Here is a 57671-nt window from a genome sequence, read left to right on the forward strand (position 1 = left end):
TTGATGTCGATTATACTTCAAACTCAAATCTCAATAACAATGAACCTTTATTGAGCCGAAAAGAAATGAGCCGACTTTTTCTTGTAAGCAGTAAAATTGAAGAGAAAATGTACCGTTATTGGCGAAAAAACCTATTCCATCCTGTAGATATAGAGTTTAAAATCGTTGGTGAAAATCGGGATTTATATATTAAACAGGTTCGGCCGTTTAATAATTAATAGAATACTAAAAGATCAATTTCATTGGTTACTGTATTGACCAAAACAATCTTGAAATCAAAATCCTGAATATTGATTTTTTCCTGAACTGCTTTACGGATATTTCCATTTTCTAAAGAAAAATCGTTTATCAAGGCAATTTTCACATCAACAGTATTTAGATATTTTGAAGCTTTTCTGTTTACGATAATAGAAGCTGCCACATAAAAACCAATGATTATGATTTGAAAAAATAAGAGTATTTCTATTTTTTCAAAAGGATACATAATATCTAAAATAGAAAGCGTAATCGTAGCAAAAAGAAAGATGATTGCGTTTACAGTAAACGATTGTGTCCTAAATCTTAGAATAGAAAAAATGGCAAACAAACCAAACCCAATTCCTACTCCAATTTCGATTTTGGTAAACAAATAACAAAGCGAAAAGGTACACAAACCAACAATAACCATCAACGGATTTATAGTTTCGTTATCTTTTCTGTTAGAGAAAAAGTACAAAACCAAAATTGAAAAAAACAATAAAAAAAATCTTCCTGCAAGTTCGTTTAAATCCATTGAATCAAAATATTAGCTCAATCAAATTTAAACAATTGAGCAAAAAATCAGTCACGAATTCACGAATTTATTTTGAGAAAAAAGGTTTGCCACGAATTACACGAATTTCCACGAATTTTTATTTAACTAAGAAAACAAAAAAATAATTCGTGGAAATTCGTGTAATTCGTGGCAAAAAAAAATACCCGCGCAAGCGTGCACTAATATTATTCGTTTTTAGGTTTTGAATCGGCCTTATAAGCACTTTTAGGATCGCTCATATTAACTTCTTTAGTCAATTTACCTCTTGTATAAAATTGCCAGATTCCAGCTTTTTTTCCTTTTACAAATTTTCCTTTAGAAGCTACAACTCCATCTGAATCATAAAAAACAGCATCGCCTTCATACTGATTATTTTTAAAAACAGACTGTTCCTGAATAGTTCCGTTTTGTCCTAGCTTTTTATAATTTCCTTCTTTTAAGCCGTTTACATAAGTCATTTCCTCAGCAACTTGGGAATTTGGATAATAAACTGTTCTTAAACCTTGTAATTTACCTTTTTTATAAGTTTCAGAAGTCATCAAAATTTTAGAAGCTTTGTGATAATATTTCCACTCGCCTTCTCTGTCCTTACCAATTTCTTTTCCTTCGCTTACTATATTTTTATTCTGATCATAAAAAATAGTATATGAGCTTCCATCATTAGCTGTAAAATCGCGTGTTGCAATTACGTCGCCTTTTTTTGTATCATCAAAAAATTTAAAGATCCCCGTTTCTTTTCCGTGGCTGAAAGTTCCTTCATATCGCGGACGTTTTGATTCATAAACACCTTTCCAAACACCGTCTTTCTTTCCGTTAGCATCTAATTTATTAAACTCAGTTTGGGCATTTACAAAGAAAACATTTAGCAATAGCAGCCTAATTATTATTTTTTTAGAAATCATCTTGTATTCAATTTTTAACTTAAACGAAAATTAGTTTCATAAAGTATGTTTTGTCATTCTCAAAGTTAAAATTTTCATTTGTTATTTGAAAAGGAAACACACTCATTAAAATAAAAAATCCCGATTAGATCGGGATTTTTAAAATTTATTTCTTTTTATTCTGAGTCTTTTTTGCTGCTTCTTGCTGTTCCATTACATCTTGAAGACGTTGTTGAAACTTGCTTGGCTTTTTAGGCTCTTTTAATTTATTTTCCTGAATTTGAGCGTGAATTTTCTCGCTGTCTACGATGTAATTTTTAATTACAAACATAATTCCGATAGTAATTAAGTTCGATATAAAGTTGTACAAACTTAAACCTGCACCATAACTATTGAAGAAAATTAACATCATTAATGGTGAAACATAAATCATTATTTTCATCATTTTTGCCATATCCGGCATACCTTCTTGCTGAGGCGCAGCCATTTGCTGATCTCCAGAAGTCATTTTCATGTAGAAGAAAATTGCGATTGCTGCCAAAATTGGGAACAAACTGATATGATCACCGTACAATGGAATATGGAAAGGTAATTTTACAACCGAGTCAAAAGATGATAAATCGTCTGCCCAAAGGAAACTTTTTTGTCTTAACTCAAAAGCTGACGGGAAAAACTGGAAAGATGCATACATAAACGGAAGCTGAATCAATGCCGGAATACATCCTGCCATTGGGTTTACTCCTGCTTTGTTGTACAGTTTCATTGTTTCCTGTTGTTTCTTCATTGGGTCTTTCTTGTATTTTTCTCCCAACTCAGTAATATCAGGTCTTAAAACTTTCATTTTAGCCTGAGACAAGAATGATTTATATGTAATTGGCGACATGGCCAATTTGATAAGAATAGTAAAGATGATAATTGCAATTCCGTAAGCAATATAAGAGCTTAAGAATCCAAATAACGGTACGAAAATCCATTTATTAATCCATCCAAAAATTCCCCATCCTAATGGAATAATTTTTTGGAATTCTTTATCATAAGATTTCAATATTTTATAATCAGCCGGACCAAAGTATAAGTTCATCTTATAATCAATTTCTCCGTTTGAGAAAGCCAATGGAACTGTTGCTTTAAACTGCTTTGTAAAAAGAGTATCCACTTTTTCGTCCTTAACTAAATTCTCAGAAACTAAATCAGCTTTTTCAAAAGCAGTATTCGTTTGAAGAATAGTAGCAAAAAAGTGCTGTTTGAATGCAATGTAATCTACTTTTTCAGGTGTTTCTTCTTTGTGATCTCCCTGACCTACATAACTTTCTTTACCATCTTCATAGTTATAATAAATTTCAGCATAACGATTCTCATAAGAAACACTTTTTTCGTTTCTGTATGTTTTTAAATCCCAAGCTAAATTTAATGGTTTAGAAGAATTTAAAACTCTGTTCAGTCCTTGAGAACGAACATCAAAACCAATTAAATAATCGTTTGGTTTTAATACATATTTATATTCTAAAAATTCATTTGCTCCAGCTTTTAAACGCATTGTTAAAATTTGGTCTGCACCATTTTTTGTCAGTGTTGGTTCAAAAAACAAATCTTTAGAGTTTAAAGTTCTGTTATCTGTAGTTTGTAATTGAATATTTAAATTCGAATTGTTATTCTTAATTAATTCAACTAATTGTCCTGAACCTTTTTTAAATTTTTCGAATTCTTTTAATGTAGCTTCAACTATATAACCACCTTTATTAGCGATTTTAAGTTTAATCTTCTCGTTTTCGATAGTTGTAAAAGAGTCTTTTGCAGAAGGAAGCGTAGCAGAATATGCAAATCCGCCTAAAGTTTTTTGCAATTGTGCCAACTGAACTGTATCACCTGGTGTAGCCGCAACAACTGGTGCCGCAATAGTTTTAGCTTTATCAGCTTTTGCCTGAGCTTCTTGTTTAGCTACTAATTCTTTCTTGGCTTTTTCAGCAGCAATTTCTTTATCAGAAGGCTGATTTTGGTACATAATCCAAATCAGGATTCCGAATATCAATACAAAACCAATGATTGAATTAAGGTCAAATTTTTTTTCTTCCATTATTTATTTAAAAAAGTTATCCGTCAGAAGTTATTAGTTATGATTATAGCTTAAAAGTTACAACCTCTTAGAATATTAATTATTATTTTTTATGCGCATTTACCGCAGCAGCTACAAAATTCACAAAAATTGGATGTGGATTTGCTACCGTACTTTTGTATTCAGGATGGTATTGTACACCAATGAAAAACGGGTGGTTTTCAAGTTCTACAATTTCTACTAATCCAGTATCAGGATTAACTCCAGAAGCTTTTAAACCAGCTTTTTGCAATTCATCTGCGTATTTATTATTGTACTCATAACGGTGGCGGTGACGCTCTGAAATGGTTTTTTCACCATAAATTCTGTGTGCCAGCGTATTTGGTTTAATATCACATTTCCAAGCTCCTAAACGCATTGTTCCGCCTTTATCTGTAACATTTTTTTGTTCTTCCATTAAACTCACAACCGGATGAGGCGTTTTATCGTTCATCTCAGTAGAATTGGCTTCAGCGTAACCTAAAATATTTCTTGAATATTCGATAACAGACATCTGCATTCCTAAACAAATTCCGAAGAACGGAATGTTGTTTTCACGTGCATAACGAACTGCTTCAATTTTTCCTTCAATACCTCTTTCTCCAAATCCAGGAGCAACTAAAACTCCGTCAAGAACACTTAATTTCTCCGCAACATTATCAATATTGATGTGTTCTGAGTGAATAGAAATTACATTTACTTTAGTTTCATTTGCAGCACCTGCATGAATAAATGCCTCTAAAATAGATTTGTAACAATCCTGCATTTCTACATATTTTCCAATCAAACCAATATTTACGGTTTGTTTTGGATTTTTTAATCTGCGTAAAAAAGTATTCCATGTTTTTAAATCCGGAGATGCTTTTTTAGGTAAATCTAATTTTTTCAAAGCAACAACATCTAATCCTTCTTCAAGCATTAAATTTGGAACTTCGTATATTGTTGAAGCATCAATTGACTGAATAACCGCTTCTTTTTTAACGTTACAAAACAAAGCCAGTTTTTGACGTAATTCCTGAGACAATTCATGCTCAGTTCTACAAACCAAAATATCTGCTTTAATTCCGCTTTCCATCAAAGTTTTCACAGAGTGCTGTGTTGGTTTCGTTTTCAACTCACCCGCAGCAGCCAAATAAGGAACTAATGTTAAATGAATAACAATTCCGTTATTTTCTCCTAATTCCCAAACTAACTGACGAACAGACTCAATATATGGTAATGATTCAATATCACCTACAGTTCCACCAATTTCAGTAATTACAATATCATAATCGCCAGATTTACCCAGCAATTGCATTCTGTCTTTAATTTCATTTGTAATATGAGGAACAACCTGAACTGTTTTTCCTAAAAATTCTCCTCTTCTTTCTTTTTCAATAACCGAAAGATAAACTCTTCCTGTTGTAACGTTATTTGCCTGAGAAGTAGGAACGTTTAGGAAACGCTCATAATGACCTAAATCTAAATCTGTTTCGGCACCATCATCTGTTACATAACATTCTCCGTGCTCATACGGGTTCAATGTTCCCGGATCCACATTAATATACGGATCAAATTTTTGAATAGTTGTACGGTATCCTCTTCCTTGTAACAATTTTGCTAAAGATGCTGCAATGATCCCTTTTCCTAATGAAGAAGTCACACCGCCTGTAACAAAAATATATTTTGTTTGATTCATTCTGTTGTTGTTTGTAAGTAGTTGTGTAAAAAACTTGGCAAAAGTACAAATTTAATTAGATAATTTATCAATTCCAGAATGAGATAATTTGCAAATTTTTAAACAGATTGATTACTTGGTTTTGTAATCGATAATTTTAAGCTTTTATTAGCAGTATTTTTAAGAAATATCTTTAAAATGGCTTTGATACTATTACTCAATAACATCAAAAATCAATTATTTTAAGTCTTTCACCTGAGTAGTATCCTTACTTATTTTCTCAGATTTGATTACTGAATCACGATGACGTTTTATATCTGCTCTAATAGCTTCTCTCCTACTTTCAGATGCCTTATTTTTTACATAATCTGTTTTTGCAGCAAAAAAAACAGAAAAATATAGTATTAAAGGAATAAAAATCAATCCAGTTCCTAATCCCAATCCTATTTTGGCAAGTCCAGTCGAAACGTTTGCTTTTTTTGCTTTTGATAAACCAATTGCTCCCAAAATTATTGCGAGAACAGCCAATACTATATAAGCTATTTTAAAAGCTAAATGTGGTACAAAAACAAAAATAAGTGCCAATACAGACAGTATTATCGCATATCTGCCGTGGCTTTCTCCCAGTTTTGATTGTTGGGAATTGTTTTCCATTATTAGGTCTTTAATATTTACTGTAAAAATATAAAAACACTAAAAAGAAGTTAATACACTGAAACAAAGTTACTAACAATTAAAACAACTTTTTTTTTAAATTACTGTCCTTTTGGATATTGTTTTTTGATGTTACGAATCAATTCTTCCAAACCATTTAATTTCAACTCATAAATAAGCTGTAATTGCTGTCCTAATTCTCCTTTCGGAAAACCTTTATTATGATACCAAACTACGTAATATTCAGGTAAATCGATTAAAAAACGACCTTCGTATTTCCCGAAAGGCATTTTGGTATGGGCTAATTTTATAAGAAGTTTTTTGTCTTGTTCCATTTTTTTAAAGAAAAAAGAAGCAAGAGAAAAGAAAATATAGACTCATTCTTTCTTCTTGCTTCTAATTGCTTACAAAGCTATTATTATTTTTATTCTTCTGCCACAGATTAAAAAGATTTAAATGATTTTTTTCTCGCCACGAATTACACGAATTTAATTTGTGGAATTCCTGATAAAAAACCTTAGAATCTTAGCATCTCAGAACCTTAGTATCTTAATAGTGCCATCTCACGAAAGCTTCCATTGCTGCATAAGTTGCTAAACCTAACTGCTGATACAAAGCTGCTGTTTCGCTGTTTCGGTCTTCGGCTCTCTGCCAAAATTCTCTGGCGTCACTTCCTTGGAAAACAACACCGTCTTTTTGAGATTGATGTTTGAAGATTCCGTGACGTTTTGCTAAAACCTGATCTGGGCTCATTGGTACTGCCATTTCAACTTCATCAATTCCCCATTCCTGCCATGCACCTCTGTATAACCATAACCAGCAGTCGTTCATGAATGGTTTTGGTTTTAAAGCTTTTACAGCCTCAAAAATCGCGTCCAGACAAACTTTATGCGTTCCGTGTGGATCTGCTAAATCTCCTGCAGCATAGATTTGATGCGGTTTGATCTTTTCAATTAAATCCATCGTCAATTGAATATCTTCCTGTCCGATTGGTTTTTTCTCGATTGTTCCGGTTTCATAAAACGGAAGTTCCATAAAATGAATCTGATCATCAGTCAAGCCTACAAAATGACTTGTCGCTCTCGCCTCTCCTTTTCTGATCAATCCTTTGATATATCTCACTTCCGGAATATCAATTTCACTGTTCTTTTTATTCTCTAAAAACGTTTGTGCTTTTTTGTAGATGTTGTCTGCTTCTTCGCTTTTAATGTTGAATTTTTCATTGTAATCAATCACGAATCTTGCGAAACGTAACGCTTCATCATCCGCAACAGCGATATTTCCTGAAGTTTGATAAGCAACATGAACTTCATGTCCCTGCTCCTGCAGACGCATAAAAGTTCCACCCATACTAATAATATCATCATCAGGATGCGGACTGAAAATCAAGACACGTTTTTTAGCAGGTTCTGCTCTTTCAGGTCGATTGGTGTCTTCCGCATTTGGTTTTCCTCCAGGCCAGCCCGTGATTGTGTTTTGAAGTTTATTGAATATTTTAATGTTGATGTCATAAGCCGGGCCAGAATCTGCCAGTAAATCGCTCATTCCGTTTTCGATATAATCAGCATCGGTAAGCATTAAAATTGGTTTTTTAAGGTCTAATGCTAATCCTAAAACTGCTTTTCTGGTTAATTTATCTGTCCAAACGATTTTTTCAACAAGCCACGGTTTATTGATTCTCGTTAGTTTTGAAGAAGCTTCTTTATCTAAAATAAAAACAGCATCATCATGTTCCTGTAAAAAAGAAGCCGGAACTCGGTTTGTAACTTCGTCTTCAACAGATCTTTTTACAATATTGGCTTTTCCTTCTCCCCAAGCCAGTAAAATAACTCTTTTGGCTTCCATGATTTTTTTTACTCCAAGTGTGATTGCTGTTCTTGGCGTATTATTTAATCCGAAGAAATCTTTACTTGCGGCAACTCTTGTAATATGATCCAATGCCACTAATCTCGTTTTTGAATTTTGAAGCGAACCGGATTCGTTAAAACCAATATGTCCGTTTCCTCCAATTCCCAGAATTTGAAGATCGATTCCGCCTAAAGCTTCGATTTTTGCTTCATATTCATGGCAGTAATCTGCGATTTGTTCTTTTGTTAAAAGTCCGTCTGGAACATGCGCGTTTTCAGGTAAAATATCAACGTGGTCAAACAAAAGTTCTTTCATAAAACGAACGTAACTGTTGATTGAATTAGGTTCCATCGGATAATATTCATCCAAATTAAAACTAATTACGTTTTTAAAACTCAAGCCTTCTTCTTTGTGAAGTCTTACCAGTTCTGCGTATAATCCTTTTGGAGAAGAACCTGTCGCTAAACCTAAAATACAAGGTTTGTTTTCTTTTTGTTTTGATTGGATTAAAGCTGCAATTTCCTGTGCAACGGCTTTTGAAGCTTCACCTGAATTTTCAAAAACAACGGTGTTGATGTTTTCGAAGCGCTTTTCAAAACCGGTTGCTTTGTCTATTTTACTTTTTAACATGATATAGTTTTTTTTTTATTCTTCGGATTATGTGTCGGCTTTAAGCCTGAAAATTTTATTTTTACATCGCAAAAACGCAAGTCAAAACATTGCTAAAACAATAGCAATCAATACCATATAAAGATAAAACCTTTATAAATGGAATACAACAAAATTTAAATTATTGATTTAGGGCAGAATTTGGAATATCATTTATATCTCACTTAGAGATTCCAAATAATATTGAAAAAGTGATTCTCGTTTTCATTTTTAATTTTGCATTATTTTTGCATAAATATGCGTATTTTTTGCAAGACAAAGATACTTCATATTATACTTAAGAACCAAAATTTGATATAAATATTTTGTTAATTTTTTTAATTATGAGAATTGCATAAAAAAAGCCGTCAATATTGACAGCTTTTAGAATATATCGTAAAAAAAATTATTTCCAATTAAAGGTTACATTTTTTTCAATTTCGGAACTTAGGCTTAAAAACACCGGACAAGTCATTGCAGCACGTTCTAAAATGATTTTGCTTTTTTCATCGGCATTGCTTTTTAGTTCAAAAACAACTTCAATTGCACCAATTCTTCTTGGTTCTGCATTCATAATTTTAGTTACTTCAGCAGTTGAACCAGCTAAATCTACGTTTAAATCACGGGCTTTAATTCCCATAATAGTAAACATACAGCTTGCTAAAGCATTGGCAACTGTATCTGTTGGAGAAAAAGCTTCGCCTTTTCCGTTATTATCCAGCGGTGCATCAGAAATGATTTCACTTCCAGATTGTATATGTATTGAACTTGTTCTTAAATCGCCTAAGTAGGTTACTTTTGATGTCATTAATTTGCTTCTTTTAAAGTTAAGTCTGAATCGTAATATAATATGTAGACACCTTTATTTGCGTGTCCGCCATCTTCTTTTTTATAAAATTGAAATTTATTATCCACTTGCTGTGTCGTCATTAAATCTGCCGTTTCCTGATACGTTTTTCCTTGAACCAAACGCATCATGGTATCAAAAGTTACATCAAAACCTCTGGTTGCATACGTATTAGGATAAACTTTATTTTTCAACTTATATTCTTTTTTAAAGATTGAAACCGATTGATCGTCACTGTCACGAGTCACAGACGGATACATTAATTTCAGTTTTACCAAATTATCAAAACTAATTTCGTCTGTATCAAGCGTGCTGTTTTGTTCTAAAATTACCAATTGAACCTGACATGTTTTTTGGGCATCGGTCAACGCTTTAATTACACTTTTGATCATTGCGGTATTCCCCGTTTCCATAACCACATAATTCATTCGGGTTGGCAGTAATAAACTTTTTAAATTAGCAACATCCAAGCCGCCAGTTTCTGTTAAAGCAGCAAAAACAACTCCTTTTTGATTTTGTTTGATATAACTGATAACCGATTCTTTTTTCTTGTCTACAACGGCTACAATGTTTCCGTTTTTAGCCCTCATATAATCGAAAATTGCATTTCGAACCATATCGTTTGAAGGGATTGTCTGGTACAAATTATCGATAGGATTTGCCACATCTTTTGATAATGGCGAAATAACAGGAACATTATATAAACGTAATGAATTTGCAGTAGATTCTGCATTGTTTTGGTAAAATGGACCCACAACTGCATCCGCTTCCTGTAATTTATTTTGTGCAATTAAACTCGAAATATTCGATGTTGTTTTTGTTTCCTGAGAATCATAAATAGCAACATCAATTGGCAGTTTCAATGTTCTGGCCGAATCTATCGCCATCATTGCTCCCGAATAGAAATCCAGCGTCATGTTTAAAAATTTATCTGTTTTTAAACGGGCAGCCGTTCCTGTTGTATCGCTTTGTAATTTAGCCAGGTTAAACGGAAGTAATAAAACTACTTTTTTACGTTCGTTTTGTCCTCTTTTTTTACTCAGTTCTACAATTTCCGGGTCTGCAGAAACGGTTTCGGATTTTACTTTATCTACAATTTTAATTCCGCCTCCGGTGCTTTCAACTGGTTTTTCGATCGCTTTTTCAACTGGTTTTTCTACAGAAGTTTGTACCGGTTTTTCAGCTGGCTGTGCTTGTGCAACAATTGGAGCCGGAGCCACATATCCAGTCGGAACTTTTAAAACCATTCCTTCTTTAACACCTTCTGAAAGTGAAGGATTTAAAGCAACTAATTCTTCTTGTGTTAAATGAAAAACTCTTCCTAAACTATAAAATGTTTCTTTTGGTTTTACCTGATATTCCATATAAGAAACTGCTTTTTTAGATTCAGCAGGTTTCTTCGTTTCTTCAGGTTTTGCAGCTGTAGAAACAGGCGCTGCAGTTTCCGTTTTTGGCGCAGTTCCTTTTATTGTCAATCGGTATCCAACAGGTAAACTTGTAACAATTTCAGGGTTTTTCTTTTCTAATTCTTCAATAGAAATTCCGTATTGTTTTGCAATTCCAAATTTAGTTTCTTTTGGCGCTACATCGTGATAAACATACTTTTCAGCCCCTTTTTGCTTTTTGTCCGAAGTTGCTGCAGCTTTTGGTGCAGAACCTTTTCCAGGAATTGTCAATGTCTGCCCAGGCTGTAAACCGTCAGTAACCAAAAAAGGATTTGCTGCTTTTAAAGCTTCATCACTAATACCATATTTTTTTTCAAGACCAAACAATGTTTCTTTCGGCTGTACTTCGTGCGTAGTCGCTTTTCCATTACTCGTAGATTTTACCGCAGCTGTTTCTTTTTTGTCAGTATTTTTATTTGATGCTGCCGGAATCAGCAAAACAGTATTTGGTTTCACGCCATTACGCGCATCCGGATTTAGTTCGTAAATATCAAAAGGTGTAACCTTAAATTTTTGAGCAATTTGGTTAACCGTTTCTCCACTTGAAACTGTATATTTCACCGCTTTTCCTTGCGAAAAGGCAGAACAGGTTACAAAAAAAACAAGTAAAAATAATGTTGAATAATATTTCATAATAAAGGCTAAAACAATTTAATTTTTAATTCAAAAACAAGATACTAATTTCTCTTGTACAAGATTCACGCCACTTGTGAATTCTTCCAAAAAATTATCGAAGATCGATTTCTAACTTAGCAATAATAACGTTCTTATATAACTCATTTTCCTCTTTTTTCTTGCATTGATACAAAAGTTCTTCCATATTTTGGAACTTATCTGAATAAACATAATAAGAAAGACTGTTTATATTAAAGAAAAAACTAGCGTTAAAATCGCCCGAATCAATAAGTTGCATAATTAGCTTATCTCGCTGCGGCGCGTCTGTAAATATACCCAAAACTAAGTAATAGCCGTTTGAAACTTCTTTAAGATTATCATAAACTTCAATCTTTATATTTTTTTCATTTTTAAACGGATTTTCTTTTAGTTCGCGTTTCATTTCTTCCAGCGAAACTGCTTTTGAAGTTTCTGCCGAACCTGATTTTTTAATTGCTTCATCCTGATATTTTTTCAGTTTAACCAAAGCCAGTTTATCATCAAATTTTCTGGCTTCCATACTATAATAAGAAGCTTTGCTGATGTGGCGTTTTACCTCGATTTGTTTTTGTGTATCCAGCGAGTCAATTTTAGAAATCAGCTGCTGGTTTTTAGCATCGCCCTGCTCCTGTTCGATTTTGTAGCGTTTGATTTCGTCTAAGGAAAGTCTTTGCTGAATCGAAGTAACATTTTTATTTTTTTCGCTTTCGCGGATTTTCTTCTTGTATTCCTGATTTTCTTCAACGGCGATTTTTTCTACTTTATTCATTAAACCGGCATACGCTTTTCGGTTTTCAGCGAGTTCTTTTTTTAACTGAGATGATAATTCGCTTGTTTTTCCAATGCTTTCGTATGATTGTTTTTCCAGACGTTTTGATTCGTCCACATTTAAAACGTCCATTCGTTTTAATTCGACCAAGTCATTATTCATTGTGTTTACTAACGAATCTAATTTTGCCATTAAAATATCCTGAACATTTTTATTGGCTTCTAAAACCAAACGCAATTTTTCAACCGAATTTTCCTTTGAACCGTTCATATTATTCAAATTAACTTTCAAATCGTTAATTTTTATAATCTTCTGATTCATTTCTTTTTGAATAACCAGTCTGTCTTTTAAATCATCAATTTCAACCGTTTTGGCTTTTGTTTTTTCAACCACAACTTGTTTTTCGGCAAGAGCCAGCATTAATTCCTCACTTTCATTTGCTGGTTTAATTTCCTTTGTATTGATAGCTAATTTATTGCCAACAATTAATCCGTTTATAATTTCGGGATTTTGAGATTCCAGCTGATCGATTGTAATTCCGTATTTTTTAGAAATCGAAAATTTAGTTTCTTTTGGTTCAACCACATGAAAAACAGTTTCCTGATTAATCACGCGAACTTTTCCGTCTAATGTTTTTCGTTTGTTTGGAATCGCAATGGTCTGTCCAATCTGCAATCCGTTTTGCAATAATTCTTTATTAAGATTTTCTAAATCCTGAACCGAAACATTATACTGTCTGGCAATGCTGAATAAAGATTCTTTTGCCACAACAAGATGTGTTGTTTTTGCAGCAGCTGTAATTTCTATTTTTGGAAGATTTGAAGCACTTTTCGGAATAATTAATTCCTGCCCAACCTGAAGTCCGCTTGCAAGAATTGGATTTGCATTTTGAATAGCTTCTACAGAAACATTGTATTTTTTAGATAAACCGTACAGTGTTTCTTTTTCGCCAACAACATGAGTAATTTGTTGCTCTTGATTTATTTTTTGTGGAGAATGAACCGGAATCTTAATAATTTGGTTGTCCTTGATTCCGTTTTGCGATTCGGGGTTGAGTTTATAAATCTCGTCTACAGAAACCTTATACTTTTGGGCAATGAAATAAGCAGTTTCCCCTTTTTGAATCTTGTGCTCAATAATTGAATCTTGCGCAGCTATTTTGTTAAAAGACAAAATAAACACAAGAGAAATCGTTAAAAGTTCTCTCATAAATAGTAGGTTATAAAAAATTAAGGCCTTACAAATGTAAGACCTTAATTTTAAAAACAATACTATTCCCACTCAATTGTTGCAGGTGGTTTTGAACTTATATCGTAAACTACACGATTCACGCCTTTTACCTTATTGATAATGTCGTTTGACACTTTCATCAAGAAATCATAAGGTAAATGAACCCAGTCAGCAGTCATACCGTCTGTTGATTCTACAGCTCTAAGCGCTACTACTTTTTCGTAAGTACGCTCATCGCCCATAACTCCAACACTGTTTACCGGAAGCAAAATTGCTCCAGCCTGCCAAACTTTGTCGTATAATCCCCAAGATTTTAATCCTTCAATAAAAACAGAATCAACGTCTTGTAAAATTTGTACTTTTTCTGGAGTAATATCTCCTAAAATTCTAATTGATAATCCTGGACCCGGGAAAGGGTGTCTTCCTAATAATTCAGGATCTATTCCTAAAGTAGCTCCAACTCGTCGCACTTCATCTTTAAAAAGCATTCTAAGCGGTTCTACAATTTTTAATTTCATATAATCCGGCAATCCACCAACGTTGTGGTGCGATTTAATTGTTGCAGATGGCCCTTTTACCGAAACAGATTCGATTACGTCTGGGTAAATTGTTCCTTGCGCCAACCATTTTACGTCTTCAATTAAATGTGATTCATCATCAAAAACTTCGATAAATACACGTCCAATAGTTTTACGTTTCGTTTCAGGATCACTGATTCCGGCAAGTTCAGAAAGAAAACGATCTCCGGCGTCAACACCTTTTACGTTTAATCCCATTCCTTTGTATTGATCTAATACATTTTGGAATTCATTTTTACGAAGTAATCCGTTGTTTACGAAAATACAGTAAAGGTTTTTACCAATTGCCTGGTTTAATAAAACCGCAGCTACAGTAGAATCTACTCCGCCTGATAATCCTAAAACAACTTTATCGTTTCCTAATTTCTCTTTTAATTCTCCCACCATTTCTTCTACGAAAGCGTTTGGTGTAAAGTTTTGAGGAACTTCGGCAATTTTAACTAAAAAGTTTTCCAGCATTTTTGATCCATCTGTAGAATGGAAAACTTCTGGATGATATTGAATTCCGTACGTTGTTTCGCCTTCAATTTTATAAGCGGCAAATTCTACGTCGTGTGTGCTTGCTAATTTTACAGCATTTATTGGAAGTGCCTTGATACTATCGCTATGGCTCATCCAAACCTGACTGTTTTCTGAAACTCCTTCGAAGAAAACTTCATTATCTTTTATATAAGATAAATTCGCTCTACCGTATTCTCTAGTATTAGAAGCTGCAACTTCACCTCCACTAAAATGAGCTAAATATTGCGCTCCGTAACAAACGGCAAGCATTGGAAGTTTACCTCTAATTTGAGATAAATCAGGATGCGGGGCATCTTCTGCGCGAACAGAAAATGGGCTTCCGCCTAAAATTACTGCTTTGTAAGCTGATAAATCACTAGGAAAGTGATTGTAAGGAAAAATTTCGCAGAATATATTTAATTCGCGAACTCTACGCGCAATAAGCTGTGTATATTGCGATCCGAAATCTAAAATAAGTACGTTGTGTTGCATGCGCAAAAATACTTTTTATATTCGAAATTGAAAAATTGATTTTTGATTTTTTTTCTTTTTAAGTTGCTAAGGTTCTAAGTCGCTAAGGTTCTAAGTTTTTTCTTAGAATATTAATTTAGTATTTAAAAGAATAAGGTTCTAAAATACCGAGAAAAACTTAGCATCTTAGAACCTCAGTATCTTAGTATCTAAAAAAAATCACTCTTTCGTAACAATAATCGTTGCCCTGAATCCTGCTGCAAGATTATTCCAATAATCATTTGTAACTAATTGGCCTTTGTCGTCGTAAACTCGGATTTCGGCTGTATTTCCACCCAAAGAACCTATGTTTAGGGCTTCAAAATCTAATTTATTAAAACCTTGGGTCAGGTTTATTTTCACATCTTTATAGCCAGAATCTAACAGAATTTGGTCTTTAATTACGATATCATTTGACGAAACTCTTACTAAATCGCCGTCGATTGCACCAAAATCACGGAATTTAATAATAAAATATTCTGATTTTGTTTTGAAATCTCCAAGGGAAATATTTTGCTTTACCAATGTACCGCGGCCTTCAAGTAATCCTGCATCTTTTAAAGCTTTATTTAAATCTTTTTCCATCTTTGCCACATATTGATCGCCTGGATTAGCAAAATCATTCTCTGTTGACATGGTAAATTTACTTTTCTCCACTCCAACTTGAAGCTGCGATTTTGGAGTTATACTCGTATTATCAAAAACATTTGGTGTTTTAATACTTGGTACATCTGTCGTTTCTGCTTGTGGATCTTTTACTTGCGGAATTGGTGTCTTTTTCTTTGCGCTAAACTTAGGTGCCGGAATTGGCTTGAATTTGGTTCCAAATTCAGTTTGTGCTGAAACAGTTACAGCAGTAAAAAACAGTATAAAAAATAAGATATGCTTCATTGAAAAGTGATTATCGAATTGGCTTTATATTTTTTTATTAGCACTCAAGTCTAGCATCGCAAAAATAGCATAAATAAGTTTGGTGCGACAACTTTAAGACTATTATAACAATATATTAGGCTAATTTTTGGAATCAAAAAACCTGCCAAAAATTCTCTTTTTTATCAAAATAAATTCCAAATTTTAAATTCCAAATTCCAAAAACATGCGTTAATTTTTTCTTTAAACCTACACATCACTTTGATAGTTAACAACTTATTCTTAACTTCAATATCTCAATTTATTTTATCTTAAAATTCAAAAAGATGGATTATATCGATTATTATAAAACCTTAGATGTTACAAAATCGGCAACTGAAGCCGAAATTAAAAAAGCATATCGAAAACTGGCCAGAAAATATCATCCAGATTTGAATCCGAATGATAAAGAAGCGGAGAAAAAATTCAAGGAAATCAACGAAGCAAACGAAGTTTTAAGCAATCCTGAAAATCGTAAAAAATACGATAAATATGGAAAAGACTGGAAACATGCCGACGAGTTTGAAAAAGCGGGTTACGATCCAAATCAACAGCAATATTCCAGACAACAACAGCAAGGCAATCAAGATTTTTCTGGTTTTGGCGGAGGTGATTTTTCGGGAAGTGATTTCTCAGATTTCTTTAATTCTATGTACGGTTCTGGACGAAGCAGTCGAAGTCAGTCTAAATATAGAGGACAGGATTTTAATGCTGAACTGCAATTAGATTTGGCTTCTGCTTACACCACACAAAAACAAAGTTTAACCGTAAATGGTAAAAATATCCGAATTACAATTCCGGCCGGAGTCGAAAATGGTCAGGTTATCAAAATTCCCGGACATGGCGGCGCGGGTGTAAATGGCGGACCAAACGGCGATTTGTATATTACTTTTATTATTGAAAACAATTCTGATTTTAAAAGAGAAGGAAACAATTTGTATTCAAATGTTGATCTGGATCTTTATACGGCAATTTTAGGCGGAGAAATTAATATCAAAACTTTTGACGGAAAGGTTAAAATTAAAGTTCCTGCCGAAACCCAAACCGGAACAAAGGTCAAATTAAAAGGAAAAGGTTTTCCTGTTTATAAAAAGGACAATCAATTTGGAGATTTATATGTGACATATAACTTAAAAGTTCCGACCCAATTATCTGAAAAAGAAAAAGAATTGTTTGCAGAATTATCTAAACTTAGAAATCATGAGTAAGAAGAACTTAATCCAAATAAAACAGTTTTGTATTTTTCACGAAATTGAAAATACTTTTATCACTGAACTTCATAATTATGGTTTAGTTGAAATTATTATAGAAGAAAATGACGAATATCTGCAGCCGGAACAACTGCCTTCTATAGAAAAAATGATTCGCATGCATTATGATTTGAATATTAATTTAGAAGGAATTGATGCCATTTATCATTTACTGAATAAAATTGAAACTCTACAGCAGCATTTGACAAACACGCAGAATAAACTCCGAATTTATGAAGAAAATCAAGCAGAATAAATCTTAAATCTCTCTTTTTAAATATCACAAAAAAGAATGATTTTCGCTGTGATTTCAACTCATAATAATTCTTTTTGACAAGCATATTTCCTAAATTGCAACGCATTAATTAACCTGAATTTGTTTTTAAAACGAAACAAAACAATTCAAAAAACCTCATAAAATGAAAAGAGAAAATATCTTAACAGGATCGCCGTGGGAAGACAAAATGGGATACTGCCGCGCTGTTAGAATTGGCAATATCGTTGAAGTTTCTGGAACTGTAGCAATTGTTGACGGCGACAAAGTAAAAGCCGACGATGCTTATGCGCAGACCTATAATATAATTGAACGTGTTGAAAAAGTTTTAGAAGATTTAAACGTTGGAATTAAAGACGTTATCAGAACTCGTATTTTCACTACTAATGTTGATACTTTTGAAGAAGTTGCCAGAGCGCATTCTGCTTTTTTTAAAGATGTAAAACCAACAACAGGTTTTTATGAAATCAGTAAATTAGTTGCTCCTGAATATTTAGTTGAAATTGAATTTACAGCTGTTGTACAGTAAATATTTTTTTTGCCACGAATTGCACGAATTTTCGCTAATTATTTTTTTGTTTTGCCACTCCCGATAGCTATCGGGATAAAGGATTTTAAAAGATTTCTTTTTAATTTTCTTCAATTAAAAACAGCATTAATTCGTAAAAATTCGTGAAATTCGTGGCAACAAAAACATCACAAAAATTAATGACTTCCCAACCTTCAAAACAAATCCTGCTTTCCATTCCTAAATGGATTATTATTTGTGCTTTAATTGGCATATTTTCAGGATCTGCATCTGTATTTTTTCTTGTTTCTTTAGAATGGGTTACACAATATAGAATTCAGCACGAGTGGATTATCTGGCTTTTACCTTTGGGCGGATTTTTAGTCGGTTCGAGTTATTATTACTGGGGAGAATCTGTAGTAAAAGGCAATAATTTATTGCTTGAAGAATATGAAAAACCTAAAAAAGTCATTCCGTTTAAAATGGCTCCTTTAGTTCTTTTAGGAACTTTATTGACCCATTTATTCGGAGGTTCTGCCGGACGCGAAGGCACTGCCGTACAAATGGGTGGCGCAATTGCGGATCAATTCACCAAAATTTTCAAATTAGATAATTCTGAGCGCAGAATTTTAATTATTCTGGGAATCAGTGCCGGTTTTGCTTCTGTTTTTGGAACTCCTTTGGCAGGTGCTATTTTTGCTTTGGAAGTTTTGTATTTCAGCAAAATCAATTTTAAAAGTATTGTACTTTCTTTTTTAGTCGCTTATGCCGCTTATTTTACAGTAGAATTTTGGGAAATAAAACATACACATTACAGCATTCCAATTGTTCCGGAACTTAGTTTTAGTACTATATTTTATACCATATTAGTGGGATTTCTTTGTGGTTTTGCTGCTTTACTATTTTCACGAAGCACCCATTTTTGGGGTTCTTTATTTTCAAAAAAAATTAAATATCCGCCGCTTCGTCCTGTTATTGGCGGAATAGTTTTAGCGATTGCCATTACAGGTTTAGGTTTTACGAAATTCTCCGGACTTGGAGTTCCCGTAATTGTCGATTCATTTTCAAACCAAAGTGAATGGTATGATTTCCTGCTTAAAATTTTATTTACAGGATTTACTTTAGGCGCAGGTTTTAAAGGTGGAGAAGTAACACCGTTATTCTTTGTTGGCGCCACATTAGGAAGTGCTTTATCCTTATTTATCCCAATGCCAATTGCACTCTTAGCCGGAATTGGTTTTGTTTCCGTTTTCTCCGGCGCAACCCACACCCCTATCGCCTGCACTATAATGGGACTGGAATTATTTGGCATCGAATCCGGAATTTTTATTGCTATAGGCTGTACAATTGCTTATTTTTCATCAGGTTCTGTAGGGATTTACAAATCACAAATTGTAAAAGGAGCGAAATTTAAATTGTACCAAAGGTTTAAGGGGAAAGAATTAGAACATTTGTAAAATAAATTTCAAATTACAAAATAAAAAATCCGTTTAAATCAGCGTTTTCGCGAAAGCGAATCAGTATCATCCGTGTGCCAATTTTACGCACGAAATTTAAATCCCAAAATATATAATCCGCAGCAAAAATATTTTCAGCATTACATTAAAAAAATGTAAATTCGCACACTATGAAAATACAAGATATTCAGGCAATTCAATTATTGCTTGCTGCTCCAAAGAAAATTGTAATAATTCCTCACAGAGGACCAGATGGCGACGCCATGGGTTCTACTCTAGCTTTATACCATTTTTTATTAAAAAACAATCACCAGCCAACCGTGATTGCACCAAACGATTTTCCTGATTTTTTGGCCTGGATTCCGGGTTCAGAAACGGTGAAAATCTTTGAAAAAGATACTGAAAACTGTACCAAAATATTAGAAGAAGCCGAGTTGATTTTTACACTTGACTTTAATGCTTTTCATCGCACAGGCGAAATGGAACATACTTTAGCAAAGCTTACTGCTCCGTTTATCATGATCGATCATCATGAAAAGCCGCACGATTATGCAGCTTATATGTATTCTGATACTTCATATGGATCGACTTGCGAAATGGTTTACAACTTCATTACCTTCTTAAATAAAAAAGAAGATATTGATAAAACCATTGCAACTTGTATCTACACAGGAATCCTGACAGATTCCGGTTCATTCCGTTTTCCGGGAACTACAGGAAACACACACCGAATTATTGCAGAATTAATCGATTTAGGAGTTGAAAACACTCAAATTCCGGTTTTACTATACGATAACAGTTCGTACAGCCGTTTGCAATTATTAGGACGTGCGCTACAAAACATGAAAGTTTTTGAAGAGCATAAAACTTCTTATACCACTCTTACTCAGGAAGAACTAGATTCTTTTCATTATGTAAAAGGCGATACAGAAGGAATTGTTAATTACGGATTAAGTATTAAAGGAATTGTTTTTACGGCTATCTTTATCGAAAATAGAGACGAAAAAATAATTAAAATTTCTTTCCGTTCGCAAGGAGGATTTGACGTAAACCAGTTTGCGCGTGACCACTTTAACGGCGGAGGCCACATAAACGCTGCCGGCGGAAGATCTGACGTTACAATGGAAGAAACCGTTAAAAAGTTTGAAGATTTAGTAACTAAACTAAAATTATAAACCAATATGAACTACTTAAAACTTAGCATTTACTCACTGCTTTTTGCAGTTTTATTGGTGAGCTGTAAACACCATGAAGAAGCACGAAGACCAATTTCGAGAGCTTCGGGTACTTTTATGAAAAAATCGGCTGACAGAAATAAAAAGTTAGTTGCAAGCGAAGAAGACGTTATCAAAAAAATCATCAAAAGCAATCCGAAAGTAAAATATTACGCTACTAAAAAAGGATATTGGTTTTCTTATGATGAAAAAACTGCTACCGAAACAGCAACTCCAAAAAAAGGAGATATTGCTTACTTCAATTTAGAAGTTAAAAACATCGACGGTACACTTATTTATTCAGAATCTGATCTTGGTCCGCAGACTTATTATGTAGACAAACAAGATATTATGATGGGATTACGCGACGGAATCAAATACATGAAAAAGAACGAAACAGTTACATTCCTTTTCCCGTCTCACATAGCATATGGATACCACGGAGACAACAAAAAAATTGGGCCTAATGAATCCTTAATTTGTACTGTTACGCTTCGTAATTTCGTTCCGGACCCGGCACAAACTACCGTTGCTCCTGCTACAGGTACGGGTACAACATCAGTAAAAACTCCAAAACCTGCAGCTGTAAAACCAGCCGCAACAACTAAAAAAGATACAATAAACCCATAAAAAACATTTTAAGAAATGAAAAAAAGTATTTTATTATTACTATTAGCCGTAAGCTCATTGTATTCATGCAAAGACGACCACAGTAATTTACCAGATGGTTTATATGCTGATATCGAAACTAATAAAGGACACATCATTGTTGAATTAGATTACAAAAAAGCGCCAATAACGGTTGCAAACTTTGTAACATTGGCAGAAGGTAAAAACGAATTTGTAACGGATGAAAAATTAAAAAAGAAACCTTTTTTTGATGGCTTAAAATTCCACAGAGTTATTGAAGATTTCATGATTCAGTCTGGAGATCCCTTAGGAACTGGTTCTGGAGATACCGGATATAAATTTAAAGATGAATTTTCAGATTTAAAATTCGACAAAGCCGGTGTTTTAGCAATGGCAAACAACGGACCTGGAACAAACAGCAGCCAATTTTTCATTACACATGTTGAAACTCCTTGGTTAGATAATAAACATACAATTTTTGGACACGTTGTTGAAAAAGGACAAGAAGTAGTAAACAAAGTAGTTCAGGGAGATAATATTGTTGCTGTAACTATTATCAGAAATGGTGAAGCAGCTAAGAAATTTGATGCTGTAAAAGTATTCCACGATTATTTTGCTAATATCGCTAAAGAACAAAGCAAATACGCTGGAGCTCAGAAAGAAAAAGTAGATTTTTATGCTTCTATAAGACCAAAAGCGACTAAAACTTCAACTGGTTTAGAATATGTAATTACTGAAAAAGGTTCAGGTAAAAAACCTGCAATTGGGACTCAGGTTTATATTCATTATGCTGGTTTCTTAGAAAACGGAACTTTATTCGATTCAAGTATTGAAGAAGTAAATAAAACTTTCGGAAAATTTGACGCAGCAAGAGCTGAGCAGCACGGATATCAGCCAATTCCTTTTCAAGCAGGAAAAAAAGACGGTTTAATTCCTGGGTTTATTGAAGGAATTGAAAAACTTTCTTTTGGAGATAAAGCAGTTCTTTTTATTCCATCTCATTTAGCTTATGGAGCAACTGGAGCTGGTGGAGTTATTCCGCCAAATGCAAATATTATTTTTGAAGTTCAATTATTAGAAAAACCGTAATTATTTTTATAATTAAATTCTTATAATTAGTTTTACAGACTTAAATTGAAAACCCAATGAAATTTAAATTTCTATTTTTATTCTGTCTGGCTGTATTAAACATTCAGGCGCAAGCAAAAAAAACTCCTACGAAAGCAAAACCAAAAACGGCTAAAACAGCTGTTGCGGCAAATCCAGCTGAAGGTATTTTTGCAACAATTTCAACAACAAAAGGAGATATAGTTCTTTCATTAGAATATGTAAAAGCTCCCGTTACGGTAGCTAACTTTATTTCTTTAGCAGAAGGAAAAAATCCTTTTGTAAAAGTAGAAAAACTTAAAGGAAAGCCATTTTATGATGGTTTAAAATTCCATAGAGTTATTGCCGATTTCATGATTCAGGGTGGAGATCCGGACGGAAATGGTTCTGGAGGTCCGGGATATTCTTTTAAAGATGAATTTGTCAGTGATTTAAAATTTGAAAAAGGCGGTGTTTTAGCAATGGCCAATTCAGGTCCTGCAACAAACGGAAGCCAGTTTTTTATCACACATAAAGATACACCTTGGTTAAACGGAAAACATACTATTTTTGGTCATGTAGTTTCTGGAATGGACGTTGTAAATAAAATTGCTCAGAATGATGTGATGACAAAAATTACAATTACCCGCAAAGGTGCTGCAGCTAAAAAATTTGATGCTGTAAAGGTTTTTAGCGATAATGAAAAAAACCAAGAAGCTAATAAAGCTGAAGAAGCTAAAAAATTAGAAATCTTAAAAGCACAATCTCAAAAAGTAGCAGCAGAAAAAGCAGCTTATTTTACAGCAACAAAAGCTAAAGCAACTACAACTGCATCTGGTTTAAAATATGTAGTTACTAAAAACGGAACAGGTGTAAAAGGTGCTGAAGGTTCTAATATCTTTTTTCATTATGCAGGATATTTTGAAGACGGAAATCTTTTTGACAGCAGTATAACTGATGTTGCAAAAGCATACGGAAAATATGATGCAAACAGAGACGCTCAAGGCGGATATAAAGCTTTTCCTTTTACTGTTGGTAAAAAAGATGGTATGATTCCTGGTTTCATCGAAGCGCTTGATTTGATGACAGATGGAGAAAAAGCAATTTTCTTCCTTCCTGCAAATTTAGCTTACGGGGCTCAAGGTGCCGGAGGAGTTATTCCACCAAATGCTACTTTGATCTTTGAAATTGAAACGTATCAAAATCAGCCTAAATAAGATTTTAAATTCTTTTTAAAATATAGTAAAGCCATCAAAATTTAGTTTTTGGTGGCTTTTTTCATTTTCTTAAATTCTGTCAAATGTTTAAAATTGAAGTCAATAACACATCCTCAATATACACATTGATAACGTTTGTATAGATTTTCTATTAATTCTTAAACAAAATAACTTACCTTTGCCGGCTTGAATTTTTTAAAATAAACAATCAAAATGTCACAAAATAACGTATTAAAAGGAGTGTTTTTAGTTGCTTTAGGAGCTACAACTTACGGAATGTTAGCCACTTTTGTAAAAATGGCTTATTCTGAAGGATATACAACTGCCGAAGTAACAACCTCTCAATTTGTACTTGGAATTATTGGTATTTTGATCATCAACGCTTTTCAAAAAGTAAAAAATAAAGAAAAAGTAGTAAAAGCTACTTCAAAGAATATATTTCATTTAATGCTTGCCGGAACTTCTTTAGGAATGACAAGTTTGTTCTATTATCTGGCTGTTAAATTCATTCCGGTTTCTATTGGAATCGTTTTATTAATGCAGACGGTTTGGATGGGCGTTTTACTTGAAATGATTTTAGAAAAAAAATTACCTTCAAAACAAAAAGTCTTTGCAGTTTTTATTGTTTTAATTGGTACTGTTTTAGCCACTAATATTATCAACAATGATATTGTACTTGACTGGCGTGGAATTGTTTGGGGAGTTTTGGCAGCAGCTTCCTTTACAACCACAATGTTTACGGCAAACCGTGTTGCAACAGGGATTTCTTCTGCTCAGCGTAGTTTATATATGCTTTTAGGCGGAGCTGTAATTGTATTTACTTTCGCATTTTTTACTCAGGTTACTCCTTTCAATCTGGCAATTTTCCTGAAATGGGGAATTGTTTTATCTTTATTCGGAACCATCATTCCGCCACTTTTAATGAACTTAGGTTTTCCATTAACCGGAATTGGTTTAGGAAGTATTGTTTCTGCATTAGAACTTCCTGTTTCAGTAATGATGGCTTATGTACTTTTGAATGAAAAAGTGATTCTTACACAATGGGTTGGAATTGTTCTTATCATTCTGGCAATCATCATTATGAATGTAAATTTCAAACGAAAAATTTAAGGTTTTTTTGCACGTTATTAAAAAAAGCTGTCTTGTAATGTAATAAGTGTTAATTTTTTTATAATTTAGTTGTAAATAATTAATTATCATGAATTTACCCTGGCATTTATATTTAATGGCGATACTTTATATTCTTGCCGGATTCAATCATTTTCGAAAACCCGGAATGTACATTAAAATCATTCCTCCATTTTTTAAAAACCCTAAAATAATCAACACATTAAGTGGGATCGCCGAAGTTGTATTGGGAATTTTGCTAATGTTTTCTCTTACAACACAATATGCCGCATGGGGAATTATTGCTTTATTAATCGCAATATTTCCTGCCAATTTATATATGTTTCAAAATAAAAAAGCGAGTTTTGGTTTACCAAAATGGATTTTATTTGTACGTTTGCCCTTACAAATCGTTTTGATAGTTTGGGCCTTTCAATATACCCTATAACAATCAAATCTATAAATCTAAAATTATTTTATTATGAAAAAATTGTTTGCAGAGTTCTTCGGAACTTATTGGCTGGTTTTTGGAGGTTGTGGAAGCGCCATTTTTGCTGCCGGTTATCCTGAATTAGGAATTGGTTTTGCAGGTGTTGCTTTAGCATTTGGTTTAACTGTTTTAACAATGGCATACGCTGTTGGGCATATCTCAGGCGGACATTTTAATCCCGCTGTTTCATTTGGTTTATGGGCTGGCGGAAGATTTCCTGCCAAAGATCTTATTCCTTACATTATTGCACAATGTATTGGTGCAATTGCTGCTGCGGGAACATTATATACAATAGCATCAGGAAAAGCAGGATTTATAATCGATAATACTAAAGCCGGAGCCTTTGCTTCTAATGGTTTTGGAGCATTTTCTCCAGATGGATATTCTTTACAAGCTGCTTTTATTGCTGAGTTTGTATTGACTTTATTTTTCTTATTGATAATTTTGGGAAGTACAGATAAATGTGCCAACACTAATTTCTGTGGAATTGCAATTGGTTTAGGATTAACTTTAATTCACTTAATAAGTATTCCTATTACAAATACTTCTGTAAATCCAGCAAGATCATTATCTCAGGCGATTTTTGCGGGAGGTGAACCGCTTTCGCAGGTTTGGCTGTTTTGGCTCGCGCCAATTTTAGGTGCTATTGCAGCAGGATTTATTTATAAGCTGCTTTTACAAAAAAACGAAGAAGATCATACTAACTAACAATCAATTTATCCAATTATGGGTTTTATATATTTTTTAATTATTGGTGCAATTTCGGGATGGCTTGCGGGTCAAATCTGGAAAGGTGCTGGTTTTGGTTTAATTGGTAATATCATTGTTGGAATCCTTGGCGGTATATTTGGAGGATGGCTTGCAGCTAAACTTGGTATTGGCGGCGGCGGGCTTCTTTGGCAGATTATAATTGCTGCAGGAGGTGCGTGGATCTTACTATTTATTATTAGTTTGATTAAAAAAGCATAAATTATTTAACCAATTATAAAATTTAAAGAGAAAATCAGATATATTTATATTTGGTTTTCTCTTTTTCTTTAGATAAAATCGAAAAAAGAAAGCTTCATTTCAACTCAAATCTAATTGGTTATGAACGAAATTATTTCTTATTTCAGCACTATTCCGTCCTCACACCGGAGTCTTATCTTAATTGGCGGGATTACACTTTTTTGGGTAATAGAAAATAATTTCCCACTGTTTCAAATGCAATATAGAAAATGGCATCATGCGGGAATCAACATCTTTTTTACCATCACCACTATTATTGTCAACTTTATTCTGGCTTTTATTTTAATAAAAACGGCCAGCTGGACAACTGAGCATAATTTCGGAATTTTACAATGGATTCCAGAAATCCCTATTTGGCTTTATACTATTATTGGTCTGCTTTTATTAGATTTAATTGGCGCTTATTTAGTTCATTTTGTAGAACATAAAATAAAGTTTTTATGGCGTTTTCATATCATTCATCATACTGATACCTGGATTGATACCACAACGGCAAACAGGCATCATCCGGGCGAGAGTGTTATTCGTTTTGTATTTACAACACTTGGTGTATTGATCGTAGGCAGCCCAATGTGGATGGTATTTTTATATCAGTCCTTATCTGTTATATTTTCGCAATTTAATCATGCTAATATTTCAATGCCAAATAAACTGGATCTTTTCCTGAGTTATTTTATAGTTTCTCCTAATATGCATAAAGTGCATCATCATTATATGCTGCCTTATACCGACAGCAATTATGGTAATATTTTTTCTGTTTGGGATAGGCTTTTTGGCACTTATACCTCTTTACCAAAAGATCAATTAATTTACGGAGTAGATACTCATATGCTTGCCGAAGAAAACAACCAATTGAAAAATTTATTGCAAATTCCGTTTCAAAAATCAAGATCAGCAAAAAACACTAAAAATCAATAAAAAAAAATATACTTGGGCGTACCAACTAATTATTTTTTTTATTAATATTGATATATAAAATGAAAATCAATCTATTAATCATTAACCCTCTATTTTGAATTAATTTTCACGAGATGAAAAAGAGTAACCGCAAAGAATTGAATTGGGAACAAACGGAAAGACTTGTTTCGTTAGCCTTAGAAGAAAGAAATCCATTTGAAATCATAAAAAAAGAGTTTGGATTGGAAGAAAAAGAAGTTCTTGAAATAATGAAGAAGAAAATGCCTCTTGAAAAATTTGAGATGTGGAAAAAGAAGGCTATAGCGAATAAACCTAAACCAAAGCCTATTAAAATTGATGATTTTGACGAAGACTTGGATGGTAAATATTATATTAAAAATAAATTTGACTAAGATTTAAAACTCCTGTTTTTACAGGAGTTTTTTTTTATTTATAACTTTTTACAATGATTTTGTAACTATTTTGTAATTTTCTAGTCTGATAGGTATAACTAAACATAAACAAATGAAAAAAATACTTTACACTTTAGCTCTTGCAGTGACGTTATGGAGCTGTAAAACAGGTAGTTCTTCAGTTTCTGAAAAAAATGTCGTAGACGTTAACATTAATCTTGTTGATGTAAAAGACGATAAAGTTTTGGTAACTGTAACGCCTCCGTCAATTAAAACTGATGAAATTATCTACAGTATTCCTAAAACAGTTCCCGGAACTTATTCTACTGATAACTACGGAAAATATTCAGAGGATTTTAAAGCTTATGATGCTAAAGGAAATGCGTTAACTGTAACCAGACTTGGCGATAATTCATGGTCGATTGCTAATGCTAAAACACTTAAAAAAATTACTTATTTAGTTAATGATACTTTTGACACTGAAAAAGGGACCGGATTTGGTAATGATGATGTTTTCTCACCTGCAGGAACAAACATCAAAGCCGGAGAAAATTTCTTAGTAAATACACATGGTTTTGTTGGGTATTTCAAAGACAAACTAGAAATTCCGTATAAAGTTACGATTACACATCCTGAAACACTTTGGGGAGCAACGTCTATGACAGATGAAGATGCAAGCAAAACAAGCGATGTTTTTACAACGACTCGTTATGCAGTTTTAGTTGAAAATCCAATTATGTATTCTAAACCAGATTACACTACTTTTAACGTTAACGGAATGGATATTTTAATTGCTGTTTATTCTCCAACAGGAAAATTTACTGCAGAAAGTATTACTCCTGAAATGAAAACAATGATGACGGCTCAGAAAAACTTTTTAGGCAAAGTAAATGCTAATAAAAAGTATACTGTATTATTGTACTTATCTAGCATGGCAAAAGACGATGCGCACGGATTTGGTGCTTTAGAACACCCAACTGCTACTACAGTTGTACTTCCTGAATCTATGCCAAAAGAAAGATTGGTAGAATCAATGAAAGATGTTGTTTCTCATGAGTTTTTCCACATTGTAACTCCATTGACTATTCACTCAAAAGAAATCCAGTATTTTGATTATAATGACCCAAAAATGTCTGAGCATTTATGGATGTACGAAGGTGTAACAGAATATTTTGCAAATCTTTTCCAAATCAACCAAGGTTTAATTGATGAGACAGAATTCTATACTCGTATTGCAGATAAAATTGAGCAGGCAAAAAAATTAGATGATACAATGTCATTTACAAAAATGAGTGCTAATGTTTTAGAACAACCATATAAAGATCAATACTTAAACGTGTACCAAAAAGGGGCGCTGATTGGAATGTGTATCGATATTATCATTAGAGAAAAAAGCAATGGTGAAAGAGGAATTCTTGATTTAATGCACAAATTATCAACTGAATATGGTGTTGAAAAACCATTTAACGATAATGAATTATTTGCTAAAATCACACAATTGACGTACCCTGAAGTTGGTGATTTCTTAAACAAATATGTAGCAGGAACAACTCCAATTCCTTACGATTTTTATTTAGCAAAAGTTGGTGTAACAAAAGCAACCGAGAAAAAAACCGGAGCTGTTTTCTTAAAAGGACAAACTCCTTATATCAAAATTGATAAGCAGACAAAAGAAATTGCAGTTCGCTCTGATGTTGAACCAAATGATTTCTTCAAGAACTTAAACTTAAAAGGCGGCGATATCATTTTAGCAGTAAACAACAAAGCATATTCTTTAGAAAACATTTACGAACTTATTGGTGTAAGTGAAAGCTGGAAAGAAAATGATCCAATTACTTTAAAAATAAAACGTGATGGTAAAGAAGAAACTATAAAAGGAACTGTAAAATTACCATTTGAAGAAACTGAAACTTTTAAAGCAACTGATGCTTCAAAAGAGAAACTTAAAAATGCATGGTTAAAAGGATAATTTCTTTTATACTTATAAAAAAAACCGACAAGTGATTGTCGGTTTTTTTTTGTCATTGCGAGGAACGAAGCAATATCATCTCGTATATCTATTCTGATTAAAACTTATTATAGTGCGGTTGCTTCGTTTCTCGCAATGACATTACTTTGTGTATAATCTTTATTTATTTCTTAACTGGAAACTTCCAGGCAAACTCATCTTTATCATTGATAATTGCACCAATCTCAAATTTTACAACCTCATCAAATTCAGTTTGAAGAATAAACCAATTGTCTTCGTTGAAGTAATTTTCGAAAGTATCAAAAGTTTCCTGAGTGTATTTTGTGATTCCTTTTGCGGCAAAATCTTTCTTTACATCAGCAATTTTTCTTCCGATTATTTTGAATCCGAAAACTTCCAAATCATTACTTGAAGCTACTAAATATCCTAATTTCAGTTCTTCTTCTTCATAAAATGTCAATCTGATTTTGTGTGCATTGTATACAAAAATCACATTATCATCTTCGTCTTTATAGTTTTTATCAGGTTTTCCTAAAGCAGCTGTAACATCATTCTGCTTCATTCCGAAAAGCAGTTTATCAATTCCTGATTTTAAATTTATTTTCATATTGATTGTCTTTATTTGAAGTGCAAATTTCGTGAAGTTTTTTGTTGTTCTGCCACGAATTGCACAAATTTTCTTGAATTTAATTTTGTTCTCTTGTCTGGCTGAACTATCCTTTCTGTCAGGCTGGGCGAAGTCGAAGCCCTTTTACGTTTATTTTTTTGCCACGAATTTCACGAATTTTCACGAATTAAATTTTATTCTCTAGTAAGTCTGAGTCCCCGTTTCTGTCAGGCTGAGCGAAGTCGAAGCCCTTTTTCGTCGTAAAAGCCCTTCGACTTCGCTCAGGGTGACATTGGTGATTACACAACACTACAATAAATAAACATCAGTGCAAACCCGTTTCATCCGCCAAATCCGTGGCCCATCTTAATTCTGATAATTCTTTTTATTAGGTTTTGCACTCATATAAAAAGTAATTTTCCCTCCATTAATAACATCTGCATGCTTCAGGAAAGGTCTCGAAATTTCTTTTCCATTCAACAAAACTTTACTCACGAATACATTTTTATCCGATTGATTTACGGTTTCAACTTCAAAGTTTTTTCCGTTTTCTAAATTAAAAATTGCTTTTTTAACCAGGGGACTTCCCAATGCATATTCATCAGAACCCGGCGCAACAGGGTAAAATCCTAAACTGCTGAAAATATACCAGGCGCTCATTTGTCCGAAATCATCATTTCCTCCTAAACCGTCTGCTCCATTTCGGTACATTTTTTTAAGAATCATTCTGATTTTATCTTGTGATTTCCAAGGCGAATCTGTCCAATTGTATAAATAAACTACGTGATGTGAAGGTTCATTTCCGTGAACATAATTTCCAATGATTCCATCTCTTGTAATATCTTCTGTATTTTCAAAATATTTGTCTGGCAAATGCATATTGAATAAAGAATCTAAACGAACTTTAAATTTTTCATTTCCTCCCATCATTTTAATCATGTCGGCAGGATCTTGCGGTACGTATAAACTATAATTCCATGAATTTCCTTCAATAAAACCTTGCCCGTGTGTATCAAGCGGATCAAATTCTTTTTTGAAAGTTCCGTCGTTTAATTTAGGACGCATGAAACCCGTTTTTTCGTCGTAAACGTTTTTATAATTCTTTGATCTTTCAATGAATTCATTATAGATATCCGTTTTTCCTAATTTCTTTGCAGCCTGTGCAATCGCCCAGTCATCATAAGCATATTCTAAAGTTTTAGAAACCGAAGCACCATTTTTATCTTCAGGAACATAACCTTTCTTCATATAAAATTCTAAGCCATCGTAGTAAGGAACTTTTGCAGTGTTAACACAAGCCTGAAGCGCTTTTTCTGCATCAAAACTAGTATTCCCTTTTACAATTGCATCTGCTACAACAGAAACTGAATGATATCCAATCATACACCAGTTTTCATTAGCATAATGCGACCATATTGGCAGCATTTTATGCACACTTTGGTCTGAATGCGCCAGCATTGAACTTACCATATCCGAGTTTCTTTTCGGCTGCACAATGTTGAATAACGGGTGCAAAGCTCTATAAGTATCCCAAAGTGAATAACTCGTATAATTTGTAAAGTTTTCGGCTCTATGAACATTCATATCAAGACCTTTGTAATTTCGATCTAAGTCCATATATTCTGTTGGCCCTAAAAAGGCGTGGTACATTGCGGTATAAAAATTCACTAAATCTTCTTTTTGAATGGTTTCAACCTGAATTTTATTCAGTTCTTTATTCCAAACTTCCTGACTTTGTTTTTTAACGCGTTCAAAATCCCAATCCGGAATTTCTTTTTTCATGTTTTCTAAAGCTCCAGCTGAACTTACCGGCGATAAAGCCATTTTTATTTTGATTTTTTCACCTTCGTTTGTATCAAAATCAAAGAACAATTTTAGGTTTTGTCCTGCCATTTCAGGGAAATTTTTCGTTTGGTCAAATCTTCCCCAAAAACCTCTGTAAACACTTTTTTCCTGTGCAGCCTGTCCGTAACTTTTGATTGGTTTACTAAAAGACATGGCAAAATAAACGGTTCTTGTTCTCGCCCAGCCATTTGTCTGACGATATCCTGTAATTAAAGTATCGTTTTCTACTCGTACAAAAGTCCAGACATTCTTTTTATCATAATTATAAATTCCTGAAGTCAAATCAAGAATAATATGCGCTTCATCTGATTTTGTAAATGTATATTGATGCATTCCAACTCTGGTTGTTGCAGTCAATTCGGCTTTAATATTGTGATCTTCCAGAAGAACACTGTAATACGCGGGTTCTGCTTTTTCAGTTGAATGTGAAAATGCAGATCTATAGCCTGATAAAGGTTTTGAAGCAACGCCTGGATTCAATTGCAATTTTCCGGTTGTGGGCATAATTAGAAAATCTCCTAAATCAGAATGACCTGTTCCGCTAAAATGGGTGTGGCTAAAACCTACAATTGTTTTGTCTTCATATTGATATCCTGCACAATATTTATAAACTTCACCATTGTATTTTCCGTTTAATCCGTAAGCGATTGTATCGGTTTCCGGGCTTAACTGTACGCTTCCAAAAGGCACTGTTGCTCCCGGATAGGTATGTCCCATTTTTGCTGTTCCAATCATTGGATCAACATATTGAATCAAATTTTTAAGGTTGTTTTCTTTTTTCTGAGCATTTGTATTTGCTGTAAAAGCAAACATTAAAGTTCCAAATGCAATAATAAAAGCAGGTTTTTGTAAAATATTCATTGGGTAATTTTCTGTAATTGTTTCGTTCAGAAAATTACGATAAAATATAGTTTTAAAAAATTTAAATTTTAAAAAAGACATGATTTTAAAACCGGATTAATCCCGAAGCCTCGGGACGGTTCTACAATATTTATTGAGCCTAACGGTTGTTTTTAAAGTTTACGTTTTAAATTTTCTTTTACCTCATCAAACCATTCGTTTTTTAAAATGCTTAAAACGATAGAATCACGACGAACATTTCCGTCTCGTGTTGGCATGTTGCTTCTTAAAACACCATCGACTTTGCAGCCAATACTTTTCATTGCCGCGATGCTGCGTTCGTTATTATTATCGGCACGAAATTCTACTCGTTCCATCCCAAGGGTTTCAAAAGCGAATTGAAGTAATAAAAATTTGCAGTGTTTGTTTAAACCAGTTCCTCTAAAAGCTGATCCATACCAAGTATAACCTAATTGTAAAGTTTTGAAATCAGGTTTGATATCATAAAAACGCGTTGAACCAGCGTATTTTTGAGATTTTTTATCGAAAACAATAAAGGGAAATTCTTTTTGGTCTTCTCTTTCTTTTATTGCCAATTGTATATAATTGATCAAATTGTCTTTTCCTTCTGCTCCAACTAAAGAATATTTCCAGGTTTCTGGTTCATTAATGGAAATTTCCAGTAAATTTTCTACGTCTGATTCCTGAATAGGACGTAGTAAAACGAAGTCGTCTTCTAAAATTATATTATCTGTGAAGCTGAAATTTGATTCGGAAACCATAATTATTTATTTTTTTGTGAATCTCTGCGAAATTTTTTGTGTGTCTTTGTGCAATCTTTATTCCACAGAGATACGCGGAGAATTCTCAAAGATTCACTAAGTATTTGATATAACTAAAATCTTATTCACTCATTTCATCATAACGCTCCGGAACCTGCGGATCGTAAAGTGGACATTTAAATTCTGCCATCAAATCTACTAATTGATTCATGGTTTTTCCTTCGGTTCCATAACAGTCAATTTTAATGCTTTGTGGAGTGGTAATAACCTGAAATGCTCCTTTTCCTGCATTATTTTTCCAACTGTTTTCATCGACTCTTTCCCATTTTGAAAAAACAGAATTAATACGATTAATAATTACCTCAACAGGAAGTTTCTCAAGGCCGTCAACTTCTTCTTTTTCAACAAGAGCTTCGTAAACCTCGTGGTGGTTCAGGTAAATTTCGTCTATATATCTCCAAAAAAGCAGTTCGTACATAATACTGGCGTTTTATAAATTGTAGAGACGCACAGCAGTGCGTCTTTCGTAATGTTAGACGCACTGCTGTGCGTCTCTACTAAAATTCAGATGCTAAAAAAAAACCTTAACAACTCAGAACCTTTGTAACTTTGTCACTCAAAAAAAATTAATATTCGAATGTTCCGTATTCGCTGGTAATCGTTAGTTTTTTAGCATCGGCTGCTTCTACTCTACCTACGATTTGGGCATCAACATTGAATGATTTTGAAATCTCGATAATATCCTGTGCAATGTTTTCTGGAACATAAATTTCCATACGGTGACCACAGTTGAAAACCTGATACATTTCTTTCCAGTCGGTTTTTGATTGTTCCTGAATTAACTTGAACAATGGCGGAACCGGAAATAAATTATCTTTTATAATGTGTAAATTTTGAACGAAATGTAAAATTTTAGTCTGTGCGCCTCCGCTGCAATGCACCATTCCGTGAATCTCGTTTGGAGTGTATTTATCTAAAATTTTCTTGATAATTGGTGCGTAAGTTCTTGTTGGAGAAAGTACCAATTGACCAGCATTTATTGGACTGTTTTCAACTTCATCAGTTAAATTAACCTGACCAGAATAAATTAATTCTTCGGGAACAGCAGCATCGTAACTTTCAGGATATTTTTTAGCCAGATATTTTCCGAAAACATCGTGACGGGCAGAAGTTAATCCATTACTACCCATTCCTCCGTTATATCCTTTTTCGTAAGTTGCCTGTCCAAAAGAAGCCAAACCAACAATTACGTCTCCGGCTTTAATATTAGCATTATCTACAACATCTGCACGTTTCATACGAGCCGTAACAGTTGAGTCAACAATGATTGTACGAACAACATCTCCAACATCGGCAGTTTCACCTCCAGTTGAATGAATCGTTACGCCAAAAGATTTTAGTTCGTTGATTAATTCTTCGGTTCCGTTGATAATTGCTGAAATAACATCAGCAGGAATTAAGTTTTTATTTCTTCCAATAGTAGAAGAAAGCAAAATATTATCGGTTGCGCCAACACATAATAAATCGTCAATATTCATGATTAAAGCATCCTGAGCGATTCCTTTCCAAACCGAAAGATCTCCGGTTTCTTTCCAGTACATATAGGCCAAAGATGATTTTGTACCCGCTCCGTCGGCATGCATGATTAAGCAGTAGTCGTTGTCCTGAGTTAAATAATCAGGGACAATTTTACAGAATGCCTGCGGAAATAAACCTTTGTCAATATTTTTTATAGCGTTATGTACGTCTTCTTTTGATGCCGAAACACCTCTTTGTGCATATCTTTTGCTAGAATCTGAACTCATGAAAATTAGTTTGTGTTGATGTGGTGCAAAGATAATCCCTTTTTTTAATTCTTTAGGTATTCGAGTATAGGATTCAAAAAAGTTTTGCCACGAATTACACGAATTTTCATGAATCTTTTTTTCTTAAAAAACAAAAATCATCCTTATAGGATGATTTTTGAAAAATATAATTCGTGAAAATTCGTGCAATTCGTGGCGAAAAAAAACTATTTCGTAAACAATAATTCTCTGTATTTTGTTAATGTCCAGCTTTCGTCATCCACTAATAATTCTAATTTATCACAGTGATTACGAATGTCTTCAAAATATGGTTTTACAGTATTGCAATACGCTTCGGCCATTTTTTGACCATCAGTTAACTGGTTTGCTTTTTTTCTTTCATTGGTCATAGCCAAAACTTTAGAATTGATTCCTTCAATATGACCAGAAATTTCTTTGATCAAAGTAATTTGCTCTTTTGCAATAGTTTCAAATTCTTTCCCAAAGATTTCTTTCAAACCTTTTACATTTTCAATTAATGTATTTTGGTAACGAATTGCAGTTGGAATTACGTGATTTCTCGCAATATCTCCTAAAACCCTTCCTTCGATCTGGATTTTCTTAGTATATTCTTCAAGTTCAATTTCGTAACGCGCTTCGGCTTCAACGTGATTAAAGATTCCCAATTCAGCAAATAAATCTAAAGCTTGTTTCGAAACTTTAGCTTTTATCGCTTCCGGAGTTGTTTTAAAGTTACTCAAACCTCTTTTTGCCGCTTCTTTTTCCCAAGCTTCGCTGTAACCGTCGCCTTCAAAAAGAATTTTTTTAGATTGTTTGATATATTCTCTTAAAACATTAAAAATAGCATCGTCCTTTTTCATGTCTTTTGACTCGATCAGGTTCTCTACTTCATTTTTAAAATCTATTAATTGTTTTGCTACAATAGCATTCAAAGTTGTCATTGCGTTAGAACAGTTTGAATTTGAACCTACGGCTCTAAACTCAAATTTATTTCCTGTAAAGGCAAAAGGCGAAGTTCTGTTTCGGTCTGTATTATCTAATAATACGTCTGGAATTTTACCAACAACGTTTAATTTTAAATCTGTTTTTTCTTCTGGAGATAATTTTCCGGTTGTTACACTTTCTAATTCAGATAAAACTTTTGTCAATTGTGCCCCGATAAAAACAGACATAATTGCCGGCGGCGCTTCGTTTGCACCTAATCTATGATCATTACTTGCTGTTGCAATAGAAGCTCTTAATAAAGTTTCATTATCGTTTACTGCTTTTATAGTATTGATAAAGAAAGTTAAAAACTGTAAATTACTCATTGGCGTTTTACTCGGACTTAATAAATTAACTCCGGTGTCTGTTGCCAATGACCAGTTATTATGTTTTCCTGAACCGTTTACTCCTTTAAATGGTTTTTCGTGAAATAACACTTTAAAATCATGACGTTCTGCTACTCTCTGCATTACATCCATTAATAAAGAGTTATGATCTACAGCAAGATTTGTTTCTTCAAAAATTGGTGCCAACTCAAACTGATTTGGCGCTACTTCGTTATGACGTGTTTTTACCGGAATTCCCAATAACATACATTCCTGCTCTAAATCTCTCATATAAGTAAGAGCGCGGGTTGGGATAGATCCGAAATAATGATCGTCTAACTGTTGTCCTTTTGCAGAAGTATGTCCTAATAAGGTTCTTCCAGTCATTACTAAATCTGGACGTGAATTTGCCAAAGCTTTATCGATTAGAAAATACTCCTGCTCCCATCCTAAAGTTGCCGTTACTTTTTTTACGTTTTTATCAAAGTATTTACAAACTTCTGTAGCCGCTTCGTCAATTGCAGAAAGTGCTCTTAATAAAGGAATTTTATTATCTAAAGCTTCACCTGTATACGCAATAAAAACGGTTGGGATACATAAAGTTGTTCCATATATAAAGGCTGGCGAAGTTGGGTCCCAGGCTGTATATCCTCTTGCTTCGAATGTATTTCTGATTCCGCCGTTAGGGAAACTTGATGCATCTGGTTCTTGCTGTACTAATTGCGCTCCGCCAAATTTCTCTACAGGGTCACTTCCATCATATGACGTTTCAAAAAAAGCATCATGTTTTTCTGCAGTAGTTCCTGTTAATGGCTGAAACCAGTGCGTATAATGTGTAACGCCTTTTGCCAATGCCCATTCTTTCATTCCCATGGCGATATAATCTGCCAGTTTACGTTCTATTTTCGTTCCGTGTTGAATGGCATCTCTTACTCCTTTTAAAGCATCTGAAGTTAAAAACTGCTTCATTGCTTTCTCATTAAACACATTTGATCCAAAAAGATTCGATTTCTTATCAATTTCTTCAAAGTGTACCGGCTTTCTTGTAGAAGCTTCTTGTAAAGCTTGGAAACGTAATGTTGACATGTATATAATTTTAAAAATTCGTAATAATTTTCACTAAAAAAAGAGCAACAAATATAAACAATAAAAGCCCCTTTTTTAAACTTATAATTGAGAATTTTATAAGCATAATTTTCAACGTATGAAGCCTTTTTTAAAGAATAGTGATTATGTTGTAAAGAAATATAACAAAAAAGCTCAGTATTATTCATTAAATAAACATTTTTTCATAATTCCTTAACCCTAAAATTCAAAAAGTTACCCTTATTTTTACGAATTTATTTTTTTTAAGTATTTAAAATTGCTTTTTTTAGAATATACCCCTATCAAAATTGCGCTTCTCAAAAAAATTATACTTCGCTCAACAAAATAGCCCCCTAATTTTTAGGACTAAAAAAATAAATCTATATTTGACCCAGCGAAAAAACAAAAAAAATAAATTTATATTATTATGGCTAAAATTAAGTTAGAGTACATTTGGTTAGATGGATACGAACCAACTCAAAATCTTAGAAGTAAAACTAAAGTTGAAGAACACGAAAATTTCAAAGGAACATTAGAAGAACTTGGAAATTGGTCATTTGATGGTTCGTCAACAAAACAAGCTGAAGGTGGTTCATCTGACTGTTTGTTAGTTCCTGTTGCAATTTATCCAGATCCAACTCGTATTAACGGATATTTAGTAATGTCTGAAGTTATGTACGCTGATGGAACTCCACACCCTTCTAACGGTAGAGCTACAATTGATGATGAAGATGATGATTTTTGGTTTGGTTTCGAACAAGAATATTTCATCATGGATACTAAAACTTTATTGCCATTAGGTTTCCCTGTTGGAGGTTATCCTGCTCCACAAGGTATGTACTACTGCTCTGTAGGTGGAAAAAACACTCACGGAAGAAAATTAGTAGAAGAACATGCTGATTTATGTATCGCTGCCGGAATTAACTTTGAAGGTATTAACCAAGAGGTTGCTTGCGGACAATGGGAATTCCAATTATTCGCTAAAGGTGCTAAAAAAGCCGGAGACGAAATTTGGGTTGCTCGTTACTTATTAGATCGTTTGACTGAGAAATATGGTTACTATATTGAATATCACCCAAAACCACTAGGAGATACTGACTGGAATGGTTCTGGAATGCATGCTAACTTCTCTAACGAGGTGTTAAGAACATGTGGAGACCAAGCTACTTACGAAAGAATTTGTGAAGCTTTCCGTCCTGTTACTGCTGAGCACATCGCGGTTTACGGAGCTTACAATGACCAACGTTTAACTGGTAAACACGAAACTGCTTCTATTCACGATTTCTCTTATGGAGTTTCAGACAGAGGATGTTCTATCAGAATTCCTTTAATGACTGTTCAAAAAGGATGGAAAGGTTGGTTAGAAGACAGAAGACCAGCTTCAAACGGAGATCCATACAAAATTGCTGCTAGAATTATCAAAACTGTTAAATCAGCGCTATAATTCAAAGCTTAGAATATATCCTAAAAGTGCCATCGTAATTGTTGGCACTTTTTTTTTGTCATTGCGAGGAACGAAGCAATCACACTAACAAAAAGCTACAAAGTTTGCATAACCTTGTGTAATGGCACGCAGATGACGCTGGTCTAAACAGATTTTTTTATCATTTCTAATAAACGCACAGTTTGTCATTGCGAGGAACGAAGCAACCGCACTAACAAAAGTTACAAAGAGAACCTTCTCACCTTTTACATCAAACATCTCACAAAATTGCTAAATTTTAAAAGTACCTTTCTTATAAATAATTTTTAATTTAAACTTCAAAACTTATCTTTGTAATTCATTTAAAAAAACCATCATGATAGTCTGGACTCTCTTTTTATTGGCCGTAGTTTTTATTCTTGCTTTAGATTTAGGTGTATTCAACAAAACACCACATATTATCAGCACCAAAGAAGCCAGTAAATGGACCTTGATTTGGGTTACTTTATCCTTTTTGTTTTCTGGCGTTATCTATTGGCTTTATACTACAGATTATATTGCAAATCCCGACGGTTTAAAGCCTGCAGTGGCTTCGATGAAGTTTATTACGGGTTATTTAATCGAATTATCTTTAAGTGTTGACAACATATTTGTAATTGCCATTATTTTTGCTTCTTTTAAAATTCCGCAAAAGTACCAGCACCGTGTTTTATTTTGGGGAATTTTAGGTGCGATTGTTTTTCGTGGTTTAATGATTTTCTTCGGCGTTATGCTGATTAATAAATTTACGTGGACAACATATGTTTTTGGAGCATTCTTAGTATTTACTGCTATAAAAATGTTGTTTTCAGGAGAAGATGAAGATTTCAATCCGAAAGATTCTTTTGTATACAAAACGTTAGGAAAAATTATTCCGATTACGTCTCACATGGAGCATGAGAAATTTTTCATTTTAACCGAAAAAGGAAAAAAAGCTGCTACTCCACTTTTCGTTGCTTTGATTGTAATTGAAGTTATGGACGTTTTATTTGCTGTTGACAGTGTTCCGGCAATTTTAGCCATTACTTCTGACCCGTTTTTAGTGTTTAGTTCTAATATTTTTGCCATTTTAGGTTTACGTTCTATGTATTTCTTCCTGGCAAATATGCTGGCAAAATTCAGTTTCTTAGAATATAGCTTAGTTGCTATTTTAGCATTTGTTGGTTTAAAAATGCTTTTGCACGAATGGATTCACGTTCCAGAATGGGCTTCGTTAGGATTTATTGCACTTTCACTTTTAGTTGGAATTTTGGTTTCGCTTAAATTCGGAAAAGAAAAAGAACTTACTGATTCTGATTTGTAATATCATTTCAAAACATATATTCATAAAAAAAGGAAATCTTTCGATTTCCTTTTTTTATTTTTTCAATTTGACCAAAAATTAAATCATAAGATAAATACTATATTTTAACTTTTAAAAATAAGATATTACATATTTTATAAATATATTTATATCATTATAAACCTTTAAATATTTTATCATGAGAAAATTTTATTATTATTTATTGTTCACTTTTATTATTACAGGATGTGATAATAAAGAAGAATTACCATCAAAAAGTCAATCAAGCAAAAAACCTACCCAAACTTATATCATCAATGGAGACATTGAATATATTTCTGAAATCACAGATGGCTCAAAACCAAAGAAACCAATTTTTATATATGATATACCAAATAATTTAAATAAAAATCAAACATTGAGAAATAAAACTGCTCAGAATCAAGAAAAAACTGTAATAACTTTTGATTACGGAATAGCTGGATCAACAAAAAGCGGATGTTTTATTAATAGATATAATAACGGGAATTCATATGATACCGATAATGGCGTATATGGATACAATCCTGCGCGACAAGAGAATGGATATTTAGTAAGAGGAGCAGGCCTACCACATCATAATACTTACTTACTATGGCTCACTTGTTCTTATGTGCGGTAATAGAGGCCAACAATACATTAGCAGGGGAGGACAAATTATTAACAATAATTTAAGCCGTGGATCAGCAATTTCAATTGAATACCCATTTAAAGCTAATACTACATATGAAATATCACTTCAGACTTACTTTAATGATAATATACTACTTGTCGACAAAGTAAATAGTAATGGCTTTCCGACTTTATATGCTCAATTGAAAGATTCTGGCTTAATTATAGATGGATCAGAAGCATGTGAAACTAATAATATCATTAGAATATTGGAAATGAATCCCAATAATTTAAAATCTTATACTCTTAATAATAGCATTAAAGAAGACAAAACAATTATTTTTAAATTTTCACTTACTGAAGAAAAAAAAGCTCTATTACTTGCATTAAATCCTAAAACTGGGGAAAATAATGGAGTAGGATCATCAATACCTACCAATTCTTACACTATGGTACTACCAATGATAACAATAACAGAGAAAGCTTTTGACCCATCTATTTTAGTGCCTATCCCCCCAGGTCGTCGTTAATATAAAAATTAAGAAAAAATGTTAAAACAATAAAAAAGGAAATCTTTCGATTTCCTTTTTTTTAATTAAAATTATAACTTAACTCGCTTGACACTACTATCATCAATATTATACTTTTTAATTACAGCATTATAATCTGAGTAATCTTTTTTATTAATTGATTTACTTGTTCCAATATTTTCACCAGGAACAATAACAATTCTAAAAACTTGATTTTGAGTCCAATCAGTTGACAGTGTGTTTAATGGAAAATCCGCTGCAAGCCAAATGCTCACATCATTTCTTGTAAAATCATAATTAAAATCTAATGCACCACCATCATTCATATAATATGTTTGAGGTATTAGTCTCCAAATTGAATTCCCATTATCAACGTCATATCTATGATAAACTAACACAACATCATATGGATAAATCTGTCCACCTGGGAAAGGAATCAATACAGAATATCCTGTAGGATTAAAATCTACTTCCCTCTCAAAAACTTGACCGATTAACCCATCATATCCATCCTGCCCCGGAGGCCCTTCTGGCCCTTCGCAACCCGTAAATGCAAATAACCCAACAACAGCGAATAACGTAAGTATCTTTTTCATAATATATATTTTTTTTAAGTTTATAAAAGCATTCCAAAAACCAAACCAAAAATTTTGTTAAATGGGTTTTGGAATGAAATTTTGCATTATTTTTTCGCAACAACCTGATTCTTAAACAAGATCTTGCTAAAAAATAATACATGGTAAGGTAGTGAATTTTCCCAATATTCCCAAGTATGTGCGCCCGGACGTTCGGTATAATCGTGCTCTACCTTATTATAAACTAATCGGCGGTGTAATTCTCTGTTGGGCTCAATCAGGAAATCATCTACTCCGCAGTCAATAACTAGAGGTAATTTGTTTGCTTTTATTTTATCCAGCATTCCCATAACGGCGTGCTGCGCATATAATTCAGAATTGTCACTTCTGTCTCCAAAAACAGGCTGCATTAATTTTATCACTTGCGCCGAAGATTCTCGGTTAAGCATTGTACTCATATCTACTGCCCCGCTCATACTTCCGGCAGCGCAGAATAAATCCGGGTGTCTGCCAGAAAGATATAAAGCGCCGTGTCCACCCATCGAAAGTCCCGTAATAACCCTTCCGCTTTTATTGCTGATTGTTCGGTATGTTTTGTCGACTTTTTGAATTACTTCCTGTGTAATAAAAGTTTCGAATTGGCTTCCTTTATTTACAGGACTGTCCAGATAAAAACTAAACGTTTCTCCTTCGGGCATTACAATGATTAAATTATATTGATCAGATAAACTCTGAACTAGTTTTTTATTTGGAGTATTTTTTAACCAGTCACCAAAATGTCCATACGCGCCGTGTAATAAATACATTACCGGAAACGTTGTTTTACTTTTTGCATACGAATTTGGTAAAACTACAGCCGCCTTGTAAGTCTTGTTCATGGCGATGCTTGCAATTTGTAAAGTATCTACTTTTGCTGCGTATGTCATTGACGAAACACACAGAAAAACAAAGAATACTAAAAATTTAAGGTTTTTCATTTTGATAGTTTTTTTTGATTAAAGGAGTGTAAATATACCTTTTTTCTGAACAAACTAAATGAAAAATCCGACCAGCTTTTACACTAATCGGATTATGGATTTGTTATTTTTTCTGCCACTCCCGATAGCTATCGGGATAAAAGGATTCTATGGATTATTTTCTTTGAAAAATTGGTTTGCCACGAATTGCACGAATTTTCACGAATTAAATTAATCTTATTTTTTTGTAATTCACGGCAACTAAAAAAATCATTTTAATCTGTGCAATCTGTGGCAAGAAACATATAAAGATTGGTTTGCCACGACTCGAGCGACAGCGAACAGGCGAAGCAATTACACAAATTTCCACGAATTTATTTTCAACTTGGCTTATAAACGGATTCTAAAATCTTTTTAATCCTTTTAATCGGTGGCAAAAAACATCAAACATTCTTCACAAACTAATTCGTGGAAATTTGTGTAATTCGTGGCAAAAAAATACTAACTAATAATAATCTTATGCTCGTGACGGTATTGCGATGCGCTTTTACCTGTGTATTGTTTAAATGATTTGCTAAAGTGGCTGAAATTATTAAAACCGCTTTCGTAACAAACCTCATTTATACTTATAGGTTTTTCGGCCAAAAGTTTTGAGGCGTGCACCAATCTGTATTCGTTTACAAACTCTGTAAAAGTTTTGTTGGAAATCTTTTTAAAATATCTACAGAAAGAAGGTGTTGTCATACTCACTAAATTCGAAACTTCGTCGATAGCGATAGACTGCTGAAAATTATCTTTAACAAAATTAAAAACCACATTCATACGATCGTTATCCTGAGTCTGCAGTTCCATTGCAAAACCATCTGCATTCAGCATTGTGTATTCTTCAGACGAATCTAATTCATCCAGAATACTTAAAAGCGAAAGCAGACGTTCAAACGGAAGCTGGTCTTCCATTGCTTCTATTTTTTTTCCAATATGTTTTTTAGTTTCTCCGCCAAAAGCAATTCCGCCTTTAGACTGACTTAAAACATTTTGAATCTTTCTCATTTCCGGTACTCCAAAAAAGCCATTCCCTAAAAACTCAGGTTTAATATGAATAACTGTTTCGTTTACGTTTCCCGTTTGTTCATTCGTAAAGCCGCAATGCGGCAAATTAGACCCTATCAAAATCAAACTACCATTTGTATAATAAGAAACATGGCTTCCTATTTGTCTTTTTCCTGCCCCGCCGTTAATATAAACCAACTCAATCTCTGGATGATAATGCCATAAATGAGCTTTGCTATTGGTCTTTTCGGCGTGTTTAGTGTAGGTAAAAGAACTTCCGTATGAGTTAGTTATCACTTCAAGAGCTGGGGCGATTGTCTTCATGATAATTTCTTTAAAAAATAATAGCAAATTTAACAAAAACACCTAAAATAATTTAAATTTTAACCTATAACGGTTTCGTAAATGAGGATTTTTCATTAAAATAACAAAAAGATAATCTAACAAATTATCACTAAAACGTCTTTTTTTAAACAACTCATATTTTTATTCCAGATTTTTTTAAGATATCGTATTTATTCGACCATTTTTATAGACATTCATTATTTCTGTAAGAATATTGGAAGTTTTTAAAAACGTTAACATTTAGAAAACATTGAAAAATAACAACGTAATTAACTAAAACACCTAAAATAATTCAAATTTTAACCTATAACGGTTTCGTAAATGAGAATATAGCACATAAATTGGAAAATAGAGTTGATATTATTTTCGCATAGCTGAAGTAATTTTACATCAGAGAATTAGAGATAATAATTTTAAAAAACAAATACTATGAATAAGATAAAATTAAGTTTAGTATGTGCAGTGCTTTTATCAGGAATCAGCACTTATGCGATTGATGGAAATGAGGACTTTAATCTTCATGTATTGAAAAACGGTAAAATGATCACTTTTGGTCTTAACCAAACTCAGAAAGCAAAATTAGCTATATACGATCAAGAAGGTACTTTATTCTATTCTGAAAATGCTTCTGGTAAAGACGGAATTTTAAGAACTTTCAGCTTACAAGATTTCCCTGACGGAGTTTACTTCCTGGAAGTTGAAGACAATGCAAAAAAAGTTAGATATGAAATTAATGTAAATAACGAAATCGCTACTTTATCTTCAAAAGCAATTTCATCTGTTTACAAAACAGTTTCAGACAAAAATACTAGCGTAGCAGTACGCTAAAAAACTTATACTTCTCATAAGTATAAACTAAGGTTAGATAGTTAGTAAAGTTAAAAACGTAAGTTTTAAAAACAGCTCTTTGTGGTTATTGGGCTGTTTTTTTTTGCCCTAAACTTTCGATATTAGATTTTAGATTGCAGATTTTAGAGTTTAGATTTTTTTGCACAAGTTTTGAAAAAAACTCAGAACCTTAGTATCTCAGAATCTCAGCATCTTTAAAAAAAACTTAGAAACTTAGCAACTTAGCAACTTTTTAAAAAACTTTGAAAAATAATAGCTGAATTAACTAAAACGATAAAAATAATTCAAATTTTAACCTATAACGGTTTCGTAAATGAGAATACAGCATCGAAATTGGAAAATAGAGTTGATATAAAACATATATATCTGAAGTAATTTTACATCAGAGAATTAGAGATAATAACATCAAAAAATAAATACCATGAAAAAGAATTTAAAATTGAGTTTAGTATGTGCTGTACTTTTATCAGGATTAAGTACTTATGCAATTGACGGAAACAATGCTTTTAATCTTCACGTATTAAGAGCTAACGGAAAACTAATCACTTTTGCTTTAAACCAAACTCAAAAAGCAAGTATTAGTATATATGACAAAAACAATAATTTAATTTATTCTGAAAACGCTTCTGGTAAAGACGGAATCTTAAGAACTTTTAGTTTAGAAGAATTTCCAACCGGAACTTACTTTTTAGAAATTGAAGACAACTTCAAAAAAGCAAGACACGAAATCACCGTTACAAGTGATACAACAGTTTTGTCTACAAAATCAGTTAATTAAGCAGATTTCTGCAAAAAGTATAGTGTGCCCCAAATACACTTAAAAATTTATACTCGCATACAGTATAAAAATGAGGTTAGATAGTTAGTAAAGTTAGAAAACGTAAGTTTTAGAAACAGCTCTTTGTGGTTATTGAGCTGTTTTTTTTGCTCTTTACTTTTTGATAAAACCTACTTTACAAATTCACTTCTTTAAGAGTTGGTTTATTACTAAAATGTAAGAAAAACGTAAAATCAAATATTTACAAAAACGTTGAAAAATAATAACCTAATTAACAAAAACGATATAAATAATTTAAATTTTAACCTATAACGGTTTCGTAAATGAGAATACAGCATCGAAATTGGAGAATAGAGTTGTTAAAAAAACTGGATTTCTGTAATACTTTTACATCAGAGAATTAAACTAATAATTTAAAACTAACAGTTATGAAAAAGATTTTAAAATTGAGTTTAGTATGTGCAGTACTTTTTACAGGAAGTACATATGCAATTGATGGAAATGAAGACTTTAATCTTCATGTAATAAAAGCTAACGGAAAGCTTATCACATTTGCGATCAACAAATTGCAAAAAGCTACCCTGGCAATTTATGACAAAGACGGAAATCTAATTTATTCTGAAACTGCTTCAGGTAAAGATGGAATATTAAGAACTTTTAGCTTAGAAGAGTTTCCAGAGGGAACTTACTTTTTAGAAGCTGAAGACAGTGTAAAAAAAGTGAGACACGAAATTACAATTACAGACGATACAACTGTATTATCTGCAAAAGCAGTTTCATCTGTTTATAAAACAGTTTCAGAAAAAAATACAAGCGTAGCAGTGCGCTAAAAAAGGTATACTTCTTGTGAGTATAAAAAATAAGGTTAGATAGTTAGTAAAGTTAAAAAACGCAAGTTTTAGAAACAGCTCTTTGTGGTTATTGAGCTGTTTTTTTATGTTAAATTTTTCGGTTTTTGAAAAAATTGAAAATTTTTGAAAAATTATTCTTAATAATTGTATGTGTCTGGTTTTTATAGCATTAAAAAATTTCATTTTTTTTGAAACCGCAAGCCCAGTATTTACGTACATAGCGTAGACAAAACACAGAAATAGTTTTAATTCAGCATTTTAAGTATCAAAAAATACGATTTTTTTGCGGAAAATTAAATTTGTATTTGTAGTTTTGGACGTTCCACATTTAGTAATAAAACTTTAAAAAAACATGACAAAATTTACCAAAACCGGTCTTGTTGCGGCCTTCTTTTTAGCAACACTATTTTCTTACGCCATTGATGGAAAAGGCGATTACATTTTAAACATTCAAACTGGAAACGGAAAAGTAGTTAGCTTTACTTTAGACACCTTTGAAAAATCATCTTTTTCTATCTATGACGAAAATCACAATTTACTTTATGCGGGAGATTCTGCAGCAAACAAATTAGAAGTTTCGAAAACAATAAGTTTAGAAGGTTTACCAGCCGGAACTTATGTGTTAGAAGTTAAAGCAAACGACAAAGTTGCTAAACACGAAATTAAAGTTGTTGCAAAAAAGGCAAAAACTGTTAAGTTAGACGAGTCAGTAAACGAAAGTCCTGGATTTCGTCGTTAAACCACTTTTTTTGCCCCACAAAAAAAATGAAAGCAGCTCTATAAGATGGAGCTGCTTTTTTTATGGATAATCTCTTGATCATTCAGAAGCACTTTCATTACAAACTCTTCTGTAATCGCGGGCTTTTATATTTAATTTGTTTCAGTGATAATTTTATATAATTCTTGACAATAAATAAACTTATCATTTTGCTGGTTTCTTTTATTTTCCTGCCCGGTTTCATAAACCGAAATCTGAAACCAATTTAATACCCTAATTGCCATATTCTGGGCGAAAGGATTTTTATTATCTAACTTCATAGCATTTAAATCTTGAATTTCGGATTTCCAAAACTTAAAATTAGAATTACTTTTAGCCGATTTTAATTCCTGATCAAAGCGAAACCAAAGTTTATCTAAAATTTTATTCTCTAAAACCTTCATATCCTCCATTTTTGTTATTTCATCTTTATACTCTCTAGATTTTTTGATTTCGGCAATTTTAGCTTTTAGAAAATTGTCTTCGTTTGTATTAAAAGTAGTAATTCCTTTTTCATAAGTATTTACCGAAAGAACCATTTCTTTATTCGCCTTTAAACTATCCCCTAAGCGCAAATTAGTATCATAAATTCTTTTAATAATGCTATCGTTTTTTGGTTTTATATTTTTTCTGTAGGCCTGAATTTCCAGCCAGTCAAATGCACGAACCATTTCAGATTGTTTAGGCCAAACGTGTTCTTCATGCGCAATAAAAAGTGTATTTACAATCTTTGCGTTATCCAGCCATACTTTATTTTCGATCATTTCCTGATAATTCATATCCCTGTCGCCAACCATACCCGCGTATGAGAAATTATTAGAAGGCGGTATAAACTTATCCATACCATTAAAAGAAGCGCCGCAAGCAATAACACCTTGAAAAGCACCTGTAGATATCCCAAAAAAACTAGCTAATCTTGCGCCACCCGAAAAACCTGCTATATAAAGTTGCGAAGTGTCAACAGCATAAGTTTGCAATACATGATCAAATAATCTATTGGCAATAGCGATATTGTCTTCAGTTGATCCATTTTTTAAAGTATTAGAACATACTAAAATATAATTATACGTTTCTGCAGCCAAAATAAATGGTTCAATTCCCTTTTTACCTCTTGCCGCTGGTTCAAAAATAAAAACTAATGCTAATGGAGTTTTAGCATCGTATTTTTTTGGGAAATATATTGCGTACGATTCCGTTGGAGCAGTTGCAATTTTCACCGAATCAATAATAATTCCCGTTTTTAATAATTGTTTATTTTGACTATATCCAAAAAACGTAACAAAAAGAAACAGAATATAATAGATAGCTTTTTTCATAACACTAAAATTAAAAAAACCTTTCATTTCTGAAAGGTTTCTCAATTAATATCTTTATTTCTGTTGTAGTAATTTCTCTAAATATTCAATTTTTTCTTTTTCTGACTGAAGCAAACGCTCGTAAAGCTTTTTATTTTCCTCAAAAGATTCTACTAATTTATCTAATGGATTGAAAGTGCAATGATTATTATTTCCAAAATGACTATTATGCACCGCTTCATTAAAACTATTAAAATAATTTATAGCAGCTTCGTCTGAAAAATTCTTAATTGCTTCAACTGTTACACCAAGAGCTTTTGCAACTTCGATAAGTTTATCTTCATCAATGGTTTCGCTGTTTTCTATAGCCGAAATCGCTTGTTGATTAGTTCCTAAAGCCTGCGCCAAAGCTTCCTGCTTCATATCACGAAGTTCACGAATACGGCTTATTTTTCGCCCTATATGATTTGGTTTTGTTAGTGTGCTCATAATTCAAAGATAATAATAAAGTGTCAAAATCGGTAAAATGTAAAAAACAGATTTTCTTCCGTACAATACGGCAAAAAATGATTTGCTACAGAACAATCAATTTCTTTCTTCGCCGAATCAAACAAAAGTACAATTTTTCTTATAATAATTTATAAAAGCCAAATTGTAAAGTAATTATCTAACACAAATAATATACACGCCTTATGGAAACAAATGAAATTGAAATTGTAAAAAACCTAAAAAGATTAACTGCCCTGCATTTCCGAACTCTAAAACCCGCCAATGACGAATCTAAAAACTATATCGCTCAAATTGAGGTTTTAAATTATCTTGAATTAGGCTGTGTTATTACCGATATGCTAAAATTATGCATTCTCGCACTCGATCACGATATGCATAATGTTGCAGAAAAGAAAAATCAATCTATAAATGTGAGTTTAGTTTTAGAAACTGTTTTGCAGATGTTTCCTTTGAGTGAAATGGAGTTTTTGAGTTGTATTGGGGAGGTTTGTTAGTGGAAATTTTAAACCGTGACAGAAAGTCACGGTTTAAAAATCTGCTAATATTTTCTTCTTATAGCTGACTATAAATATTTTTTTCTAAAAAAATTCTGCTGAGGAAATAGAAATTTATTCCAGTAATTTTAAATAACACTAAGAATAAAGTCAAAAATACTTTCGACCGTCAGTTCTCTTATAATATTTCTTTCTGTTTTTTCGACATTATTTTGTTTTGCAATATCGCCAACTCTTTTTATATCGTTTTGATCTATAATTTTACTAAGTATATTCATTTTGTTTTTATGATAAACAGCAATGTATATTTGACCAACTTCTTTATCTAGTTTATAACCATTCGTTGATTCAGAAGCAACACCAGTTACTGCAACAAAAATATCAGCGCTTGGGTAAATTTTTGTAAGCCCATAGGTCATTTCTATCGTTGTTTCAATTGACTCTGCTGTATTAAAATCTATTATTCTGGGATCAACATTTAAAATACTAGTTTTTAATTCACGACTGTAAGTAACAATACTTCCTTTTAAAATGTCTGAAGCTCCAGATATTGAAGCAATTGTACTTGCAAGTAAACCTGCTGTTATGCTCTCTGCGCAAACTATAGTAAGTCTTTTTTCTTTAAGCTTTTGACTAAAAATTTCAACTGTATTGGTTATCATTATTAATTATTTATATATTGGTAATTTCTTGTTTTTCAGTGTAAAATTTATGAATACATCCGAGTCCTTCTCGAACAATTATACAATCTGACTTATAATTATCTTTATTATAAGGACATTCATCAACTTTTATATGTGAAACAAAATGAAATTGAAGTCGATTTTCTAAATGATCATTTTCCTTATCAAAATTTTCATCTTTAAACCTTTTATTTAATAAATCAAAATGTTTTGTTTTATCTAAGGGTAGTTGACCAGTATAGAACAATGAAATAACAATTATTTTATCAACTTTAACAAAAAAATCTCGCGTTTTATCTCCATCTCTTTCTTTATGAATAAGTTTTCTAATCGTTCTGCCATCATGAACTACGTCAGTTATAATTAAAATCGTTTTGTATTCACCATCATTTTCAAAATTAAGTTGCTTTTCATATTCTGAATGATCATCATATCTATAAGAATAGGGTAAAAAAGTATAATCTTTATTTTTTATTACTGAAGCTCTTGTCGCTAACATATTGCCTTCTATTCCTAAACCAATAATAAAATCAAATTCTAATTTATTTTTATCAATAATATTTACTATAAATTTCTTAGCATTCAACAAGTCTTCCTTATGATTCAATAACTTAGAAATATCAATCCAATTATGAGCTCTTGATGTTTCACTCCAATGAAAATGTCCTGAATGAAACAAACTTTTGGTTTTAATTATATCCAATAGACTTCTATGATCCTGATCTTTTATATCAAAAGGAATATAACTTAAAGGAGTAGTTGTGAACTCTACTTCTTCTGGTTCTAGTTTACATTTTTCAACTAATGTTGGTACAAGATCTTCAAAATGTAATTCGCTTTGCTCGTATGGAGATTTTAATTTAATTGACTTTATTTGTCCTACTTTTTTACTAATATCCCAAATCCCAAAATCTGGTTCATCAACCGCATTAAATTTACTGACTGAAAAAAAATTATTTTCTATCTTTAATTCTCCTTTATCTTTATCACTAATAATTGTATGCAAATTAAAATTTGGTGCTGGAACTTTCATTCCAAATGAGCCTATACTTATATTAGGTATATCATATTCGTTTTTTGAAGTCGGAGTGTGTTCATTACCATATATGTAGCACTTTACATTATTTAATTCGAAAATTCTTTTTATATCAAAAAGATTATTTTTATCCCATTGTCCATGAGTTTCTTCTTTATAAAATGGTAAAAAATTATGATGAAATACAACTATTTTATTATGATCAATAAAGCTTTCTTCTAATAATTTAAGCTCTCCTTCCAATTTACTTTTTTCAATATATCCAAAATTACTTTTTGCACCAATATGAAAATTTGAATTCAAACCTATATATAAAATCTTTTCATCTTCAATAACTAATATATCTGTTATTGCCTTTTCTGCATTAAAAAATTTTGAGCCCTCAAAAAAAGAATCATAGAATTTTTGAAATTTTTGAAATTTTTGAATATTATAATCATAAACTTTTTTATCTCTTTCTTGCAACTTCCTAGCAGCTTCCTTAGCGTCATCTCTATTTACATCATGATCTCCTGGTATAATTAAAACGTTTTTCTTCTTAATCCCAAGTCGATTTAACATAAGATTCAAAATTCTTTCTAATTCAGTGAATTCATCATCTTGGGCACGATCTGTCAAATCTCCCGAAATTATTAAAAAAAAGTATGTTTCTTCGGGTATATTTTCTTCTAAGACAAAATCGCAAAATGAATTAATATACCGATCATTACTTTCCAGATTTTCTGTAACTAACCAAGAATTAAATTTACTTTGTCTAACTCCATCTTCGTCATAACAGCTCATGACATGCAAATCTGATATGTGTATAATCGCTTTTTTCATATGTTAGTTCAATAAAGTCTTAATTTCAAAATCAATTCCTTGATTATTTTCTTTTGTAATGCTAAAAACAGATATAGTCTTCACCTTCTTCTCTAGTTCTAATAGATGTTTGTCTTCTAATGTATTGATCCTAACAACTGAAACACTTCCATATACCTTTCCACCCAAAAAGGTAATTAAATTCTTTGCTATTTTAACTTCTGTACCCAAACAAACCACATCAGAAACAATTATATACTTTTTATTTTCTTCAATCTTACTATTTAAAGAACTGTACATCGTATTTACTGGTCCTAAATGATCTAAAATGATAACATCCAATTTTAAAAGGCTTGACAGTATTGATGAAATGAAAGAACTGTTTAAGTTCTGACAAATTAATATTGGTAATTCTTCATTATCAATACTAATATTATCAAGCCAAAGCTTCTTAATTTTTATTGACAATTGGTACAGGGAAAAAATAAAAAAATTCTTTCTTCTCGAAATCATCTTTTTTATGTTAATATACTTCGGGAGATAAACTGATGAAGATTGGTGAAATTCATTAATATTCTTTTCAGTGAATTCTTGAGTCAAATTCTTAAATTCTTCTTGAAATATCTCATCTTCAAAAATATACTCATATTGAATAGATTTTTTTTCAAAATAAAACATTTCATAACCTGAATTATCTGAATTTCTTTTATTAAATATATTACCAGAAATTAATTCAATTTGCAATTGATTATAAACAACATCCTTCAAATTTAAAAGTAAAATAATTTTACATTTTTTAGATAAACTCATTAGAATTGTGTCTAAATTTTTATAAGCATTATCAATTCTTATAAAATCTAAATAGACAGCTTTTTCGGAAATATCATTAATTAAGAGAATATCTTCATCGATCCTAGATAATGCACTGCCAAATATTTCAGATACCTCAATTCCAATATCTCCATCATAAAACGTTGAAGATATTGTTTGTTCTGCGTGGAGATTAAAATATACATAACCTTCTCTAACTATTCTTGAAATTATCATAACTATCTATGGTTAGGTATTTCTACTTCAATATGAACCCCTCTAAATCTAACTTCATAAAGACGAATTGATGAATATCTTACATCTTCTTGATGTTTATTTATAATTGACTTAGCCAGTTCAATAAACTTATTTTTAGCTTTTAATGATAATTGATTCAATAATTTCCGGAAAGTCGAATTATCAATCTGTTCAAATAAAAAACTTTTATGAACATTCATAATTTCAATTCTTAATAAATACAAATCATTTAGTTCTTCAAACATTCTGGCAGACACAATAATTTGAGCATTTTGATTATGAAGACGAAAATAACCATCGCAATTTAACACAACATTACACATTAAATCAAATAACCCTTTCCTATCCTTTAATAATGAATAAAACATAGTTTCAAAAATTGAGAATAAAGAATTTTGGATTTTATCAGAAATTTTTAGATCTATTTCATTTTGAAGTTTTTTAAACAAATCAAATTTTGAATAAAAAAAATTAATATCCTCAGTTTCTTTTATTAATAAAGAATCATATAAACCAATACCATTATCTGAAATTGAGAAACTAGTCTTTTCAATATTAGCAAACATCAAGGCATATGCATCTGAGCTAGAATGCAATACTCCATTAGTTATCAATTCAGCTAAAATTTCAATATACTCAAAAGTTAATTCTTTTGATTTTGAAGCGAGTTGAAGTAGTAATGCAAAATGTTCTTTAACTTTATATGTAAAATATTCTACTAAAAAATCTCTTTTTCTCTCTAATGGCAACTCGTTTATCTTTTGGTTTAAATTATCATCTAGTAATGAATAACATCTAATCTTATGTTCTGGTCTTTGAGTTTTGTTTATAAAGTCCCCCAAGTATCTTCTATCATAATTAAAAATATTTTTTCCTTTAGCATAAAGTGGATTAACATTATTACCAATAATATGGAAGAAATCTGCTTTATCTAAGAATGTTAAAACATTATTTGTAGACGAATTATTTGACAAAAGTAAGTTTAGAGGTTGCCCATGAAATTTTTTTAGCTGCTCTGCTAAACTTAAAAATAAAGGAATAGAAATGGGATCAATATAGTAGAACCCAAAAACTGCATCACTATCATTTTCTCCAATTAAACTAAACTGGATTATAGATTCTGAGTTTTTACCATATAATCTTGCAACTTTAGGTAAGAATTCTGTATAAAAATAAAAAGGGGTAAATGATTTTCCATTTTCTAAAATTGATATAATATTACTCATAATTTTTTCTTATTTCTCATTCATCTTATTTCTATAGTTATACAAATAAAATATAATATAATTACTTTAGAACTCAAACATACAATTAATATTAAAATACATCTGAGTTTTATATTGAAGTAATAATTTGATCTCAAATTAATGAAATATTTCAACTAATATTTTACGGTTTTCCACATTTACAATTAAAAATTAATAGTAAACAAAAAAACCTCCCAAAATCTGAGAGGTTCTTTCATATCATTAAAAATAAAAAATCTACATATTCCTTCTATACTGCCCGCCCACTTCAAACAACGCCGAAGTAATCTGACCCAAAGAACAAACCTTTGTAGCTTCCATTAAATGATCGAATAAATTTTCGTTTTTAATAGCCGCTTGCTGTAAATTATTTAAATGCTTATTAACTTTTGCTTCGTGAAATTGATGCAAGTTATCCAGCATCGTAATTTGATATTGTTTTTCTTCTTCTGTTGCACGAATAACTTCTGCCGGAATTACCGTTGGTGAACCTTTTGAACTCAGGAAAGTATTTACACCCACAATTGGGAAATCGCCATTGTGTTTTAAAGTTTCGTAATACAAACTTTCTTCCTGAATTTTAGATCTTTGGTACATTGTTTCCATTGCGCCAAGAACTCCGCCACGTTCTGTAATTCTGTCGAATTCTTGTAGAACCGCAGCTTCAACTAAATCAGTTAATTCTTCGATGATGAAGGAACCTTGAATTGGGTTTTCGTTTTTCGCTAAACCTAATTCTTTATTAATAATCAACTGAATTGCCATGGCACGACGTACAGATTCTTCTGTAGGCGTTGTAATCGCTTCGTCGTAAGCATTAGTGTGCAACGAATTACAGTTATCATAAATAGCATATAAAGCTTGTAAAGTCGTTCTAATATCATTAAAATCAATTTCCTGTGCGTGTAACGAACGTCCCGAAGTTTGAATATGATATTTCAACATTTGTGCTCTTTCGTTGGCTCCGTATTTGTTTTTCATGGCTTTTGCCCAAATTTTACGCGCCACACGACCAATAACCGAATATTCTGGATCAACTCCGTTTGAGAAGAAGAACGATAAATTTGGTCCAAAATCGTTGATGCTCATTCCGCGGCTCAAATAATATTCCACGTAAGTGAAACCATTTGAAAGCGTAAAGGCCAATTGCGTAATTGGGTTCGCTCCCGCTTCAGCAATATGATATCCTGAAATCGAAACCGAATAGAAATTACGAACGTTTTTAGTAATAAAATATTCTTGAACGTCGCCCATTAATCGCAAGGCAAATTCTGTTGAGAAAATACATGTATTCTGCGCCTGATCTTCTTTTAAAATATCGGCCTGAACCGTTCCACGAACTTGTGATAACGTTTTTACTTTTATTTCATTATAAACTTCCAAAGGCAAAACCTGATCTCCGGTAACGCCTAAAAGCATTAATCCTAAACCATTGTTTCCTTCTGGTAAATCGCCTTGATATTTTGGTCTTTCAATACCTTTTCCAGCATATATTTTGTTGATTTTTGCTTCAACTTCTTTTTCTAATTCATTGGCTTTAATGTACAATTCGCATTGCTGATCGATTGCCGCATTCATAAAAAAGCCTAAAAGCATTGGCGCAGGCCCATTTATAGTCATACTTACAGATGTTAAAGCATGAACCAAATCGAAACCTGAATAGAGTTTTTTTGCATCATCTAAACAGCAAATTGAAACTCCGGCATTTCCAATTTTCCCGTAAATATCCGGACGTAAATCTGGATCGTTTCCGTATAAAGTAACGCTGTCAAAAGCAGTCGAAAGTCGTTTTGCCGGCAATCCCGCACTTACATAATGAAAACGTTTATTGGTTCTTTCTGGTCCGCCCTCGCCCGCAAACATTCTCGACGGATCTTCGCCTTCACGTTTAAACGGATATAATCCCGAAGCAAAAGGAAATTCTCCAGGAACATTTTCCTGTAAATTCCAACGCAGGATATCGCCCCAGGCTTCATATTTAGGTAAAGCAATTTTCGGGATTTGTAAATGGGATAAACTTTCAGAATGCGTTGCAATCTTGATTTCTTTATCACGAACTTTAAATGAGTAAACTGGATTTTTATACTTCGCTACTTTTTCATCCCAATTCAGGATAATTTCCCAATTGTACGGATCTAAATCCATTTTTACTTTATCAAATTGATTCAGTAAAAGGTTTAAAAAGATTCTGTTTTCGTCGTGTGCTTGCGCTGCGCTTGGTAAAACAGTCGAATCATCGATTCCTGCTTTATTGATTTGCGGCACTTTTCCAGAAACCGATTCTATGGTTTTGAAAATTCCGTATAATTTCTGTGCCACTTTTTGCTGCGAAAGTGCGATTTCATCATAAGATCTGTTATTCTCTGCAATTTCAGATAAATAACGCGTTCTGTGTGGCGGAATCACAAAGATTTTCTCGCTCATTTCTTTAGTGATTTCAAAAGTCGATTTCAATTCAGAATTCGTTTTTTCGACCACTTTGTCCATAATCGCTTTGTAAAGCGTGTTCATTCCAGGATCGTTAAACTGCGAAGCAATTGTTCCGAAAACTGGCATTTCATCAGGATTTTTATCCCATAAATTATGGTTGCGCTGATATTGTTTTTTTACATCGCGCAAAGCGTCAAGCGCTCCCCTTTT

At 32.5% G+C, this 57671-nt stretch carries 53 protein-coding genes (2 of these 53 cut by a window edge); 25 read left to right on the top strand and 28 right to left on the bottom strand.

What is annotated here, in order from left to right; genetic code table 11:
- Nucleotides 1–218 carry the 3' end of a PEP/pyruvate-binding domain-containing protein gene (locus J2Y38_RS08810; protein ID WP_309841348.1) on the top strand. Its footprint begins 1660 nt before the window's first position, so 218 of the gene's 1878 nt are visible here — the last part of the coding sequence; the start codon falls outside the window, past its left edge; its stop codon occupies nucleotides 216–218.
- Here J2Y38_RS08810 and J2Y38_RS08815 read toward each other — a convergent pair.
- From J2Y38_RS08815 to J2Y38_RS08870, 12 genes are all read right to left on the bottom strand, one after another.
- Nucleotides 215–772, bottom strand: a complete 558-nt coding sequence (locus tag J2Y38_RS08815) for a DUF4956 domain-containing protein (RefSeq protein ID WP_309841351.1) — start codon at nucleotides 770–772, stop codon at nucleotides 215–217. The two genes, J2Y38_RS08810 and J2Y38_RS08815, sit on opposite strands and share 4 nt — an antisense overlap.
- 206 nt (nucleotides 773–978) lie before the next feature.
- Nucleotides 979–1695: a hypothetical protein gene (locus tag J2Y38_RS08820; protein WP_309841353.1), complete on the bottom strand. Its 717-nt coding sequence runs from the start codon at nucleotides 1693–1695 to the stop codon at nucleotides 979–981.
- 145 nt (nucleotides 1696–1840) lie between these two features.
- On the bottom strand, nucleotides 1841–3748 hold the full coding sequence (gene yidC, locus J2Y38_RS08825; RefSeq protein ID WP_309841354.1) for a membrane protein insertase YidC: 1908 nt from the start codon (nucleotides 3746–3748) through the stop codon (nucleotides 1841–1843).
- Between the two features lie 82 nt (nucleotides 3749–3830).
- Nucleotides 3831–5444: a CTP synthase gene (locus tag J2Y38_RS08830; RefSeq protein WP_309841356.1), complete on the bottom strand. Its 1614-nt coding sequence runs from the start codon at nucleotides 5442–5444 to the stop codon at nucleotides 3831–3833.
- A gap of 216 nt (nucleotides 5445–5660) precedes the next feature.
- Nucleotides 5661–6077 carry a hypothetical protein gene (locus J2Y38_RS08835; RefSeq protein WP_309841357.1) on the bottom strand — a complete coding sequence of 139 codons (417 nt, stop codon included), beginning with the start codon at nucleotides 6075–6077 and terminating at the stop codon, nucleotides 5661–5663.
- A gap of 101 nt (nucleotides 6078–6178) precedes the next feature.
- Entirely contained in the window at nucleotides 6179–6412 is a 234-nt protein-coding gene (locus J2Y38_RS08840) for a DUF3820 family protein (RefSeq protein ID WP_053473755.1), read from the bottom strand.
- A gap of 214 nt (nucleotides 6413–6626) precedes the next feature.
- On the bottom strand, nucleotides 6627–8555 hold the full coding sequence (gene nagB, locus J2Y38_RS08845) for a glucosamine-6-phosphate deaminase (protein WP_309841359.1): 1929 nt from the start codon (nucleotides 8553–8555) through the stop codon (nucleotides 6627–6629).
- A gap of 424 nt (nucleotides 8556–8979) precedes the next feature.
- A complete protein-coding gene (locus tag J2Y38_RS08850) occupies nucleotides 8980–9381 on the bottom strand; it encodes an OsmC family protein (RefSeq protein ID WP_053474079.1) in 402 nt (133 codons plus the stop codon).
- On the bottom strand, nucleotides 9381–11498 hold the full coding sequence (locus J2Y38_RS08855) for a LysM peptidoglycan-binding domain-containing protein (protein WP_309841361.1): 2118 nt from the start codon (nucleotides 11496–11498) through the stop codon (nucleotides 9381–9383). Before J2Y38_RS08855 ends, J2Y38_RS08850 begins: the two co-directional genes overlap by 1 nt.
- A 94-nt stretch (nucleotides 11499–11592) precedes the next feature.
- Entirely contained in the window at nucleotides 11593–13497 is a 1905-nt protein-coding gene (locus J2Y38_RS08860) for a LysM peptidoglycan-binding domain-containing protein (RefSeq protein ID WP_309841362.1), read from the bottom strand.
- A gap of 62 nt (nucleotides 13498–13559) precedes the next feature.
- Nucleotides 13560–15089 (bottom strand): glutamine-hydrolyzing GMP synthase, encoded by a 1530-nt coding sequence (gene guaA / locus J2Y38_RS08865; protein WP_309841363.1) that lies wholly within the window; start codon nucleotides 15087–15089, stop codon nucleotides 13560–13562.
- 198 nt (nucleotides 15090–15287) lie between these two features.
- On the bottom strand, nucleotides 15288–15998 hold the full coding sequence (locus tag J2Y38_RS08870) for a hypothetical protein (protein ID WP_309841364.1): 711 nt from the start codon (nucleotides 15996–15998) through the stop codon (nucleotides 15288–15290).
- Nucleotides 15999–16303: 305 nt separating this feature from the next.
- Between J2Y38_RS08870 and J2Y38_RS08875 the strand changes: the two genes are divergently transcribed.
- The 15 genes from J2Y38_RS08875 to J2Y38_RS08945 all read left to right on the top strand — a co-directional run bounded on the left by J2Y38_RS08875 (nucleotide 16304) and on the right by J2Y38_RS08945 (nucleotide 29536).
- A complete protein-coding gene (locus J2Y38_RS08875) occupies nucleotides 16304–17224 on the top strand; it encodes a J domain-containing protein (protein WP_309841365.1) in 921 nt (306 codons plus the stop codon).
- A complete protein-coding gene (locus J2Y38_RS08880) occupies nucleotides 17217–17522 on the top strand; it encodes a chaperone modulator CbpM (protein WP_309841368.1) in 306 nt (101 codons plus the stop codon). The genes J2Y38_RS08875 and J2Y38_RS08880 overlap by 8 nt, the downstream gene beginning before the upstream one ends.
- A gap of 163 nt (nucleotides 17523–17685) precedes the next feature.
- A complete protein-coding gene (locus J2Y38_RS08885; protein WP_053474087.1) occupies nucleotides 17686–18069 on the top strand; it encodes a RidA family protein in 384 nt (127 codons plus the stop codon).
- Nucleotides 18070–18248: 179 nt separating this feature from the next.
- Complete coding sequence (locus tag J2Y38_RS08890; RefSeq protein WP_309841370.1) at nucleotides 18249–19505, top strand: voltage-gated chloride channel family protein; 1257 nt, start codon at nucleotides 18249–18251, stop codon at nucleotides 19503–19505.
- A 170-nt stretch (nucleotides 19506–19675) separates the two neighbouring features.
- A complete protein-coding gene (locus tag J2Y38_RS08895; RefSeq protein ID WP_309841372.1) occupies nucleotides 19676–20680 on the top strand; it encodes a bifunctional oligoribonuclease/PAP phosphatase NrnA in 1005 nt (334 codons plus the stop codon).
- Between the two features lie 6 nt (nucleotides 20681–20686).
- Entirely contained in the window at nucleotides 20687–21349 is a 663-nt protein-coding gene (gene gldI / locus J2Y38_RS08900) for a gliding motility-associated peptidyl-prolyl isomerase GldI (RefSeq protein WP_309841373.1), read from the top strand.
- A 15-nt stretch (nucleotides 21350–21364) separates the two neighbouring features.
- Nucleotides 21365–22438: a peptidylprolyl isomerase gene (locus J2Y38_RS08905; RefSeq protein WP_309841374.1), complete on the top strand. Its 1074-nt coding sequence runs from the start codon at nucleotides 21365–21367 to the stop codon at nucleotides 22436–22438.
- 56 nt (nucleotides 22439–22494) lie between these two features.
- A complete protein-coding gene (locus tag J2Y38_RS08910) occupies nucleotides 22495–23652 on the top strand; it encodes a peptidylprolyl isomerase (RefSeq protein ID WP_309841375.1) in 1158 nt (385 codons plus the stop codon).
- A 213-nt stretch (nucleotides 23653–23865) separates the two neighbouring features.
- On the top strand, nucleotides 23866–24762 hold the full coding sequence (locus J2Y38_RS08915; RefSeq protein WP_291152686.1) for an EamA family transporter: 897 nt from the start codon (nucleotides 23866–23868) through the stop codon (nucleotides 24760–24762).
- An 88-nt stretch (nucleotides 24763–24850) separates the two neighbouring features.
- On the top strand, nucleotides 24851–25207 hold the full coding sequence (locus tag J2Y38_RS08920) for a DoxX family membrane protein (RefSeq protein WP_309841378.1): 357 nt from the start codon (nucleotides 24851–24853) through the stop codon (nucleotides 25205–25207).
- Nucleotides 25208–25240: 33 nt separating this feature from the next.
- The gene (gene aqpZ, locus J2Y38_RS08925; RefSeq protein ID WP_309841381.1) at nucleotides 25241–25957 is read left to right on the top strand and encodes an aquaporin Z; all 717 of its coding nucleotides are present in this window, start codon (nucleotides 25241–25243) and stop codon (nucleotides 25955–25957) included.
- Nucleotides 25958–25975: 18 nt separating this feature from the next.
- Nucleotides 25976–26218 carry a GlsB/YeaQ/YmgE family stress response membrane protein gene (locus J2Y38_RS08930; protein ID WP_309841384.1) on the top strand — a complete coding sequence of 81 codons (243 nt, stop codon included), beginning with the start codon at nucleotides 25976–25978 and terminating at the stop codon, nucleotides 26216–26218.
- Nucleotides 26219–26338: 120 nt separating this feature from the next.
- On the top strand, nucleotides 26339–27175 hold the full coding sequence (locus tag J2Y38_RS08935) for a sterol desaturase family protein (RefSeq protein WP_309841387.1): 837 nt from the start codon (nucleotides 26339–26341) through the stop codon (nucleotides 27173–27175).
- A 113-nt stretch (nucleotides 27176–27288) separates the two neighbouring features.
- Nucleotides 27289–27567 carry a DUF2805 domain-containing protein gene (locus tag J2Y38_RS08940; RefSeq protein ID WP_053474100.1) on the top strand — a complete coding sequence of 93 codons (279 nt, stop codon included), beginning with the start codon at nucleotides 27289–27291 and terminating at the stop codon, nucleotides 27565–27567.
- Between the two features lie 112 nt (nucleotides 27568–27679).
- Nucleotides 27680–29536, top strand: coding sequence for a peptidase M61 (locus J2Y38_RS08945; protein WP_309841392.1), 1857 nt, complete (start codon nucleotides 27680–27682; stop codon nucleotides 29534–29536).
- A 163-nt stretch (nucleotides 29537–29699) separates the two neighbouring features.
- Here the strand turns inward: J2Y38_RS08945 and J2Y38_RS08950 are convergent, their stop codons facing one another.
- The 6 genes from J2Y38_RS08950 to J2Y38_RS08975 form a co-directional block, all read right to left on the bottom strand.
- Nucleotides 29700–30143 (bottom strand): hypothetical protein, encoded by a 444-nt coding sequence (locus J2Y38_RS08950; protein ID WP_073482759.1) that lies wholly within the window; start codon nucleotides 30141–30143, stop codon nucleotides 29700–29702.
- 366 nt (nucleotides 30144–30509) lie between these two features.
- Nucleotides 30510–32849 carry a GH92 family glycosyl hydrolase gene (locus J2Y38_RS08955; RefSeq protein ID WP_309841395.1) on the bottom strand — a complete coding sequence of 780 codons (2340 nt, stop codon included), beginning with the start codon at nucleotides 32847–32849 and terminating at the stop codon, nucleotides 30510–30512.
- A 152-nt stretch (nucleotides 32850–33001) separates the two neighbouring features.
- Complete coding sequence (locus J2Y38_RS08960; protein WP_309841398.1) at nucleotides 33002–33610, bottom strand: GNAT family N-acetyltransferase; 609 nt, start codon at nucleotides 33608–33610, stop codon at nucleotides 33002–33004.
- Between the two features lie 121 nt (nucleotides 33611–33731).
- On the bottom strand, nucleotides 33732–34088 hold the full coding sequence (locus J2Y38_RS08965; protein ID WP_073482762.1) for a hypothetical protein: 357 nt from the start codon (nucleotides 34086–34088) through the stop codon (nucleotides 33732–33734).
- A gap of 148 nt (nucleotides 34089–34236) precedes the next feature.
- Nucleotides 34237–35415 (bottom strand): AIR synthase related protein, encoded by a 1179-nt coding sequence (locus J2Y38_RS08970; RefSeq protein WP_309841400.1) that lies wholly within the window; start codon nucleotides 35413–35415, stop codon nucleotides 34237–34239.
- Nucleotides 35416–35621: 206 nt separating this feature from the next.
- Nucleotides 35622–37811: a glutamine synthetase III gene (locus tag J2Y38_RS08975; RefSeq protein WP_053474106.1), complete on the bottom strand. Its 2190-nt coding sequence runs from the start codon at nucleotides 37809–37811 to the stop codon at nucleotides 35622–35624.
- A 427-nt stretch (nucleotides 37812–38238) separates the two neighbouring features.
- On the opposite strand from J2Y38_RS08975, the gene J2Y38_RS08980 reads away from it, so the two are divergent.
- From J2Y38_RS08980 to J2Y38_RS08995, 4 genes are all read left to right on the top strand, one after another.
- Entirely contained in the window at nucleotides 38239–39255 is a 1017-nt protein-coding gene (locus tag J2Y38_RS08980) for a glutamine synthetase beta-grasp domain-containing protein (protein WP_053474107.1), read from the top strand.
- A 355-nt stretch (nucleotides 39256–39610) separates the two neighbouring features.
- Nucleotides 39611–40576 (top strand): TerC family protein, encoded by a 966-nt coding sequence (locus tag J2Y38_RS08985; protein ID WP_180861745.1) that lies wholly within the window; start codon nucleotides 39611–39613, stop codon nucleotides 40574–40576.
- A 178-nt stretch (nucleotides 40577–40754) separates the two neighbouring features.
- On the top strand, nucleotides 40755–41216 hold the full coding sequence (locus J2Y38_RS08990; protein WP_309841404.1) for a hypothetical protein: 462 nt from the start codon (nucleotides 40755–40757) through the stop codon (nucleotides 41214–41216).
- Nucleotides 41206–41736, top strand: coding sequence for a hypothetical protein (locus tag J2Y38_RS08995; RefSeq protein ID WP_309841407.1), 531 nt, complete (start codon nucleotides 41206–41208; stop codon nucleotides 41734–41736). Before J2Y38_RS08990 ends, J2Y38_RS08995 begins: the two co-directional genes overlap by 11 nt.
- A gap of 71 nt (nucleotides 41737–41807) precedes the next feature.
- On the opposite strand, the gene J2Y38_RS09000 is transcribed toward J2Y38_RS08995, so the two are convergent.
- The 3 genes from J2Y38_RS09000 to J2Y38_RS09010 all read right to left on the bottom strand — a co-directional run bounded on the left by J2Y38_RS09000 (nucleotide 41808) and on the right by J2Y38_RS09010 (nucleotide 44641).
- Nucleotides 41808–42332, bottom strand: a complete 525-nt coding sequence (locus tag J2Y38_RS09000; RefSeq protein ID WP_309841409.1) for a hypothetical protein — start codon at nucleotides 42330–42332, stop codon at nucleotides 41808–41810.
- A gap of 86 nt (nucleotides 42333–42418) precedes the next feature.
- Nucleotides 42419–43288: an alpha/beta hydrolase-fold protein gene (locus tag J2Y38_RS09005; RefSeq protein ID WP_309841412.1), complete on the bottom strand. Its 870-nt coding sequence runs from the start codon at nucleotides 43286–43288 to the stop codon at nucleotides 42419–42421.
- A 480-nt stretch (nucleotides 43289–43768) separates the two neighbouring features.
- A complete protein-coding gene (locus J2Y38_RS09010) occupies nucleotides 43769–44641 on the bottom strand; it encodes an AraC family transcriptional regulator (protein ID WP_053474112.1) in 873 nt (290 codons plus the stop codon).
- A gap of 450 nt (nucleotides 44642–45091) precedes the next feature.
- On the opposite strand from J2Y38_RS09010, the gene J2Y38_RS09015 reads away from it, so the two are divergent.
- The 4 genes from J2Y38_RS09015 (at nucleotide 45092) to J2Y38_RS09030 (ending at nucleotide 47879) form a co-directional block, all read left to right on the top strand.
- On the top strand, nucleotides 45092–45490 hold the full coding sequence (locus J2Y38_RS09015; protein ID WP_309841416.1) for a T9SS type A sorting domain-containing protein: 399 nt from the start codon (nucleotides 45092–45094) through the stop codon (nucleotides 45488–45490).
- A gap of 442 nt (nucleotides 45491–45932) precedes the next feature.
- Nucleotides 45933–46289 (top strand): DUF3244 domain-containing protein, encoded by a 357-nt coding sequence (locus tag J2Y38_RS09020; RefSeq protein ID WP_309841418.1) that lies wholly within the window; start codon nucleotides 45933–45935, stop codon nucleotides 46287–46289.
- 428 nt (nucleotides 46290–46717) lie between these two features.
- Entirely contained in the window at nucleotides 46718–47119 is a 402-nt protein-coding gene (locus tag J2Y38_RS09025) for a secretion protein (protein WP_309841420.1), read from the top strand.
- 373 nt (nucleotides 47120–47492) lie between these two features.
- Entirely contained in the window at nucleotides 47493–47879 is a 387-nt protein-coding gene (locus J2Y38_RS09030; RefSeq protein ID WP_309841422.1) for a secretion protein, read from the top strand.
- Between the two features lie 131 nt (nucleotides 47880–48010).
- On the opposite strand, the gene J2Y38_RS09035 is transcribed toward J2Y38_RS09030, so the two are convergent.
- A complete protein-coding gene (locus J2Y38_RS09035; RefSeq protein ID WP_309841425.1) occupies nucleotides 48011–49213 on the bottom strand; it encodes a hypothetical protein in 1203 nt (400 codons plus the stop codon).
- Between the two features lie 54 nt (nucleotides 49214–49267).
- Nucleotides 49268–49681: a helix-turn-helix transcriptional regulator gene (locus J2Y38_RS09040; protein WP_309841426.1), complete on the bottom strand. Its 414-nt coding sequence runs from the start codon at nucleotides 49679–49681 to the stop codon at nucleotides 49268–49270.
- Nucleotides 49682–49884: 203 nt separating this feature from the next.
- Between J2Y38_RS09040 and J2Y38_RS09045 the strand changes: the two genes are divergently transcribed.
- The gene (locus tag J2Y38_RS09045) at nucleotides 49885–50196 is read left to right on the top strand and encodes a hypothetical protein (protein ID WP_309841428.1); all 312 of its coding nucleotides are present in this window, start codon (nucleotides 49885–49887) and stop codon (nucleotides 50194–50196) included.
- Nucleotides 50197–50324: 128 nt separating this feature from the next.
- Here the strand turns inward: J2Y38_RS09045 and J2Y38_RS09050 are convergent, their stop codons facing one another.
- The 5 genes from J2Y38_RS09050 to J2Y38_RS09070 form a co-directional block, all read right to left on the bottom strand.
- On the bottom strand, nucleotides 50325–50858 hold the full coding sequence (locus tag J2Y38_RS09050; RefSeq protein WP_309841430.1) for a CinA family protein: 534 nt from the start codon (nucleotides 50856–50858) through the stop codon (nucleotides 50325–50327).
- Between the two features lie 10 nt (nucleotides 50859–50868).
- Nucleotides 50869–52737, bottom strand: a complete 1869-nt coding sequence (locus tag J2Y38_RS09055) for a metallophosphoesterase (protein WP_309841432.1) — start codon at nucleotides 52735–52737, stop codon at nucleotides 50869–50871.
- A gap of 3 nt (nucleotides 52738–52740) precedes the next feature.
- Nucleotides 52741–53763 (bottom strand): hypothetical protein, encoded by a 1023-nt coding sequence (locus J2Y38_RS09060; protein ID WP_309841435.1) that lies wholly within the window; start codon nucleotides 53761–53763, stop codon nucleotides 52741–52743.
- A gap of 2 nt (nucleotides 53764–53765) precedes the next feature.
- The gene (locus tag J2Y38_RS09065) at nucleotides 53766–55010 is read right to left on the bottom strand and encodes a hypothetical protein (RefSeq protein ID WP_309841438.1); all 1245 of its coding nucleotides are present in this window, start codon (nucleotides 55008–55010) and stop codon (nucleotides 53766–53768) included.
- Between the two features lie 258 nt (nucleotides 55011–55268).
- On the bottom strand, nucleotides 55269–57671 hold the 3' portion of the coding sequence (locus J2Y38_RS09070; RefSeq protein ID WP_309841441.1) for a methylmalonyl-CoA mutase family protein. 1038 nt of this gene lie beyond the right edge of the window; 2403 of the gene's 3441 nt are visible here — the last part of the coding sequence; its start codon lies beyond the right edge, outside the window; its stop codon occupies nucleotides 55269–55271.

The organism is Flavobacterium sp. 2755, assembly GCF_031455715.1.
Classification (GTDB): domain Bacteria; phylum Bacteroidota; class Bacteroidia; order Flavobacteriales; family Flavobacteriaceae; genus Flavobacterium.

Bases quoted from the DNA above. Each gene is read 5' to 3' on its own strand.
- J2Y38_RS08815 (WP_309841351.1), bottom strand. From the start codon at position 772: ATGGATTTAAACGAACTTGCAGGAAGATTTTTTTTATTGTTTTTTTCA.
- J2Y38_RS08820 (WP_309841353.1), bottom strand. From the start codon at position 1,695: ATGATTTCTAAAAAAATAATAATTAGGCTGCTATTGCTAAATGTTTTC.
- yidC (WP_309841354.1), bottom strand. From the start codon at position 3,748: ATGGAAGAAAAAAAATTTGACCTTAATTCAATCATTGGTTTTGTATTG.
- J2Y38_RS08830 (WP_309841356.1), bottom strand. From the start codon at position 5,444: ATGAATCAAACAAAATATATTTTTGTTACAGGCGGTGTGACTTCTTCA.
- J2Y38_RS08835 (WP_309841357.1), bottom strand. From the start codon at position 6,077: ATGGAAAACAATTCCCAACAATCAAAACTGGGAGAAAGCCACGGCAGA.
- J2Y38_RS08840 (WP_053473755.1), bottom strand. From the start codon at position 6,412: ATGGAACAAGACAAAAAACTTCTTATAAAATTAGCCCATACCAAAATG.
- nagB (WP_309841359.1), bottom strand. From the start codon at position 8,555: ATGTTAAAAAGTAAAATAGACAAAGCAACCGGTTTTGAAAAGCGCTTC.
- J2Y38_RS08850 (WP_053474079.1), bottom strand. From the start codon at position 9,381: ATGACATCAAAAGTAACCTACTTAGGCGATTTAAGAACAAGTTCAATA.
- J2Y38_RS08855 (WP_309841361.1), bottom strand. From the start codon at position 11,498: ATGAAATATTATTCAACATTATTTTTACTTGTTTTTTTTGTAACCTGT.
- J2Y38_RS08860 (WP_309841362.1), bottom strand. From the start codon at position 13,497: ATGAGAGAACTTTTAACGATTTCTCTTGTGTTTATTTTGTCTTTTAAC.
- guaA (WP_309841363.1), bottom strand. From the start codon at position 15,089: ATGCAACACAACGTACTTATTTTAGATTTCGGATCGCAATATACACAG.
- J2Y38_RS08870 (WP_309841364.1), bottom strand. From the start codon at position 15,998: ATGAAGCATATCTTATTTTTTATACTGTTTTTTACTGCTGTAACTGTT.
- J2Y38_RS08875 (WP_309841365.1), top strand. From the start codon at position 16,304: ATGGATTATATCGATTATTATAAAACCTTAGATGTTACAAAATCGGCA.
- J2Y38_RS08880 (WP_309841368.1), top strand. From the start codon at position 17,217: ATGAGTAAGAAGAACTTAATCCAAATAAAACAGTTTTGTATTTTTCAC.
- J2Y38_RS08885 (WP_053474087.1), top strand. From the start codon at position 17,686: ATGAAAAGAGAAAATATCTTAACAGGATCGCCGTGGGAAGACAAAATG.
- J2Y38_RS08890 (WP_309841370.1), top strand. From the start codon at position 18,249: ATGACTTCCCAACCTTCAAAACAAATCCTGCTTTCCATTCCTAAATGG.
- J2Y38_RS08895 (WP_309841372.1), top strand. From the start codon at position 19,676: ATGAAAATACAAGATATTCAGGCAATTCAATTATTGCTTGCTGCTCCA.
- gldI (WP_309841373.1), top strand. From the start codon at position 20,687: ATGAACTACTTAAAACTTAGCATTTACTCACTGCTTTTTGCAGTTTTA.
- J2Y38_RS08905 (WP_309841374.1), top strand. From the start codon at position 21,365: ATGAAAAAAAGTATTTTATTATTACTATTAGCCGTAAGCTCATTGTAT.
- J2Y38_RS08910 (WP_309841375.1), top strand. From the start codon at position 22,495: ATGAAATTTAAATTTCTATTTTTATTCTGTCTGGCTGTATTAAACATT.
- J2Y38_RS08915 (WP_291152686.1), top strand. From the start codon at position 23,866: ATGTCACAAAATAACGTATTAAAAGGAGTGTTTTTAGTTGCTTTAGGA.
- J2Y38_RS08920 (WP_309841378.1), top strand. From the start codon at position 24,851: ATGAATTTACCCTGGCATTTATATTTAATGGCGATACTTTATATTCTT.
- aqpZ (WP_309841381.1), top strand. From the start codon at position 25,241: ATGAAAAAATTGTTTGCAGAGTTCTTCGGAACTTATTGGCTGGTTTTT.
- J2Y38_RS08930 (WP_309841384.1), top strand. From the start codon at position 25,976: ATGGGTTTTATATATTTTTTAATTATTGGTGCAATTTCGGGATGGCTT.
- J2Y38_RS08935 (WP_309841387.1), top strand. From the start codon at position 26,339: ATGAACGAAATTATTTCTTATTTCAGCACTATTCCGTCCTCACACCGG.
- J2Y38_RS08940 (WP_053474100.1), top strand. From the start codon at position 27,289: ATGAAAAAGAGTAACCGCAAAGAATTGAATTGGGAACAAACGGAAAGA.
- J2Y38_RS08945 (WP_309841392.1), top strand. From the start codon at position 27,680: ATGAAAAAAATACTTTACACTTTAGCTCTTGCAGTGACGTTATGGAGC.
- J2Y38_RS08950 (WP_073482759.1), bottom strand. From the start codon at position 30,143: ATGAAAATAAATTTAAAATCAGGAATTGATAAACTGCTTTTCGGAATG.
- J2Y38_RS08955 (WP_309841395.1), bottom strand. From the start codon at position 32,849: ATGAATATTTTACAAAAACCTGCTTTTATTATTGCATTTGGAACTTTA.
- J2Y38_RS08960 (WP_309841398.1), bottom strand. From the start codon at position 33,610: ATGGTTTCCGAATCAAATTTCAGCTTCACAGATAATATAATTTTAGAA.
- J2Y38_RS08965 (WP_073482762.1), bottom strand. From the start codon at position 34,088: ATGTACGAACTGCTTTTTTGGAGATATATAGACGAAATTTACCTGAAC.
- J2Y38_RS08970 (WP_309841400.1), bottom strand. From the start codon at position 35,415: ATGAGTTCAGATTCTAGCAAAAGATATGCACAAAGAGGTGTTTCGGCA.
- J2Y38_RS08975 (WP_053474106.1), bottom strand. From the start codon at position 37,811: ATGTCAACATTACGTTTCCAAGCTTTACAAGAAGCTTCTACAAGAAAG.
- J2Y38_RS08980 (WP_053474107.1), top strand. From the start codon at position 38,239: ATGGCTAAAATTAAGTTAGAGTACATTTGGTTAGATGGATACGAACCA.
- J2Y38_RS08985 (WP_180861745.1), top strand. From the start codon at position 39,611: ATGATAGTCTGGACTCTCTTTTTATTGGCCGTAGTTTTTATTCTTGCT.
- J2Y38_RS08990 (WP_309841404.1), top strand. From the start codon at position 40,755: ATGAGAAAATTTTATTATTATTTATTGTTCACTTTTATTATTACAGGA.
- J2Y38_RS08995 (WP_309841407.1), top strand. From the start codon at position 41,206: ATGTGCGGTAATAGAGGCCAACAATACATTAGCAGGGGAGGACAAATT.
- J2Y38_RS09000 (WP_309841409.1), bottom strand. From the start codon at position 42,332: ATGAAAAAGATACTTACGTTATTCGCTGTTGTTGGGTTATTTGCATTT.
- J2Y38_RS09005 (WP_309841412.1), bottom strand. From the start codon at position 43,288: ATGAAAAACCTTAAATTTTTAGTATTCTTTGTTTTTCTGTGTGTTTCG.
- J2Y38_RS09010 (WP_053474112.1), bottom strand. From the start codon at position 44,641: ATGAAGACAATCGCCCCAGCTCTTGAAGTGATAACTAACTCATACGGA.
- J2Y38_RS09015 (WP_309841416.1), top strand. From the start codon at position 45,092: ATGAATAAGATAAAATTAAGTTTAGTATGTGCAGTGCTTTTATCAGGA.
- J2Y38_RS09020 (WP_309841418.1), top strand. From the start codon at position 45,933: ATGAAAAAGAATTTAAAATTGAGTTTAGTATGTGCTGTACTTTTATCA.
- J2Y38_RS09025 (WP_309841420.1), top strand. From the start codon at position 46,718: ATGAAAAAGATTTTAAAATTGAGTTTAGTATGTGCAGTACTTTTTACA.
- J2Y38_RS09030 (WP_309841422.1), top strand. From the start codon at position 47,493: ATGACAAAATTTACCAAAACCGGTCTTGTTGCGGCCTTCTTTTTAGCA.
- J2Y38_RS09035 (WP_309841425.1), bottom strand. From the start codon at position 49,213: ATGAAAAAAGCTATCTATTATATTCTGTTTCTTTTTGTTACGTTTTTT.
- J2Y38_RS09040 (WP_309841426.1), bottom strand. From the start codon at position 49,681: ATGAGCACACTAACAAAACCAAATCATATAGGGCGAAAAATAAGCCGT.
- J2Y38_RS09045 (WP_309841428.1), top strand. From the start codon at position 49,885: ATGGAAACAAATGAAATTGAAATTGTAAAAAACCTAAAAAGATTAACT.
- J2Y38_RS09050 (WP_309841430.1), bottom strand. From the start codon at position 50,858: ATGATAACCAATACAGTTGAAATTTTTAGTCAAAAGCTTAAAGAAAAA.
- J2Y38_RS09055 (WP_309841432.1), bottom strand. From the start codon at position 52,737: ATGAAAAAAGCGATTATACACATATCAGATTTGCATGTCATGAGCTGT.
- J2Y38_RS09060 (WP_309841435.1), bottom strand. From the start codon at position 53,763: ATGATAATTTCAAGAATAGTTAGAGAAGGTTATGTATATTTTAATCTC.
- J2Y38_RS09065 (WP_309841438.1), bottom strand. From the start codon at position 55,010: ATGAGTAATATTATATCAATTTTAGAAAATGGAAAATCATTTACCCCT.